The sequence below is a fragment of the Herbiconiux sp. 11R-BC genome, from assembly GCF_049472555.1.
In the GTDB taxonomy this organism is placed as follows: Bacteria; Actinomycetota; Actinomycetes; order Actinomycetales; family Microbacteriaceae; genus Herbiconiux.
The window spans coordinates 1-55992 of record NZ_JBCEBO010000005.1 but is presented as its reverse complement, the minus strand read 5'-3'; the positions used below and the strand labels follow the sequence as shown (position 1 = coordinate 55992).

At 70.6% G+C, this 55992-nt stretch carries 55 protein-coding genes and 1 tRNA gene (1 of these 56 only partly in view); 19 read left to right on the top strand and 37 right to left on the bottom strand.

What is annotated here, in order from left to right:
* Positions 1-402, bottom strand: the start of a protein-coding gene (gene nusA, locus VD659_RS13045) for a transcription termination factor NusA (RefSeq protein WP_137836851.1). It extends 597 nt beyond the left edge of the window; the window shows 402 of its 999 coding nt (coding positions 1-402); the start codon lies at positions 400-402; the stop codon falls past the left edge of the window.
* 59 nt (positions 403-461) lie between these two features.
* A complete protein-coding gene (locus tag VD659_RS13040; protein WP_423261500.1) occupies positions 462-2225 on the bottom strand; it encodes a proline--tRNA ligase in 1764 nt (587 codons plus the stop codon).
* A 146-nt stretch (positions 2226-2371) separates the two neighbouring features.
* Here VD659_RS13040 and VD659_RS13035 point away from each other — a divergent pair, with 146 nt between their 5' ends.
* The gene (locus VD659_RS13035; RefSeq protein WP_423261498.1) at positions 2372-2884 is read left to right on the top strand and encodes a methylated-DNA--[protein]-cysteine S-methyltransferase; all 513 of its coding nucleotides are present in this window, start codon (positions 2372-2374) and stop codon (positions 2882-2884) included.
* A gap of 42 nt (positions 2885-2926) precedes the next feature.
* On the opposite strand, the gene VD659_RS13030 is transcribed toward VD659_RS13035, so the two are convergent.
* From VD659_RS13030 to VD659_RS12930, 21 genes are all read right to left on the bottom strand, one after another.
* Positions 2927-3670 carry a YaaA family protein gene (locus tag VD659_RS13030; protein WP_423261497.1) on the bottom strand — a complete coding sequence of 248 codons (744 nt, stop codon included), beginning with the start codon at positions 3668-3670 and terminating at the stop codon, positions 2927-2929.
* Between the two features lie 126 nt (positions 3671-3796).
* Positions 3797-4063, bottom strand: coding sequence for a F0F1 ATP synthase subunit epsilon (locus VD659_RS13025; protein ID WP_423261496.1), 267 nt, complete (start codon positions 4061-4063; stop codon positions 3797-3799).
* A gap of 2 nt (positions 4064-4065) precedes the next feature.
* On the bottom strand, positions 4066-5529 hold the full coding sequence (gene atpD / locus VD659_RS13020; RefSeq protein ID WP_137836854.1) for a F0F1 ATP synthase subunit beta: 1464 nt from the start codon (positions 5527-5529) through the stop codon (positions 4066-4068).
* Between the two features lie 20 nt (positions 5530-5549).
* Complete coding sequence (locus VD659_RS13015; protein WP_423261495.1) at positions 5550-6449, bottom strand: F0F1 ATP synthase subunit gamma; 900 nt, start codon at positions 6447-6449, stop codon at positions 5550-5552.
* A gap of 3 nt (positions 6450-6452) precedes the next feature.
* A complete protein-coding gene (atpA, locus tag VD659_RS13010; RefSeq protein ID WP_423261494.1) occupies positions 6453-8090 on the bottom strand; it encodes a F0F1 ATP synthase subunit alpha in 1638 nt (545 codons plus the stop codon).
* Between the two features lie 53 nt (positions 8091-8143).
* Positions 8144-8941 (bottom strand): F0F1 ATP synthase subunit delta, encoded by a 798-nt coding sequence (locus VD659_RS13005; protein ID WP_137836857.1) that lies wholly within the window; start codon positions 8939-8941, stop codon positions 8144-8146.
* Between the two features lie 3 nt (positions 8942-8944).
* Positions 8945-9508 (bottom strand): F0F1 ATP synthase subunit B, encoded by a 564-nt coding sequence (locus VD659_RS13000; protein WP_137836858.1) that lies wholly within the window; start codon positions 9506-9508, stop codon positions 8945-8947.
* 30 nt (positions 9509-9538) lie between these two features.
* Positions 9539-9775, bottom strand: a complete 237-nt coding sequence (gene atpE, locus VD659_RS12995; RefSeq protein ID WP_137836859.1) for an ATP synthase F0 subunit C — start codon at positions 9773-9775, stop codon at positions 9539-9541.
* A gap of 45 nt (positions 9776-9820) precedes the next feature.
* Complete coding sequence (gene atpB, locus VD659_RS12990; protein WP_137836860.1) at positions 9821-10630, bottom strand: F0F1 ATP synthase subunit A; 810 nt, start codon at positions 10628-10630, stop codon at positions 9821-9823.
* Between the two features lie 189 nt (positions 10631-10819).
* Positions 10820-11290 (bottom strand): hypothetical protein, encoded by a 471-nt coding sequence (locus tag VD659_RS12985; RefSeq protein WP_423261492.1) that lies wholly within the window; start codon positions 11288-11290, stop codon positions 10820-10822.
* Between the two features lie 3 nt (positions 11291-11293).
* On the bottom strand, positions 11294-12490 hold the full coding sequence (locus tag VD659_RS12980; RefSeq protein ID WP_137836862.1) for an MraY family glycosyltransferase: 1197 nt from the start codon (positions 12488-12490) through the stop codon (positions 11294-11296).
* Between the two features lie 3 nt (positions 12491-12493).
* Positions 12494-13156 carry an L-threonylcarbamoyladenylate synthase gene (locus VD659_RS12975; protein ID WP_423261490.1) on the bottom strand — a complete coding sequence of 221 codons (663 nt, stop codon included), beginning with the start codon at positions 13154-13156 and terminating at the stop codon, positions 12494-12496.
* An 80-nt stretch (positions 13157-13236) separates the two neighbouring features.
* The gene (locus tag VD659_RS12970; protein WP_423261488.1) at positions 13237-13425 is read right to left on the bottom strand and encodes a PLDc N-terminal domain-containing protein; all 189 of its coding nucleotides are present in this window, start codon (positions 13423-13425) and stop codon (positions 13237-13239) included.
* 272 nt (positions 13426-13697) lie between these two features.
* The gene (gene prmC / locus VD659_RS12965; RefSeq protein WP_423261714.1) at positions 13698-14573 is read right to left on the bottom strand and encodes a peptide chain release factor N(5)-glutamine methyltransferase; all 876 of its coding nucleotides are present in this window, start codon (positions 14571-14573) and stop codon (positions 13698-13700) included.
* Between the two features lie 20 nt (positions 14574-14593).
* Positions 14594-15673: a peptide chain release factor 1 gene (prfA, locus tag VD659_RS12960; protein ID WP_137836865.1), complete on the bottom strand. Its 1080-nt coding sequence runs from the start codon at positions 15671-15673 to the stop codon at positions 14594-14596.
* Positions 15673-17949 (bottom strand): transcription termination factor Rho, encoded by a 2277-nt coding sequence (rho, locus tag VD659_RS12955; protein ID WP_423261486.1) that lies wholly within the window; start codon positions 17947-17949, stop codon positions 15673-15675. The genes prfA and rho overlap by 1 nt, the downstream gene beginning before the upstream one ends.
* A 225-nt stretch (positions 17950-18174) precedes the next feature.
* Positions 18175-19107 carry a homoserine kinase gene (thrB, locus tag VD659_RS12950; protein ID WP_423261484.1) on the bottom strand — a complete coding sequence of 311 codons (933 nt, stop codon included), beginning with the start codon at positions 19105-19107 and terminating at the stop codon, positions 18175-18177.
* Complete coding sequence (gene thrC / locus VD659_RS12945; protein ID WP_423261483.1) at positions 19104-20210, bottom strand: threonine synthase; 1107 nt, start codon at positions 20208-20210, stop codon at positions 19104-19106. Before thrC ends, thrB begins: the two co-directional genes overlap by 4 nt.
* Positions 20210-21547: a homoserine dehydrogenase gene (locus VD659_RS12940; RefSeq protein ID WP_423261482.1), complete on the bottom strand. Its 1338-nt coding sequence runs from the start codon at positions 21545-21547 to the stop codon at positions 20210-20212. The genes thrC and VD659_RS12940 overlap by 1 nt, the downstream gene beginning before the upstream one ends.
* Positions 21544-22977, bottom strand: coding sequence for a diaminopimelate decarboxylase (gene lysA, locus VD659_RS12935; RefSeq protein ID WP_423261481.1), 1434 nt, complete (start codon positions 22975-22977; stop codon positions 21544-21546). Before lysA ends, VD659_RS12940 begins: the two co-directional genes overlap by 4 nt.
* Positions 22978-23160: 183 nt before the next feature.
* On the bottom strand, positions 23161-23946 hold the full coding sequence (locus tag VD659_RS12930; RefSeq protein ID WP_423261480.1) for a DUF2993 domain-containing protein: 786 nt from the start codon (positions 23944-23946) through the stop codon (positions 23161-23163).
* Positions 23947-24099: 153 nt separating this feature from the next.
* Here VD659_RS12930 and VD659_RS12925 point away from each other — a divergent pair, with 153 nt between their 5' ends.
* Entirely contained in the window at positions 24100-25020 is a 921-nt protein-coding gene (locus VD659_RS12925) for an endonuclease domain-containing protein (protein ID WP_423261478.1), read from the top strand.
* Positions 25021-25119: 99 nt separating this feature from the next.
* On the opposite strand, the gene argS is transcribed toward VD659_RS12925, so the two are convergent.
* Entirely contained in the window at positions 25120-26796 is a 1677-nt protein-coding gene (gene argS, locus VD659_RS12920; RefSeq protein WP_423261477.1) for an arginine--tRNA ligase, read from the bottom strand.
* A gap of 24 nt (positions 26797-26820) precedes the next feature.
* Positions 26821-27624 carry a transglutaminase-like domain-containing protein gene (locus tag VD659_RS12915; protein WP_423261476.1) on the bottom strand — a complete coding sequence of 268 codons (804 nt, stop codon included), beginning with the start codon at positions 27622-27624 and terminating at the stop codon, positions 26821-26823.
* Between the two features lie 90 nt (positions 27625-27714).
* On the opposite strand from VD659_RS12915, the gene VD659_RS12910 reads away from it, so the two are divergent.
* A tRNA-Arg gene (locus VD659_RS12910) sits at positions 27715-27790 on the top strand.
* Between the two features lie 98 nt (positions 27791-27888).
* The gene (locus VD659_RS12905) at positions 27889-28098 is read left to right on the top strand and encodes a hypothetical protein (protein WP_423261475.1); all 210 of its coding nucleotides are present in this window, start codon (positions 27889-27891) and stop codon (positions 28096-28098) included.
* 79 nt (positions 28099-28177) lie between these two features.
* Here the strand turns inward: VD659_RS12905 and VD659_RS12900 are convergent, their stop codons facing one another.
* Positions 28178-29473, bottom strand: a complete 1296-nt coding sequence (locus VD659_RS12900; RefSeq protein WP_423261474.1) for a C40 family peptidase — start codon at positions 29471-29473, stop codon at positions 28178-28180.
* Positions 29474-29655: 182 nt separating this feature from the next.
* Positions 29656-30390 (bottom strand): gamma-glutamyl-gamma-aminobutyrate hydrolase family protein, encoded by a 735-nt coding sequence (locus VD659_RS12895; RefSeq protein WP_423261473.1) that lies wholly within the window; start codon positions 30388-30390, stop codon positions 29656-29658.
* A gap of 160 nt (positions 30391-30550) precedes the next feature.
* Here VD659_RS12895 and VD659_RS12890 point away from each other — a divergent pair, with 160 nt between their 5' ends.
* From VD659_RS12890 to VD659_RS12870, 5 genes are all read left to right on the top strand, one after another.
* Complete coding sequence (locus VD659_RS12890) at positions 30551-32674, top strand: TPM domain-containing protein (RefSeq protein ID WP_423261471.1); 2124 nt, start codon at positions 30551-30553, stop codon at positions 32672-32674.
* 52 nt (positions 32675-32726) lie between these two features.
* Positions 32727-33470: a PspA/IM30 family protein gene (locus VD659_RS12885; RefSeq protein ID WP_423261470.1), complete on the top strand. Its 744-nt coding sequence runs from the start codon at positions 32727-32729 to the stop codon at positions 33468-33470.
* A 13-nt stretch (positions 33471-33483) separates the two neighbouring features.
* Positions 33484-34311 carry an arginase family protein gene (locus VD659_RS12880; RefSeq protein ID WP_423261469.1) on the top strand — a complete coding sequence of 276 codons (828 nt, stop codon included), beginning with the start codon at positions 33484-33486 and terminating at the stop codon, positions 34309-34311.
* A gap of 94 nt (positions 34312-34405) precedes the next feature.
* On the top strand, positions 34406-35854 hold the full coding sequence (locus VD659_RS12875; RefSeq protein ID WP_423261468.1) for a dihydrolipoyl dehydrogenase family protein: 1449 nt from the start codon (positions 34406-34408) through the stop codon (positions 35852-35854).
* On the top strand, positions 35851-36234 hold the full coding sequence (locus VD659_RS12870; RefSeq protein WP_137836880.1) for a Fe-S oxidoreductase: 384 nt from the start codon (positions 35851-35853) through the stop codon (positions 36232-36234). Before VD659_RS12875 ends, VD659_RS12870 begins: the two co-directional genes overlap by 4 nt.
* A gap of 28 nt (positions 36235-36262) precedes the next feature.
* Here VD659_RS12870 and VD659_RS12865 read toward each other — a convergent pair whose 3' ends face one another.
* Both VD659_RS12865 and VD659_RS12860 read right to left on the bottom strand, forming a co-directional pair.
* The gene (locus VD659_RS12865) at positions 36263-36649 is read right to left on the bottom strand and encodes an SIP domain-containing protein (RefSeq protein ID WP_423261467.1); all 387 of its coding nucleotides are present in this window, start codon (positions 36647-36649) and stop codon (positions 36263-36265) included.
* Positions 36650-36732: 83 nt separating this feature from the next.
* A complete protein-coding gene (locus VD659_RS12860; protein ID WP_423261466.1) occupies positions 36733-38160 on the bottom strand; it encodes an amidase in 1428 nt (475 codons plus the stop codon).
* Positions 38161-38252: 92 nt separating this feature from the next.
* Between VD659_RS12860 and VD659_RS12855 the strand changes: the two genes are divergently transcribed.
* Entirely contained in the window at positions 38253-39293 is a 1041-nt protein-coding gene (locus VD659_RS12855; RefSeq protein ID WP_423261465.1) for an LLM class F420-dependent oxidoreductase, read from the top strand.
* Positions 39294-39297: 4 nt separating this feature from the next.
* Here VD659_RS12855 and VD659_RS12850 read toward each other — a convergent pair whose 3' ends face one another.
* The 4 genes from VD659_RS12850 to VD659_RS12835 are packed head-to-tail and all read right to left on the bottom strand — an operon-like array spanning position 39298 to position 41869.
* Positions 39298-39891, bottom strand: a complete 594-nt coding sequence (locus VD659_RS12850; protein WP_423261464.1) for a GNAT family N-acetyltransferase — start codon at positions 39889-39891, stop codon at positions 39298-39300.
* A 39-nt stretch (positions 39892-39930) separates the two neighbouring features.
* Positions 39931-40623, bottom strand: a complete 693-nt coding sequence (locus VD659_RS12845) for a uracil-DNA glycosylase (RefSeq protein WP_423261463.1) — start codon at positions 40621-40623, stop codon at positions 39931-39933.
* A 2-nt stretch (positions 40624-40625) separates the two neighbouring features.
* Positions 40626-41357 carry a peptidase S51 gene (locus VD659_RS12840; protein ID WP_423261462.1) on the bottom strand — a complete coding sequence of 244 codons (732 nt, stop codon included), beginning with the start codon at positions 41355-41357 and terminating at the stop codon, positions 40626-40628.
* On the bottom strand, positions 41354-41869 hold the full coding sequence (locus VD659_RS12835) for a phosphoribosyltransferase (RefSeq protein WP_137836887.1): 516 nt from the start codon (positions 41867-41869) through the stop codon (positions 41354-41356). The genes VD659_RS12840 and VD659_RS12835 overlap by 4 nt, the downstream gene beginning before the upstream one ends.
* A gap of 57 nt (positions 41870-41926) precedes the next feature.
* Between VD659_RS12835 and VD659_RS12830 the strand changes: the two genes are divergently transcribed.
* Positions 41927-43411 (top strand): MFS transporter, encoded by a 1485-nt coding sequence (locus VD659_RS12830; protein ID WP_423261461.1) that lies wholly within the window; start codon positions 41927-41929, stop codon positions 43409-43411.
* Between the two features lie 18 nt (positions 43412-43429).
* Here VD659_RS12830 and VD659_RS12825 read toward each other — a convergent pair whose 3' ends face one another.
* Positions 43430-44212: an SDR family oxidoreductase gene (locus tag VD659_RS12825; RefSeq protein ID WP_423261460.1), complete on the bottom strand. Its 783-nt coding sequence runs from the start codon at positions 44210-44212 to the stop codon at positions 43430-43432.
* Between the two features lie 175 nt (positions 44213-44387).
* On the opposite strand from VD659_RS12825, the gene VD659_RS12820 reads away from it, so the two are divergent.
* From VD659_RS12820 to VD659_RS12800, 5 genes are all read left to right on the top strand, one after another.
* Positions 44388-45713 carry a bifunctional o-acetylhomoserine/o-acetylserine sulfhydrylase gene (locus tag VD659_RS12820; protein WP_423261459.1) on the top strand — a complete coding sequence of 442 codons (1326 nt, stop codon included), beginning with the start codon at positions 44388-44390 and terminating at the stop codon, positions 45711-45713.
* A gap of 77 nt (positions 45714-45790) precedes the next feature.
* Positions 45791-46996: a homoserine O-acetyltransferase MetX gene (gene metX, locus VD659_RS12815; RefSeq protein WP_423261458.1), complete on the top strand. Its 1206-nt coding sequence runs from the start codon at positions 45791-45793 to the stop codon at positions 46994-46996.
* 213 nt (positions 46997-47209) lie between these two features.
* Entirely contained in the window at positions 47210-48373 is a 1164-nt protein-coding gene (locus VD659_RS12810; protein WP_423261457.1) for a sensor histidine kinase, read from the top strand.
* Entirely contained in the window at positions 48370-49641 is a 1272-nt protein-coding gene (locus tag VD659_RS12805; RefSeq protein ID WP_423261456.1) for a hypothetical protein, read from the top strand. The genes VD659_RS12810 and VD659_RS12805 overlap by 4 nt, the downstream gene beginning before the upstream one ends.
* A 22-nt stretch (positions 49642-49663) precedes the next feature.
* Positions 49664-50371 carry a response regulator gene (locus VD659_RS12800; protein WP_423261455.1) on the top strand — a complete coding sequence of 236 codons (708 nt, stop codon included), beginning with the start codon at positions 49664-49666 and terminating at the stop codon, positions 50369-50371.
* A gap of 11 nt (positions 50372-50382) precedes the next feature.
* Here VD659_RS12800 and VD659_RS12795 read toward each other — a convergent pair whose 3' ends face one another.
* Positions 50383-50694, bottom strand: coding sequence for a thiamine-binding protein (locus VD659_RS12795; protein ID WP_423261454.1), 312 nt, complete (start codon positions 50692-50694; stop codon positions 50383-50385).
* The gene (locus VD659_RS12790) at positions 50642-51952 is read right to left on the bottom strand and encodes a glycosyltransferase 87 family protein (RefSeq protein WP_423261453.1); all 1311 of its coding nucleotides are present in this window, start codon (positions 51950-51952) and stop codon (positions 50642-50644) included. The genes VD659_RS12795 and VD659_RS12790 overlap by 53 nt, the downstream gene beginning before the upstream one ends.
* 195 nt (positions 51953-52147) lie before the next feature.
* Between VD659_RS12790 and VD659_RS12785 the strand changes: the two genes are divergently transcribed.
* On the top strand, positions 52148-52861 hold the full coding sequence (locus VD659_RS12785; RefSeq protein ID WP_423261452.1) for a YceI family protein: 714 nt from the start codon (positions 52148-52150) through the stop codon (positions 52859-52861).
* Positions 52862-52898: 37 nt separating this feature from the next.
* On the opposite strand, the gene VD659_RS12780 is transcribed toward VD659_RS12785, so the two are convergent.
* Entirely contained in the window at positions 52899-53807 is a 909-nt protein-coding gene (locus VD659_RS12780; RefSeq protein ID WP_423261451.1) for an ADP-dependent NAD(P)H-hydrate dehydratase, read from the bottom strand.
* Between the two features lie 129 nt (positions 53808-53936).
* Here VD659_RS12780 and VD659_RS12775 point away from each other — a divergent pair, with 129 nt between their 5' ends.
* Both VD659_RS12775 and VD659_RS12770 read left to right on the top strand, forming a co-directional pair.
* Positions 53937-55040: an NADH:flavin oxidoreductase/NADH oxidase gene (locus VD659_RS12775; protein WP_423261450.1), complete on the top strand. Its 1104-nt coding sequence runs from the start codon at positions 53937-53939 to the stop codon at positions 55038-55040.
* Positions 55041-55111: 71 nt separating this feature from the next.
* On the top strand, positions 55112-55783 hold the full coding sequence (locus VD659_RS12770; RefSeq protein WP_423261720.1) for a hypothetical protein: 672 nt from the start codon (positions 55112-55114) through the stop codon (positions 55781-55783).
* The last annotated feature ends 209 nt before the right edge of the window (positions 55784-55992 follow it).

The following is a 55992-nucleotide window of genomic DNA, read 5'->3' as shown; positions in this document are numbered from 1 at the left end:
CATCTTGGGGTTCGGGCCCTGCTGGATGACGCCGGCCACGATGTCACCCTCCCGGCCCTTGAACTCGCCGAGCACCTTGTCGTCGCCGATGTCGCGCAGCCGCTGGTTGATGACCTGCTTGGCCGCGAAGGCCGCGATGCGCCCGAAATCGCTCGGGTTCTCCTCGGCCTCGCCGATGAGAACGCCGTCCTCGTCGTACTCCGGCACGAAGACGCTGATGTGCCCCGACTTGCGGTCGAGGTGCACGCGCGCCGAGGGCGTGCCGTCCTCGGCGGTCGCGGGGCGGTCGGTGTGCTTGAGGTACGCCGTCAGGATGGCCTGCTCGATGATCTCCACGAGTTCCTCGAAGGGGATCTCTCGTTCGCGTTCCAGGAGACGTAAGACGCTGAGGTCGATGTCCACTTCCGGCCTCCTCTGTTCAGATCTGTGACGCCGGATGCTCCGGCGGTCAAACGAAAAGACTACCCGAAGCTGGCGCCGACGGCATCCAGAGCGAGCTGCGTTCGCTCTCCGCTTGCGCGATCCCACAGCTCGACGACCCCGTCGGCCACTCCGCGGCCCACGATCACGATGCGCGGAACCCCGATCAGCTCGGCATCGCCGAACTTCACGCCGGGCGAGACCTTGGGGCGGTCGTCGAAGAGCACGTCGAGGCCTTTCGCCTCCAGCTCGGCCACCACGGTCTCGGCCGCCTCGTAGATCTCGGCGTCCTTCCCGGTGGCGATCACGTGCACGTCGAAGGGCGCCACCGCGGGCGGCCAGATGAGGCCCTTCGCGTCGTTGTTGAGCTCGGCGATGATCGCCAGGATGCGGGTCACGCCGATGCCGTATGAGCCCATCGTCACGGTCACGAGCTTGCCGTTCTCGTCGAGCACCTTGAGGCCCAGCGCCTCGGCGTACTTGCGGCCGAGCTGGAAGACGTGGCCGATCTCCATGCCGCGGGCGAGCTCCACCGGCCCCGAGCCGTCGGGCGCCGGATCACCGGGCTGCACCTCGGCGACCTCGATCGTGCCGTCGGCGGTGAAGTCGCGCCCGGCCACGAGACCGAACACGTGCTCACCGGGAACGTTGGCTCCCGTGATCCACGAGGTGCCGTCGACCACGCGGGGGTCGACGACGAAGCGGATGCCCGTGCTCGAGTCCTCGCCGAGCACGGCGCCGCCGCGCGACCAGGGGCCGATGTAGCCCTTCACGAGGCCCGGGTGCTTCGCGAAATCGGCCTCGGTGGCCGGCTCGATCTCGGCGGGCGCGAACGCCACCTCGGCGCGCTTCAGGTCGACCTCGCGGTCGCCGGGAAGCCCCACCACCACGAGCTCGCGCGAGCCGTCGAGGTGGGTAAGGGCGAGCACGACGTTCTTCAGGGTGTCGCCGGCCGTCCAGGGACGGCCGTCCTCCCGGGGGTGGTCGGCGTTCGCCGCGTCCACCAGGGTCTGGATCGTCGGGGTGTCGGGGGTGTCGTGCACCTCGGCCGCGGGGAGCCCGTCGAAGGGGATCGCCTCGGGTACGAGGGTGGTGAAGGCCTCGACGTTCGCCGCGTAGCCGCCGGCCGAACGCACGAAGGTGTCTTCGCCCACGGGGGTGGGATGCAGGAACTCCTCGCTCTTCGAGCCGCCCATGGCGCCCGCGTCGGCCTTCACGATCACGTACTCTAGGCCGAGCCGCGAGAAGATCCGCTCGTAGGCGTCGCGCTGGGCTTGGTAGGAGGCGTCGAGCCCGGCATCCGTGTAGTCGAAGGAGTAGGCGTCCTTCATCGTGAACTCGCGGCCGCGCAGCAGGCCCGCACGGGGGCGCGCCTCGTCGCGGTACTTGTCCTGGATCTGGTAGATCGACAGCGGCAGGTCCTTGTAGCTGTTGTAGAGGTCCTTCACGAGGAGCGTGAACACCTCTTCGTGCGTCGGCGCGAGCACGTAGCCCGCGTCTTTGCGGTCGGAGAGCCGGAACATCCCGGGACCGTACTCGGAGTAGCGGCCGGTGACCTCGTAGGGCTCCTTCGGCAGCAGGGCGGGGAAGTGCACCTCGAAGGCGCCCGCGTTCGCCATCTCCTCGCGGATGACGGCCTCGATCTTCGCCTTCACCCGCAGTCCCAGCGGCAGCCAGGCGAAGATGCCCGGCGCCTGACGGCGGATGTAGCCGGCGCGCACGAGCAGGCGGTGGCTGGCCACCTCGGCGTCCGAGGGGTCTTCGCGGAGAGTACGGAGGAAGTAGTTCGACAAGCGAGTAGGCACGACTCGAGTTTAGCCAGCCCGCCCGGCGATGCCGTCTCCCGGTGCGTACGGCGCCCGGTTCTCCACAAGGCGATGCGGACACGCGTTTCTCCACAGATCGCCCGCCGACCGGATGCGCCGCGGCTGCGGCTGCTTAGCGTCGTGCCATGGACACACTCACTCAACTGCGATCGGCGTCGCCGTATCTCCAGCGGGCCACGACGCCCATCGGGCGCATCGAGGTCACCAGCGACGGCGAGGCGGTCACCAGTGTCGCCATCGAGCGCAACGGCGTGCTCCCCCACGACGGGCTCGCCTACGACTCCAACTCGGTGGCCGACGAGGCCGTGGCCCAGCTGCTCGACTACTTCTGCGGCTACCGCAAATCCTTCTCGGTGCCTCTCCGGCACCGGGGCACGCCCTTCCAGGTGTCCGTGTGGCAGCGGCTCGCCGCGATCCGCTGGGGTGAGGTCACCACCTACGGCGCCATCGCGTCCGCCGTGGGCAAGACCGGATCCGGGCGGGCGGTGGGCGGCGCCATCGCCTCCAATCCCACGCCCCTCCTCGTCGGCTGCCACCGCGTACTCTCGGCGCAGGGGCGGGTCACCGGGTGGAGCTGGGGCGAAGGCGCGGTCACCAAGGCGTGGCTGCTCGACCACGAGAGCATCGGCCACTCCTGAGCCACGGTCGTGGGCGCGGTCGCGATCGCGCGAGCCGGCGGCTCAGACCTCGAGCAGGAGCTCCCCCGAGGGGTCGAGCGACAGCGGATGACCGGATGCGCTCCCCCAGGCGACGAGGGCGTCGACATCGACGAAGTCCTCGCCGTGCAGGGCGAGGGCACGCACGAACTCGCCCTTGCCCTTCTTGTTGAAGTGGTTGAGCGCGCGCACGGAGCCGTCGGGGCCCGTGGTGACGACGCGCACGAAGTATCCGTGGTCGGCAGGCAGCGGGCCGAGCGCTGCGTACCCCTCCGAGCGCAGATCGAGCACGAGTTCGTGTCGGTGCGCCTCGAGCTCCTTCGCCACCGCGCGTCTCCAGCCCGCCCTGAGCGTCTCGCCCTCGAGCCGCGAGTCGTGCGACAGCCGATACGCCGGGATCGCGTCTTCTGCGCCGAGCAGGCCGAGAAGAGCCGAGTGAATGCGCACGTGCTGCGCCGCGAAGGCGCGGGCCTCCGGGGGCAGGCTCGGAGCATCCAGGGCTTCGTAGAGCACGCCCGTGTACCGGTCCATTGCCGGCATCGTGGGGGCCTTCGCGAGCATCCGGTTGCGTTCCACCTCGAAGGCGAGCTTCTGTCCCAGCTTCAGCCGGGTCATCATCTCCTCCGGCCGCCTCGCCAGGTGACTCACCCGCCGCACGAGAGCACGCCGGTGCTTCGTGAGCGCAGGATGCGACAGCGCCGCGTAGTCGAGCGGGCCGCCCGCTCCCCCGTCGCGCTTCGTCTCCGAGGGAGGCAGAAGAATGAGCACGGTGTCGCCGTCGCCCCTTTCCGGCCACCGTCGTCCGACGGCCGTCGTGAAAACGAAAAGCCGCCGCATCCGTCTGCGAGCAGAACGGATGCGGCGGCGAGGATTCGAACTAGGCCAGAATTCGACCTAGGAGATCAACTCCGCGTCACGCGCCACGATGGTGACGGTGTCGTTCTCGACCGAGAGGAAGCCGTCGTCGGCGCGGGCGACGAGTCGCTCACCGCTCGTGGTGTTGACGCGCACCTCACCGGCGGCGAGGATCGCGAGCATCGGCTCGTGACCGGCCAGGATGCCGATCTCGCCCTCGACCGTCTTGGCGACGACCATCGAGGCCTCGCCGGCCCAGATCTGCTGGTTCGCCGACACGACGCTCACGTTGAGAGGGGAAGCCATGACTAGCCGTTCTCCTTCTGGATCTGAGCCCACTTCTCTTCGACGTCGGTGATCGGGCCGACGTTGAAGAACGCCTGCTCGGCCACGTGGTCGAACTCGCCCTTGGTGATCGCGTCGAACGACTCGATCGTGTCCTTCAGCGGAACCGTCGAACCCTCGACACCGGTGAACTTCTTCGCCATGTAGGTGTTCTGCGAGAGGAACTGCTCGATGCGGCGCGCCCGCGACACGGTCACCTTGTCCTCTTCGGAGAGCTCGTCGACACCGAGGATCGCGATGATCTCCTGCAGCTCCTTGTTCTTCTGCAGGATCTGCTTCACGTTCGTGGCGACGCGGTAGTGGTCCTCGCCCAAGTAGCGGGGGTCCATGATGCGGCTGGTCGAGGTGAGCGGGTCGATCGCGGGGTACAGACCCTTCGACGCGATCGCACGGGAGAGCTCCGTGGTGGCGTCGAGGTGCGCGAAGGTGGTCGCCGGCGCCGGGTCGGTGTAGTCGTCGGCGGGCACGTAGATCGCCTGCAGCGAGGTGATCGAGTGACCGCGGGTCGAGGTGATGCGCTCCTGGAGCACACCCATCTCGTCGGCGAGGTTCGGCTGGTAACCCACCGCCGAAGGCATGCGACCGAGAAGGGTCGACACCTCGGAACCGGCCTGGGTGAAGCGGAAGATGTTGTCGATGAAGAGCAGCACGTCCTGGTTCTGCACGTCGCGGAAGTACTCCGCCATGGTCAGAGCCGAGAGGGCCACGCGGAGACGGGTTCCCGGCGGCTCGTCCATCTGGCCGAAGACGAGGGCGGTCTTGTCGAAGACGCCCGCCTCCTCCATCTCGCCGATGAGGTCGTTACCCTCACGGGTGCGCTCACCGACACCGGCGAACACCGAAACACCACCGTGGTCCTGCGCCACGCGCTGGATCATCTCCTGGATGAGCACGGTCTTGCCGACGCCCGCTCCACCGAAGAGTCCGATCTTTCCACCCTGCACGTAGGGGGTGAGGAGGTCGATCGACTTGATGCCGGTCTCGAAGAGGTTGGTCTTCGACTCGAGCTGGTCGAACGCCGGCGGGCGGCGGTGGATCGGCCAGCGCTCGGTGATCTCGATCTTCTCTCCGGGCTTGGCGTTCAGCACCTCGCCGATGACGTTGAAGACCTTGCCCTTGGTGACGTCGCCGACGGGCACCGAGATGGCGGCACCGGTGTCGCGCACCTCCTGGCCGCGCACGAGGCCGTCGGTGGGGTTCAGCGCGATGGCGCGAACGAGGTCGTCGCCGAGGTGCTGCGCGACCTCGAGCGTGATCTCGTGCGACTCGCCCGCGATGGAGATCGTGGTCTTCAGCGCGTTGTAGACCTCGGGGATCGAGTCGTGGGGGAACTCGATGTCGACCACCGGGCCCGTGACGCGCGCAATACGGCCGACGCCGCCGGGCGTCTCCTCCGCCTGGACTGGCGCGGTAGCAGTGTCAGTCATGTGCTTTCTCTTCTCTTCGGTTACTTCTTGGCGGGGGCCAGTGCGTCGGCCCCACCCACGATTTCGGAAATCTGCTGCGTGATCTCGCTCTGGCGAGCGTTGTTCGCCAGGCGGGTGTAGTCACGGATCAGGTTGTCGGCGTTGTCGCTGGCCGATTTCATCGCCTTCTGGCGAGCAGCGTGCTCGGCCGCGGCCGACTGCAGCATCGCGTTCCAGATGCGGCTCTCGACGTAGATCGGGAGCAGCGCGTCGAGGACGGTCTCGGCATCCGGCTCGAACTCGTAGAGCGGGTAGACCTCGGTGGAATCCGTGGCCTCCCCTTCGACGACCTCGAGGGGCAGCAGGCGCACGATCTCGGGAACCTGGGACACCATGCTCACGAAGCGGTTGTAGACCAGGTGGATCTCGTCGACCCCGCCCTCGGCGTCGTCGAGGTTGTAGGCGGTGACCACGGCATCCGCGATCTCCTTCGCCGTCTCGAACACCGGCTGGTCGGTGCCGCCGGTCCAGACCTTCTCGCTGTCACGCTTGCGGAAGCTGAAGTAGGCGTTCGCCTTGCGGCCGACGAGGAAGTAGACGACCGACTTGCCCTGGCTGCGCAGCAGCGCGGCCAGGCTCTCGGCCTCCTTCAGCACCGACGACGAGAACGCACCGGCGAGACCACGGTCGGAGGTGAAGATGACCACGGCCGCCGTGTCGAGCTTCTCGCGCTCGACCGTGAGCGGGTGCTCGACGTTCGAATGCGTGGCCACGGCCGAGACCGCACGCGTGATGGCTCGCGAGTACGGCGTCGACTCAGCGACCCGCTGCTGGGCCTTCTGAATGCGCGAAGCCGAGATCAGCTCCATCGCCCTCGTGATCTTCTTGGTCGTCTGGGCCGACTTGATCTTCGACCGGTAGACCCTGAGCTGGGCGCCCATATGCTACCGGCGACCTTTCACGATCTTCTCCTGGCCGACCTCGTCGGGGCTCGCGGCCTCGAACTTCTCGCTGCCGACCGAGGCGAGGGGCTTGCCCTCACCGGTCTGGAACTCGAGCTTGAAGTCCACGACCGCCTTCTCGAGCGCCTCGACGATGCCGTCGCTGAGCACGTTGGTGTCGCGGAGCTCGGTGAGCACCGTGGTGTTGCGGTCGAGGAAGTCGTGGAACTCGCCCTCGAAGCGGAGGATGTCCTCCACCGGCACCTCGTCGAGCTTGCCACCGGTTCCGGCCCAGATCGAGACGACCTGCTTCTCGACCGGGAACGGCGAGTACTGCGGCTGCTTGAGCAGCTCGGTGAGGCGGGCACCGCGAGCGAGCTGGCGACGGGATGCGGCATCCAGGTCGGACGCGAACATCGCGAAGGCCTCGAGCGAGCGGTACTGGGCGAGCTCGAGCTTGAGCGTGCCGGAGACCTTCTTGATCGACTTGACCTGCGCGTCACCACCGACTCGCGAGACCGAGATGCCCACGTCGACCGCCGGACGCTGGTTGGCGTTGAAGAGGTCGGACTGGAGGAAGATCTGACCGTCGGTGATCGAGATCACGTTGGTGGGGATGTACGCCGAGACGTCGTTCGCCTTGGTCTCGATGATCGGCAGACCGGTCATCGAGCCGGCGCCCAGCTCGTCGGAGAGCTTGGCGCAACGCTCGAGCAGACGCGAGTGCAAGTAGAACACGTCGCCGGGGTACGCCTCGCGTCCCGGCGGGCGGCGCAGCAGCAGCGACACGGCGCGGTAGGCCTCGGCCTGCTTCGACAGGTCGTCGAAGATGATGAGGACGTGCTTGCCGCCGTACATCCAGTGCTGGCCGATGGCCGAGCCGGTGTAAGGGGCGAGGTACTTGAAGCCGGCCGGGTCGGAGGCGGGCGACGCCACGATGGTGGTGTACTCCATCGCTCCGGCGTCTTCCAGCGCACCCTTGACGGAGGCGATGGTGGAGCCCTTCTGGCCGATGGCGACGTAGATGCAGCGAACCTGCTTGTTCTCGTCGCCCGACTCCCAGTTGGCCTTCTGGTTGATGATCGTGTCGATCGCGATGGCCGTCTTACCGGTCTGGCGGTCGCCGATGATGAGCTGGCGCTGGCCGCGGCCGATCGGGATCATGGCGTCGATCGCCTTGATGCCGGTCTGCATGGGCTCGTGCACCGACTTGCGCGCCATGACGCCCGGAGCCTGCAGCTCGAGCTCGCGGCGGCCCTCGGAGACGATCTCGCCGAGGCCGTCGATCGGGTTGCCGAGCGGGTCGACCACCCGGCCGAGGTAGGCGTCGCCGACCGGAACCGAGAGCACCTCGCCGGTGCGGGTGACTTCCTGGCCCTCTTCGATGCCGGTGAACTCGCCGAGCACCACGACGCCGATCTCGTCTTCGTCGAGGTTCTGCGCGAGACCCAGCGTGCCGTCCGCGAAGCGGATCAGCTCGTTCGCCATCACACCGGGGAGGCCCTCGACGTGTGCGATGCCGTCGGCGGCGTCGATCACGTAGCCGACCTCGGTGGTCGCAGCCTTGCTCGGGTCGTAGGCCGCGACGAAGTCCTTGAGGGCATCGCGGATCTCATCGGGGCGGATCGTAAGTTCAGCCATCGTTTTCCCTTTTCTGATGGGGATGTTCCCCAGTGCGTTCCTGTGCGCGCCGATCAACCGGCGAGCTGAAGTCTCAAATCATTGATGCGCGTCGCCACGCTGCCGTCGATGACGTCGTCACCGAGCTGGATGCGCACGCCGCCGATCACCGAGGCGTCGACGATCTGGTTGAGCCTGACCGGCCGGCCGTACTGCTTCGTCAGCGTGGTCTCGAGCCGTGCCAGCTGGGCGGCGGCGAGCGGGGCCGCAGCGGTGACCGTGGCCACCGCCGAACCCGACTGGTCGGCCACGATCATCGAGGCGTAGCGGATCAGCTCACCGATGCGGCGGCCGCGCGGCTGGGTGACCAGCTGGCGCGCGATCGCCACCGTGGGAGCGGAGGCGCGCCCGCCGAGCAGACGCTCGACGAGTGCGCGCTTCTGATCGGTGGAGCCGAGCTTCGACCCGAGTGCGAGCTCGAGCTCGGCGTCACTCGTGACCGCCCGGCCGAACTCGAAGAGCTCGGCGTCGATCGCCGCGGAGGCGGGCGCCGAGGAGGCGATGGCACGGATGCCGATCTCCTCGATGCCGGCGAGGAGATCGCCGTGGCTCGACCAGCGACCGGAGACGATGCCCGAGAGCACCTCCACCGTGGTCGCGGCATAGCCGTCGCTGAACAAGCGCTTGACGAGAGCGACCTTCGCCGCTGCCGCCGCTCCGTGGTCGGAGAGTGCGCTCAGCAGGTGCGACGAATCTCCGATGATCCGACCAGCGGCGAAGAGCTCTTCTCCCGTGGCCAGATCCACCTGGGAGCCGAGGGCCGCCAGGCGGTCCCTCGCCTCCACCAGGGCTACTCTGGTCGCGCTACCCATCGGCTACTTCTTTCCCGAGGTGTCGGACGCCGCGGTGTCAGCGGCCTCCAGGTCGGCGAGGAAACGGTCGACGAGCGCCGTGGCCTTCTTGTCGTCGGAGAGCGACTCCCCGATGACGCCCGAGGCGAGGTCGATCGCGAGGCTTCCCACTTCGGAGCGCAACGAGACGAGCGCCGCTTGGCGCTCGGCTTCGATTGCGACCTGGGCGTTCGCCTTGGCGCGGTCCGCATCGGTGTGGGCCTGCGCCGTGATCTCGGTGCCGATGCGCTGGGCGTCGACGCGAGCCTGCTCGCGGATCTTCGCCGCTTCGGAGCGCGCTTCGGCGAGCTGAGCGGTGTACTGCTCGAGAGCGGCCTCCGCTTCGCGCTGCGCTTCGTCGGCCTTCTCCATGTTGCCTTCGATGGCCGCCGATCGCTGGTCGAGCAGCGTCTTCATGCGCGGCAGAACGAGCCGCCAGAAGAAGAAGAGGATCACGACGAAACACACGGCCGACCAGATGATGTCGTAGGGCTGCGGGAGCAGAGGGTTCTGCGCCTCCGCTGCTGCGACGAGGGTGGTCTGAAGCATGGCGCCTCCTTCCTAAGAGTGAAAGAGGATTTAGAAACCGAAGATGAAGCCGGTCGCGATACCGATGAACGCGAGCGCTTCGGTGAACGCGATACCGATGTACATCAGCACCTGGAGGCGGCCGGCCAGCTCGGGCTGACGGGCGACGCCCTCGATCGTCTTGCCGACGACGATGCCGACGCCGATGGCCGGGCCGATGGCGGCGAGGCCGTATCCGACGGTCGCGATGCTACCGGAGATCTCGGCGAGGATGGCGGTGTCTGCCATTGTTGTTCCCTTTCGTGATGGTGGACCAGGCGGGCGCCTGAACCGTTAGTGTTCGTCAGCCAGCGCGAGCTGGATGTAGACCGTTGTGAGGAGAGCGAAGACGTAGGCCTGAAGCACGGCGACCAGGATCTCGAACAGCGTGAAGACGAAGCCGAAGGCGATGGTGCCGACACCGAACAGACCGTAGAAGATGCTGGTCTGCGTCGCGGTGAACAGGAAGAACGACGTCGCAGAGAAGAACAGCACGAGGAGCAGGTGACCCACGATCATGTTCATCAGGAGTCGGAGCGTCAGCGTGATGGGCCGCAGGATGAAGGTGGAGACCAACTCGATCGGGGTCACGATGATGTAGAGCGGCCACGGCACACCCGGCGGGAACAGCGCGTTCTTGAAGAACGCACCCGGGTGCTTGCGGAGGCCGGCGTAGATGAACGCGATCCAGGCCACGATGGCGAGCACGAGCGGCATGCCGATGGTGGCGTTGCCCGAGATGTTCAGGAACGGGATGACTCCCGTGATGTTGAACGAGAACACCAGAATCAGGATCGTGGTGATCAGCGGGAGGAAACGACGACCGTCCTTCTTGCCGAGCAGGTCTTCAGCAATGTTGACCCGCGCGAAGTCGAGGCCCATCTCCACGACGCTCTGGAAGCGGCCGGGGACCACCTTCATGCGCCTCGTGCCCAGCCAGAAGATCAGAACGATCGCGATGACCACCAGGAAGCGGATGAGGATGATGCGGTTGATCTCGAACGGCGTACCGGCGAGGAAGATGGCTGGGGGAAAGAACTCATCGATAGACGGCCCGTGGAAGCCGCCGTCATCGGTGGCAGCCACGAGGGCTAGCAGGTTCACAGCGTTAGCTATCAGCGCTATCTCCTGTTTCGGGGCGTGAAACCTTCTACGGTTCTCGCGACGACGAACGGGTGGGGGTTTTGTTGTCTCGGGCTGTAGCAGCTCAGCGCGGTAAACACACTGTCGGACAACGGAACGATCAGGAGAACACTATCAAGAGTGAGGGCATCCTGACTAATCGGGGAGCGCTCACTCGTCGTGCGGAAGGCGCACATCGGAGGCGTACGGCATCCGATTGCGGGCGATGACCACGACGTCGACCGCGAGGCTCCCCACCACGCCCACCACGATGCTGAGGAACAGCGCCATGTCGTTCAGCCACGGCTGACCGCGAAGCAGGATGACGAGCACGATGAAGAGGATGAATTTCACCATCCACGAGCCCAGCACCACCACGAAGAACAGCGTCGTGTAGATCGGCGAGGCGGTGTAGCGGTTGGCGATCAGGATGCTCGCCGCGGTCACGCCCACGAACACGAGCACCATGGCGGCGCCGACGAAGGCGCTCACGGCGCCGGGCCAGCCGACCGCGAGATAGCCGATCACTCCCCCGATCACGGCGATGGCGATGGCGAGCAGGGCGTCGAAGCGGAGGATCTTGGAGAAGACCGGGTTCGAGGACGGGGTCGGGTAGTTCCCGCGCAGCAGGGGGTCGGTCACGTTCTAGGGCTCCTTGATTTCGTCGGCGGCCGCATCCAGCGGGTCGTCGGCGGCGAGGTCTTCGGCTTCGAGGGTACCCGCATCCGCTGACTGGGCCTCGATCTCGCGCCTCTTGGCGCGGCTGAGGGGGGCGAGGGTCACGGCGGCGCAGACGATGATGCCCACCCCGAGGAACGGGAACGCCAGCCAGTACGGCTGCAGCACGAACAGCAGCAGGCAGCCGACCGAGATGACGGCGGTCCAGGCGTAGAAGATCAGCACGGCCTGCAGGTGGGTGTGCCCCATGTCGAGCAGACGGTGGTGCAGGTGCTTGCGGTCGGCGCTGAACGGACTCTTGCCGGCGCGGAGCCGGCGGAAGATCGCGAGACCGAAGTCGAGCAGCGGGATGACCAGGATGGCGAACGGCAAGAGGATGGGCAGGAACGCCGGGAACAGCTGCGAGCGGCCGAGCTGGGCCGGGTCGATCTGCCCGGTCACGGCGATGGCGCTGGTGGCCATCAAGAGGCCCACCAGCATCGACCCAGCGTCGCCCATGAACAGCTTGGCGGGGTGGAAGTTCAGCGGCAGGAAGCCCGCGCAGGCGCCGATCAGCACGGCCGTGACGAGCGAGGCGAGGTTGAAGTAGTCGGTGGGCGAGGTGTCCTGCGCGAGCAGGTAGCTGTAGAGGAAGAACACGCCGTTGGCGATGAGTGCCACCCCGGCCACCAGGCCGTCGAGCCCGTCGATGAAGTTGATGGCGTTCATCACGAGCACCACCGTGAGGATGGTGATCACGAGCGACATGCCGCTCGACCCGATGGTGAGGCCGCCGATCGGCAAGGACACGATCTGCACGCCCTGCCAGGCGAGGAGGAAGGCGGCGATGATCTGGCCGGCGAGCTTGGTGAGCCAGTCGAGATCCCAGATGTCGTCGGCCACGCCGATCAGCACGATGATGAGGGCGGCGCCCAGGATGGCCCAGACCTTGCCGGGTTCCGCGAACACCAGCCGGAACCAGCTGATCTGCGAGGCGATCGCGATCGCGATCACCACGCCCAGGAACATCGCGATGCCGCCGAGCCGAGGAGTCGGCCGGGTGTGCACGTCGCGCTCGCGGATCTTCGGGTACAGGCGGTAGCGGTTGCTGAGCTTGTAGATCACGAACGCCAGCACGAAGGTGACGACGGCGGAGACGGCGGCGACGAGGAGGTAGAACCGCATGACTCAGGCGCCGGAATCCGGGCGCAGGAGATCGCCGGCGATCTCGCGGATGCGCTCGGCGGGCACCGCGCCGTGACGCACGATCACGAGCGTGCCGTCGGGGGCGGTGGCGTCGACGATGGTGGAGGCGGTCGCCTCGGGCCGCGCTCCCCCGTCGAGGTACACGCTGATGCTGTCACCGAGCATCCCGAGCGCCTCGGCCGCCGTGGTGGCGGCCGGCTGCCCGGTGAGGTTGGCGCTCGAGACCGCGAGCGGGCCGGTCTCGGCCAGGAGTTCGAGCGCGATCGGGTCGTCGGGCATCCGGAGCGCCACGGTGCCGCCGGTCTCGCCGAGGTCCCAGGCGAGCGAGGGCGTCGCCTGCAGGATGACGGTCAGGCCGCCGGGCCAGAACTCCGCAACCAGGGCGCGCACGATCTCGGGGATGTCGGTCGCGAGGGCGTCGAGGGTCGGCAGCCCGGGGATGAGCACGGGCGGCGGCGACTGCCGGGTGCGGCCCTTCGCGTCGAGCAGGCGCTGCACGGCCTTCGGATCGAAGGCGTCGGCCGCCACCCCGTAGACGGTGTCGGTGGGGAGCACGACGAGCTCGCCGCGTGCGAGTGCTGCCCGCGCGAGCCGCATTCCGGTGAGAAGCTCCGTCGGCGCAGAGCAGTCGTAAGTGGCAGCCATCTCGCCCACCATGATAGCCGGGATGGCGCGCGGGCTCGGGACGCCGCGAACGTCGGTGTGCGCCGCCACGCCGGCCGGGGTCAGCGGTTGACTCGGCCCCGCCCGAAGATCAGCCAGAGGATCGAACCGAGGATCGAGAGGAAGAACGCCACCAGGATCCAGACGAACTTGCCGACGCCGCCGTGGTTGGGGTTCCGGACGATCGAGACGACGGTGATGATGAAGATGACGAGGCCGACTATGCCGAAGGTGAATGAGATGGGTTCCATGGGGTGCCTCCTGGGGCTGGGGTGGGGTGCTGTTCGATCGTAGTGGGGTCGGCGAGGGGCGGGGATATTCGCTCCCCGCCTAGGGGTTGAGCGGAGCTCAAAGGCGGCGGGGAGCGAATATCCCCGCCCCTCGCCTGCGGCTTCGGATTGCGCACGACGTGGGAACGGGTGTGAAAGTCTCGGGCCGTACTCGATGACCCAAGGTGAGCGTGTGGCCGGGCAAGGACCGGCGACGCCCGTGGACGCCGAGCGAAGCCCGGCGCCCACGGCAGCTAGCACAGCGCCGTGGTTGCCCGATCGCGCAGGGTGAGATCCCGGTGGGTGGCGACAGCGTGCCAGCCGTCGGCGGTCAGGAGCTCCCGGATCTCCGGCCCCTGGAGGTCGCCGTGCTCGATGATGAGGGAGCCGCCGGGGCGGAGGAGGCGGCGCGCGGTGGTGGAGACGTGGCGCACGACGTCGAGGCCGTCCTCGCCGCCGTAGAGGGCGTGCTCCGGGTCGTGCAGGCGCACCTCGGGGTCGCGCGGGATGGCGCCGAGCGGGATGTAGGGCGGGTTCGACACCACGACGTCGACGGTGCCGTCGAGCTCGGGCAGGGCGTCGGCCAGGTCGACGAACACCAGGCGGACGTTGTCGGCCCCCACGGTGCGGAAGTTCTGCTTCGCCCAGATGAAGGCGGCCGTGGAGTTCTCGACCGCGGTCACCTCGGCGTACGGCACCTCGGTGGCGAGGGACAGGGCGATGGCCCCGCTGCCGGTGCCGAGGTCGACGGCGCGCGGGGCGGCATCCGGTGCCGGCACCACGGCCCGCAGGGCGTCGATCGCGAGCTGCGCCACGAACTCCGTCTCGGGCCGCGGTACGAAGACCCCGGGGCCCACGGCGAGCTCGAGCGAGCGGAACCATGCCACCCCGGTGATGTGCTGCAGCGGCTCGCGCGCGGCACGCCGCTCGACGGCCTCGACGATGGCGAGGGTCTCCTCCGGGCCGATCGGCGCATCCGTGACCGCGAGCGACTGCACGCGGCCGCGCGAGGCGCCGAGCACGTGCCCGATGAGCAGCTCGGCGTCGGCCTGCGGGTCGAGGATGCCGCTGGCGGCGAGGATGCCGACCGAGCGCTCGTAGAGCGAGCGCACGGTCACGGGCCGGTCCATGGTCTCGGTGCTCATTGGCTCTAGGAGTCGGTTCCCACGGCGGCGAGGCGGCTCTCCTCGTCGGCTGTGATGGCCGACTGGATGATCGGTTCGAGCGCGCCGTCCATCACCCGGTCGAGGTCGTAGGCCTTGTACCCGGTGCGATGGTCGGCGATGCGGTTCTCGGGGAAGTTGTAGGTGCGGATGCGCTCGGAGCGGTCGACCGTGCGGATCTGACTCTTGCGCGCGGCGCTGGCCTCGGCGTCGAGCTCCTCCTGCTGCTTCGCCAGGATGCGGGCGCGCAGCACGCGCATGCCCGCCTCGCGGTTCTGCAGCTGGCTCTTCTCGTTCTGCATCGACACCACGATCCCGGTGGGCAGGTGGGTGATGCGCACCGCGGAGTCGGTGGTGTTCACCGACTGGCCGCCGGGGCCCGAGGAGCGGAACACGTCGATCTTGAGGTCGTTGGGGTTGATCTCGACCTCTTCGGGCTCGTCGACCTCGGGGAACACCAGCACGCCCGCCGCGGAGGTGTGGATGCGCCCCTGCGACTCGGTGGCCGGCACGCGCTGCACGCGGTGCACACCACCCTCGTACTTGAGGTGCGCCCAGACGCCCTGCGCCGGATCGGTGGAGTTGCCCTTGACCGCGACCTGCACGTCTTTGTAGCCGCCCAGGTCGCTGTCGGTGCGCTCGAGGAGCTCGGTCTTCCAGCCCTTCGACTCGGCGTAATGGAGGTACATGCGCAGCAGGTCGGCCACGAAGAGCATGCTCTCCGCACCACCCTCGCCGGCCTTGATCTCCATGATCACGTCGCGGGCGTCATCCGGGTCGCGCGGGATGAGGAGCCGCCGCAGCTTCTCCTCGGCCTCGGCCAGGCTCGCCTCGAGGGCGGGCACCTCCTCGGCGAACGACTCGTCGTCGGCGGCCAGTTCGCGGGCGGCCGCGAGGTCGTCGACGTTCTGCTGCCAGGCGTCGTGGGCGGCGACGATGCGGCTCAACTCGGCGTAGCGCCGGTTGACCCGCTTCGAGCGCGCGGGGTCGCTGTGCAGCGCCGGATCGGAGAGCTGCCGCTGCAGGTCATCGTGCTCGGCCTGCAGGGCGGCGACGGACTCGAACATCACTCGCCCTTGTGGGCCGCGTGTCCGTTCGCGTGACCGTTGTGACCGTTGCCGTTCACCGGAGTCGGCATCGACTTCTGCACCTGCATGAGGAACTCCACGTTCGAGGAGGTCTCCTTGAGGCGGCCGAGAACGATCTCGAGCGCCTGCTGCTGGTCGACGCCGGCGAGGGCGCGACGCAGCTTCCAGGTGATCTTGGTCTCGTCCGCGCCCATCAGCAGTTCTTCGCGGCGGGTGCTCGACGCGTTGACGTCGACCGCCGGGAAGATGCGCTTGTCCGCGAGCTGACGCGAGAGGCGCAGCTCGGAGTTGCCGGTGCCCTTGAACTCCTCGAAGATCACCTCGTCCATCTTCGAGCCGGTCTCCACCAGGGCGGTGGCGAGGATCGTGAGCGATCCGCCGTTCTCGATGTTGCGGGCGGCTCCGAAGAAGCGCTTCGGCGGGTAGAGCGCCGAGGCGTCGACACCACCGGAGAGGATGCGGCCCGAGGCCGGCGACGCCAGGTTGTAGGCGCGGCCGAGGCGGGTGATCGAGTCGAGCAGCACGACCACGTCGTGACCGAGCTCCACGAGGCGCTTGGCGCGCTCGATGGCGAGCTCGGCGACCGTGGTGTGGTCTTCGGCCGGGCGGTCGAAGGTCGAGGCGATGACCTCGCCCTTGACGGTGCGCTGCATGTCGGTGACCTCTTCGGGCCGCTCGTCGACCAGAACGACCATGAGGTGCACCTCGGGGTTGTTCGTCGAGATCGCGTTGGCGATCTGCTGCAGCACGATGGTCTTGCCGGCCTTGGGCGGCGCGACGATGAGGCCGCGCTGGCCCTTGCCGATCGGGGCGACCAGGTCGATGATGCGCTGCGTCAGCTTGCCGGGCTCGGTCTCCAGGCGCAGGCGCTCCTGGGGGTAGAGCGGCGTGAGCTTGCCGAACTCGACGCGGTTCTGCGCCTCTTCGACGGGCAGGCCGTTGATCGACTCGATGCGCACGATGGCGTTGTACTTCTGACGGCCGGCCTGGTCGCCCTCGCGGGGCTGGCGGATCGAGCCGACGACAGCGTCGCCCTTGCGCAGGTTGTACTTCTTGACCTGGCCGAGCGAGACGTAGACGTCGCTGTTGCCGGGCAGGTAGCCGCTCGTGCGCACGAAGGCGTAGTTGTCGAGGATGTCGAGGATGCCGGCGACGGGGATGAGCACGTCGTCCTCGCTGATCTCGGGCTCGATCTCGTCGCCGCCGGTCTGGCCGCGGCGCTTGCGGTCGCGGTAGCGGCTGCGGGCACCCCGCTCGTTGCGGTCGTCGTCGGCCTGCTCGACCTGGCCGCGCTGGTTCTGACGGTTGCCCTGCTGCGCATCCGCACGCTGGCTGTCGCGCTCGCTCTGGGCGGGGCGGTCGGCGTTCTGGTTGCCGTTGTTCTGGGGGCTCTGGCCGCCGTTGTTCTGGTTGCCGTTGCCGTTGTTCTGGTTGCCGTTGTTCTGGCCGTTGCCCTGGTTGCCGTTGCCGCGCTGGTTCTGGGCACGCTCGGGCTGCTCGGCGGCGTTGTCGCCGGCGGCGGCGTTCGCGTTCGCGTTGCCGTTGCGGCTCCGGCGGTTGCGGTTGCGGCCCTGGCGGCCCTCGGCGCGCTCGCCGGGCTCGCTCTGCTGGCCCTCGCCCTGTTCGGTGGCGGCGCCCTCGACGGTCTCGTCGGCGGCAACGGGAGCGTCGACCGGCAGCAGTTCGTCGGCGGTGAGGCCGGCGTTCACGTGCCCACCGGCAGCGACGCGGTCGGTGGCGACGCGGTCGGTGGCGTTGCGGTCGTTGACGTTGCGGTCGGTGGAGTCGCGCTCGGCCGCACGGCCGGCGACCGGACGCTCGATGGCGAAGCCGCCGTCGGCCGAGGTGACCCGGCGCGAGCGGCGCTTGGGCGACACGGGGCCCTCGGGCAGCTCGATGACGATCTGCTCCTTGGGGGCGCTGTGCGCGGCCGGAGCGGCGAGCAGGAGCTCGTCGGGGATGATCGGGCCGCTCGCGGCGACCGGGACCTCGGCGGCGACCGGTGCTGCCGCGGCTTCGGGAGCACTCGGCGCCGAGGCTTCCGGGGTCGCTTCCGGTGCCGGCTCGAGGTCGAGGAGCGTGTCGGTGCTCACGGCTGCGGGGAGCTCGGCTCCGGCCTGAGCGAGGCGGATGGCCTCGACCAGTTCGCCCTTGCGGAGCTTGGAAGCGCCGGCCATGCCGAGCTGGGCGGCGATGGCCTGGAGCTCGGAGACCTTCAAGGTCGAGAGCTCGGCGCTGATGTTGACGTTTGTCACGGAGATGGTGTCCTTCCCCTGTCGGCTACGAAAAGCCAGGCAGAGAACTGTCCGCGCAAGGGTACGCAAGCGGGATGCGGTCGATCACACTGTGAGGGTTCACACTGGACTTCTCGCAAGGGCCGATACGTCTCTGCACGCGGCAGGAATGAGTTGGAGGAAATGCGGCCGGGACGGGATTCGAAGCAGAGGCTCTAGAACCTAGAGGCCTTGGGAACCTGAGGTCTACTTGACTTCGTCCGGGTGCAGCACCACTGTAGCACCTTTGAAGTCGACGGCCAGAACCAGGGCCTGCCAGGGTGTCGCGGCGGCGGCGGCCACGAGATCGGCGGCCGCCTGACGCTGCCCGGGGTCGCTGCAGAGCACCAGGATGCTGGGGCCGGCCCCCGAGACGACGGCCGGGAAGCCCTCGGCGCGCAGCGCCTGGATGAGCCGGTCGGTCTCGGGCATGGCGCTCGCGCGGTAGCTCTGGTGCAGCTTGTCCTCGGTGGCCGCGAGCAGCAGCTCGGGGCTCTGGATCAGCGCCGCGATCAGCAGGGTCGAGCGCGAGACGTTGAAGATCGCATCCGCGTGGGGCACCGATTCCGGCTGGAGGCTCCGCGCCAGCGCCGTCGACATGGTCTCCTGCGGAACGAGCACGAGCGGCGAGACGCCCCGGTGCACGATGAGCTTCTTGAACTGCGGTCCCTCGGGCGTGACCCAGGCGATGGTGAGCCCGCCGAAGAGCGCGGGCGCCACGTTGTCGGGGTGGCCCTCGAGCTCGGTGGCGAGGGCGAGGAGGCCGAGCGGGTCGATCTCCACCGCATCCGCCAGCAGGCCCTTGGCCGCCATGATGCCCGAGACGATGGCCGCGCCCGAAGAACCGAGACCACGGCCGTGCGGGATGACGTTGTGGGCCTCGAGGTGCAGGCCCGGCAGCTCCTGCCCGTAGTGGGCGAAGGTGTGCGCGATGGCGCGCACCACGAGGTTCGTCTCATCGGTCGGCACCTCGCCGGCGCCGACGCCGTGCACCTCCACGAAGGCGCCGGGCTCGTCGCGCACCGTGACGGTGAGTTCGTCGTAGAGCGCCAGGGCGAGACCGAGGGTGTCGAAGCCGGGGCCGAGGTTCGCCGTGGTCGCGGGCACCCGAACGGTGACCGAGCGGCCGGCGAGCGTCACGAAGCAGCCTTCGCGAGCCCGAGCACCCCGGCGATCTCGGCGGCGTCGACCGGCACCACCGTGGGGGTGATGTCGGCGCCGTCGGCCGTGCGGAGGGCCCACTGCGGGTCTTTCAGGCCGTGACCGGTGACGGTGAGCACCACGGTGGCACCGTTCGGGATGGCGCCGGCGGCGGAGCGCTCCAGCAGGCCGGCGACCGAGATGGCCGAGGCGGGCTCCACGAAGATGCCGACCTCGGCGGCGAGGATGCGGTACGCCTCCAGGATGTGCTCGTCGTCGATCGCGCCGAAGTACCCGTCGGTCGCCTCCCGCGCGGCGAGAGCGAGCTCCCACGAGGCGGGGTTGCCGATGCGGATGGCGCTCGCGATGGTCTCGGGGTGGGTCACGACGTGACCCAGCACGATCGGCGCCGAGCCGGCGGCCTGGAAGCCGAACATCCGGGGCAGCTTCGTGGTGGCGCCGCGCTCGAGCTCTTCGGTGTAGCCGCGCGAGTACGCGGTGTAGTTGCCCGCGTTGCCGACGGGGAGGATGTGGAAGTCGGGGGCGTCCTGCAGCACCTCGACCACCTCGTAGGCGGCGGTCTTCTGGCCGTTGATGCGATCCGGGTTCACCGAGTTGACCAGGTGCACCGGGTAGTTCGCCGAGAGCTCGCGGGCGAGGTCGAGACAGTCGTCGAAGTTGCCCTGCACCTGGATCAGCTGCGCGTTGTGCGCGATGGCCTGGCTGAGCTTGCCCATCGCGATCTTGCCCTCGGGCACGAGCACGGCGGCGGTGATGCCGGCGTGCGTGGCGTAGGCGGCGGCCGAGGCCGAGGTGTTGCCGGTGGAGGCGCAGATGACGGCCTTCGCGCCGTGCTCGACGGCCTTGGAGATGGCCATCGTCATGCCGCGGTCCTTGAAGGAGCCCGTGGGGTTCATGCCCTCGTACTTGACGAACACCTTCGCGCCCGTGCGCGCGGAGAGCGCCGGCGCCGGGATGAGCGGGGTGCCGCCCTCACCGAGGGTGATCACCGGCGTCGCGTCGGTGATGTCGAGACGGTCGGCGTATTCGCGCAGCACCCCTTTCCACTGGCGGGAGGGGATGCGTTCGGTGCTGTCGGCCACTAGGGCGTGTCTCCTTCAACTCGTAGGACTGATTCGACCGCAACGACGGCGTCGTTCTGCGAAACAGCCGCCACCGTCGCCGACAGGGCGGCGTCGCTGGCTTCGTGCGTGACAATGACAAGGGTAGCGGTGAGCGGTTCCCCGGCCGACCGCGCGGGGTCGGCGGAGGAGACGGTCTGCTGGAGCGCCTCCACCGAGACGCCGTGCTCACTGAACAGACCGGCGATCTGCGCGAGCACACCCGGCTTGTCGGTGACCGTGAGGGTGATCTGGTACCGCGTGCTCACCGCGCCGATGTCGAGCACCGGCAGGTTCGCGTGGGTGGACTCCCCCACCCCGGGGCCGCCGGCGACGTGCCGCCGGGCCGCCGACACGAGGTCGCCGAGCACGGCCGAGGCCGTCTCGAGGCCGCCGGCGCCGGCGCCGTAGAACATCAGGTCGCCCGCGGCCTCGGCCTGCACGAACACCGCGTTCTTCGCGTCGTGAACGGCGGCGAGCGGATGCCGCCGGCTGATCAGCGCCGGATGCACGCGCACCGAGATTCCCTCGATACCGCTCTGCGCATCCGTCAGCCGCTCGCAGATCGCGAGCAGCTTCACCACGTAGCCGGCCTTCTGCGCCGACTCCACCTGGGCGGCGGTGACGGAGGTGATGCCCTCGCGGTGCACCGCCTCGACCGGCACGGCGGTGTGGAAGGCGAGGCTCGCGAGGATGGCGGCCTTCTGCGCCGCGTCGTAGCCCTCGACGTCGGCGGTGGGGTCGGCCTCGGCGTACCCGAGCGCGGTCGCGATGGCCAGGGCGTTCTCGAAGGTGTCGCCCTCGACGTCCATGCGGTCGAGGATGAAATTCGTCGTGCCGTTCACGATGCCCATAACACGGCGCACCCGGTCGCCGGCGAGGCTGTCGCGGAGCGGGCGGATGATGGGGATCGCGCCGCCGGCCGCGGCCTCGTAGTAGAGCTGCGCCCCCACCTGCTCCGCGGCGTCGAACAGCTCGGGCCCGTGGGTGGCCAGAAGCGCCTTGTTGCCCGTCACGACGTCCGCGCCCGAGTTGATGGCGAGCAGGATCAGCTCCCGGGCCGGCTCGATGCCGCCCATCAGCTCGATCACGATGTCGGCCGAGCGGATGAGCGTGTGGGCGTCGGTGGTGAAGAGGTGCCGCGGGATGTCGGTGTCGCGCGGAGCATCCACGTCGCGCACGGCGATGCCGATGAGCTCGAGCCCGGCGCCCACGCGCGAGGCGAGCTCGTCGCCCTGCTCGAGCAGCAGGCGCGCCACCTGGGAGCCGACGGAGCCGGCGCCGAGGAGGGCGATGCGGAGGTTGCGGTATTCGATCATCGAGAGGCTCCCGGGTAGGCGGCGTCGCGGGCGAGGAGGTCGTTCTCGGTCTCGCGGCGCACGAGCAGGTGCGCCTCGCCGTCGCGCACGGCGACGACGGCGGGGCGGCCGAGGTAGTTGTAGTTGCTCGAGAGCGACCAACAGTAGGCGCCGGTGGCGGGCACCGCGACGAGGTCGCCGGGCTCGACGTCACCGGGCAGGTAGTCGGCGTACACCACGATGTCGCCGCTCTCGCAGTGCTTGCCGGCGAGCCGCACCAGCACGGGCTCGGCCGCGGAGGCGCGGCTCGCGAGCCGCACCGAGTAGTCGGCCCCGTAGAGGGCCGGGCGGGCGTTGTCGCTCATGCCGCCGTCGACGCTCACGTAGGTGCGCACGAGCTCGGTGGCGCCGGAGCCGCCGTCGCCGGGCTCCTCGGGCACCGTGACGAGCACCGGCTTGACGGTGCCGACCTCGTAGAGGGTGGTGCCGGCGGTGCCGATGACGGATCGGCCGGGTTCGAAGGCGAGCGCCGGGATCGGGATGCCGAGGCGGGCGCACTCCCCCGCCACCGAGTCGACGATCGCGGCGGCGAGCTCGGCGATGGGCGTGGGGTCGTCGGCCACGGTGTAGGCGATGCCGAAGCCGCCGCCGAGGTTCAGCTCGGGCACGGGGCCGCCCGCGAGGAGGCCCGCGTGCGCCTCGAGCAGGCGCGCGGCCGACTCGGCGAAGCCCTCGGAGCCGAAGATCTGCGAGCCGATGTGGCAGTGCAGGCCGAGGAAATCGAGGCCCGGTTCGGCGCGGATGGCCGCCGCGAACTCCGCCGCCTGATCGAGGCGCACGCCGAACTTCTGGTCCTCATGGGCGGTCGCGAGGAAGTCATGGGTGTGCGCGTGCACGCCGCTGTTCACCCGCAGGCGCACCGGCTGCACCCGGCCGTGACGCGCGGCGGCCTCGGCGATGCGGCCGATCTCCACGGCGCTGTCGATCACGAGCACGCCGACGCCCGCGGCGACGGCCCGGTCGATCTCGGCGGGTGACTTGTTGTTGCCGTGCAGCCCGATGCGGGCCGGGTCGACTCCGGCGGCCAGCGCCACCGCGAGCTCGCCGCCCGAGCAGGTGTCGATGGCGAGCCCCTCCTCCGCCACCCAGCGCGCCACCTCGATGCTGAGGAAGGCCTTCCCGGCGTAGTAGACCTTGGCGCTCGTGCCGACGCGGGCGGCCTCGGTCTCGAAGGCTGTGCGGATCTCGCGGGCGCGACCCCGCGCATCCGCCTCGTCGACCACGTAGAGCGGGGTGCCGAAGCGGGCGGCGAGCTCGGGGGCAGGGACGCCGCCGATCGAGAGCACGCCCGAGGTCTCGCGCACGGCCTGGCGCGACCAGATGGGCGCGGGCAGCTCGTTGGCGTCGGCCGGGAAGGCGAGCCATGCGGGAGCGAGCGGGCTGGAGGTCATGGGCTGTCCTGGATGCGTCGGAAGGGCTGGGAGTCGTCGTGATGCTGCACGGCCGGTGGCCGGTGGGCACGAGAGGGCGAGCGGACCCGGCTTGGTCCCTGAAGCCTGCCCGAGGGGCGAACACCCGGACGTACCGACGATCTTAGCGGCTGCGCACATGCCGCTGCCCGCTTGTTACGTGCGCTAGGGGCAGGTGCCGAGGGTGCGGAGACTGTCTTCGCTGAGCACGAACTGCTGTGCGGCGAGCGAGGCGGAGACCTGTCCGCTCGTGACGTCGATCGACTGCACGGTCGCACCCTGGGGCAGGTACTGCGCGACGCAGACGGTGATCGGATTCTTCGTGAGGCCGCCGAGCACGCCGCTGAGGTCGACGAGGTTCGAGCCCTGGGTGAGGGCGGCCGACTGCGGCTGGATGACGACATCCGTTCCCGAGGCCTGGACGGTGCCGGTGATGCGGTAGCCGATGGTGAGGCCGAGCACCGTCACCTGGCCGTCGTACGACACCGCCCCGTCGCCGAGCACGAGGCTCGCGTCTCCCGGCAGCGTGACGATGGAGTCGACGGCGGACTGATCGAGCGTGACGGTGGCCTGGATGTCGCCGACCGGCTTCGAGAGATCGGTCGGCACATCCGTCGCCGTGACGTGCGCCGCGAGCGGAACCCCGTCGACGGTGAGAGCGGGCGCGTCGAGCTGCACCTCGTGGAAGGAGCCCGCGAGCAGCTGGCTGAGGAACGAGAAGCCACCGATGGAGACGGAGACGTCGCCCTGCAGGTTCGTGGGCAGCTGCGAGCGGATCTCGGATTCGGCGCGGCCCTGCGCGTAGGCCCGCGCGCCGATGTCGGCCACGACCAGCAGCACCGCGAGCAGCACGAGGCTGCCGAGCACCAACCACGGCCAGCGCCTCCCGCGCTTCGGCCGGGACTGCGCCGGGGCGGGTGCGACGGGCACGGTGGGGTACTCAGCGGTCATGCGACCATCCTGACATCGCGCCGCCGAGGTGACGAGAACTCTCCTCCGCGGCGCTGGCGTCAGCGGATGCAGAAATGACGCGTACTGACGTCGTATTCGGGGTTGCTCCACGTCATTTCTGCATCCGCTAACCACATGCGGCAGTATCTGAGCATGCATCATGTTACAGAGCTGCTCGAACGCGAGGGCGGCATCGCGTCCACCGTGCAGCTGCAGATGCAGGGCGCGCAGATGGCCGACATCACGCGCGCACTGCGCTCGGGAACGATCGACCGCGTGCGGGTGGGCTGGGTCGCCCTTCCCGGCGCTCCGGCGAAGGTCGTGCGCGCGGTGCGGGTGGGCGGTCGCCTGAGCTGCCTCTCCGTGCTGCGCGAGGAGACGATCTGGTGCTCTCACGACCGGCGGCTGCACGTGCGGGTGGCGGCAGGCGCTCGCGGACTCTCTTCACCGCACGACCGCGCCGTGCCACTCGGGAACCCTGAACGCTGGGGTGTCGTCGTGCATCGCACGCTCCCCGGCTCCGGCCTCGACGAGCCGGAGGGGCCGGTCGACGGTTTCGAGTGGTCGCTGTTGCAGGCCGTCGTCTGCCAGAGCAAGGCCGATGCGATCGTGACCCTCGACTCGGCCCTGAACAAGAATCGCGTTTCGAGAACAGAGCTCGAGTTCTTGATGAGTGGATTGCCGAACAGCTACCGCCGGTACCTCGATCTCGTCGACCCGGGCGCGCAGTCCGGGCTGGAGACCAAGGCGCGGCTCGGACTGCACCGCTACAACATCCCGTACCGCAGCCAGGTGAAGATCGGCGCCGCCGGATACGTCGACCTCCTGGTCGGCGACCGGCTCGTGATCGAGCTCGACGGTCGGGAGTTCCACTCGAGCGACGAGGCCTACGAGGAGGATCGGCGCCGTGACCTCATCCTGCACGAGCTCGGGTACGCGGTGATCCGGCTCACCTATGACCAGGTGATGAGCCAATGGGGGCGCGTGGTGGCGCTCATCCGCGAGCTCGTGGCCCGGCAGGAGCACCGGTGGTCGGCGCGGCACAGGCGGGCAGGGCTCGCGATCAGCCCGTGAACAGCGGCCGTGCGGTTAGCGGATGCAGATATGACCAGGACCGACGCCGTATTCGGGGTCGGTCCTGGTCATATCTGCATCCGCGGGCGGAATGGCCGGCTACATGCGGTCGGGGGCGGAGACTCCGATGAGGTCGAGGCCGTTGCGGACGACCTGGCCGGTGGCGTCGTTGAGCCAGAGGCGGGTGCCGTGGATGGGCGCGATGGCCTCGTCGCCGAAGGGCAGCACACGGGTGGCGTCGTACCAGCGGTGGTAGTAGCCGGCGAGCTCCTCGAGGTAGCGGGCCACGCGGTGCGGCTCGCGCAGTTCGGCGGCGTGGGCCACGATGCGCGGGAACTCCTGCAGGGCGCCCAGCAGCGCGGTCTCGGTGGGGTGCACGAGCAGCGCCGGCTCGAAATCGGCACGCGTCACACCGGCCTCGGCGGCGTTGCGCGCCACCGAGCGGGTGCGGGCGTGGGCGTACTGCACGTAGAACACCGGGTTGTCGTTGGTGCGCGAGCGCAGCTTCTCGCCGTCGAGGGCGAGCGGCGAATCGGCCGGGTAGCGGGCGAGCCAGTAGCGCAGGGCGTCGGCCCCGAGCCAGTCGAGCAGGTCGTCGAGCTCGATGATGTTGCCGGCGCGCTTGGAGAGCTTCGCGCCGTTGAGGTTCACGAGCTGGCCGATGAGCACGCTGAGACCCGTCTCGGGGTCGTCGCCCGCGGCGGCCGCGAGGGCCTTGAGGCGGCCGACGTAGCCGTGGTGGTCGGCGCCGAGCAGGTAGATCTTCTCGGGGAAGCCGCGGTCCTTCTTCGAGAGGTAGTAGGCCGCATCCGCCGCGAAATAGGTGACGATGCCGTTGCCGCGGGTGAGCACCCGGTCCTTGTCGTCGCCGAAGTCGGTGGTGCGCACCCACACGGCGTCGTCGGCCTCGTAGACATGACCCTGGGCGCGCAGGCGCTCCTCTGCGTCGTCGATGGCGGTCTTGCCGGTCACCGCATCCGGAGCGTGCAGGCTGCGCTCGGAGAAGAACACGTCGAAGTGCACGTGGAAGTTCGCGAGCGACTGCTGGATCTCGGCGAGCTGGAACTCGTAGGCGAGGTCGCGCGCGATCGCCACGGCCTCCTCGTCGGGCTTGTCGAGCAGGTCGGGGACGACCTCGAGAACGCGCTGCGCCAGGGTCTGGATATAGGGCCCCGGGTAGCCCTTCTCCGGCGTCGGCAGGCCCTTGGCGGCGTGCAGCACCGAGAGGCCGAAGACGTCCATCTGGGCGCCGGCGTCGTTGATGTAGTACTCGGTGGTGACGGCGGCTCCGGATGCCTTCAGCACGCGGGCGATCGAGTCGCCGAGCGCCGCCCAGCGCGTGTGGCCGATGTGCAGCGGGCCCGTGGGGTTCGCCGAGACGAACTCCATGTTGATGGTGTGACCGGCGAGCACGGCGTTGTGGCCGTAGGCGTCGCCCGCGTCGACGATGGTGCGCGCGATCTCGCCCGCCGCCGCCGTGTCGAGGGTGATGTTGATGAAGCCGGGGCCGGCCACGTCGACCGCGGCGACGCCGTCGATGGCCTGGATGCCCGGAACCAGCTCGAGGGCGAAGGCGCGCGGGTTGGTGCCGAGCCGCTTGGCGAGCTTCATCGCGATGTTCGAGGCCCAGTCGCCGTGGTCGCGGTTGCGCGGGCGCTCGAGCGCCACATCCGCCTCGGTGAGCTGCAGGCGCTCGCCCCCGTCGGCGCTCTCGCGGGAGGCGAGCACGTCGGACACGATGGCGAACAGAGCGGCGGAAAGGGCTTCGGGAGTCACGGCGAACAATCCTACCCGCCGGGCTCAGCGGAGCTGGACGAGCTTCGTGATGTCGTCGAATGGGAGGGAGTCGACGACGGCCGAGACCTCGAGGTTCTCGAGGATCAGGTTGCCGCCGTGGTTGGTGAGGAAGGCGGTGTCGGCGGCGTCCCGGCCGGTGGCGATGCGCAGCAGGCTCTGGCGCGGGGCGAGCGTGGTGGCGTCGACCACGTGCCAGGCGCCCTCGACGAAGGCCTCGGCGACGGCGTGGAAGTCCATCGGCGAGAGTCCGGGCGCGTAGACGCTCGCGAGCCGGGCCGGCACGTCGAGCGCGCGAAGCAGCGCGATGACGAGGTGCGCGTAGTCGCGGCAGACGCCCTTGCGCAGCAGCAGGGTCTGCACCGCGCCGTCGGTGGGGGCGCTCGAGCCGGGCACGTAGCTGAGCTCGGAGCCCACCCAGGAGCTCACCGCTTCGAGCAGCTCGCGGTCGAAGAGCCCACGGAACTCCCCCAGCGCCGTGGGCATGAGGGTGTCCGACTCGCAGTAGCGGCTCGGTCGCAGATAGCGGATGAGGTCGACCGGCTCCACGGGCGCCGGGGCGACCTCGCCGTCCACGACGGCCTCGTAGCGGGCGGTGAACCGGCCCGGCGGCACGTCGAACTGGTGCAGGCGGGTGCCGTGCGCATCCGTGATCTCGAGCGGCTCGATCAGCCGGCCGTCGACGCGGTACTCGACGAGTTCGTGGGCGAAACGCGCCGCAGGTCCCACCGGGGCGGCGGCGATGGAGAAGATGACGGTCGTACCGAGATCGACGGTCGCGTCGATGTTCGCGAAGACGGAACGCTGCATGCTCACGATCCTGTCATGAATGGCAGGTGCTGCACGCCAGGGGTGACCGGAAGGGGCGTCACATCCTGCTACCCTGGACAGGCACCCCGGGCCCCCATAGCTCAGGGGATAGAGCGTCTGCCTCCGGAGCAGAAGGCCGTAGGTTCAAATCCTACTGGGGGCACCAATCCCATACTCGCGTGATCACTCGCTTCTTCCTCTACAATGCCGAGCACACGGACCACCCATCCGTGACACCGTTCGAAGAGGAATGAAGGCCCGCAGATGGATGCCGTCGAGACCTACCGTGCCCACAACATGTGGCACAACCGCATGCAAGGCGAGGAGACCGACCTCTCCTCGCACGTGATCCGCAGCCAGGCGATCGCCGAGGGCCGCATCTGGGCGAAGACGCGCCAGGTGGACCACATCGTGCGGAACGCCGACGGCTCGGTGGAGTCGGTCACCGAGTTCGGCGAGCACGCCGAGGTCTGATCGGCCGCGGGCCGGTCGGCTCGGGGGGTCAGACCACCCGGGGGCTCAGATCAGCCGGGGTCTCAGATCACCCGGCGGCTCAGACCAGCCGCACGAAGTAGAAGCTGCCCCACAGCCCGGTGGCGTGCGTCACGTAACGCCCCCAGTCGGGAGAGTGGATGACGCCACCGTGGCCGTCGTAGATGCCGATGTGCGTTCCCGGCCAGACCACGAGGTCGCCGGCCTGCGCATCCTGCGGCGAGACCCGCACGCCCATGGCCGCCTGGCGGCTCACCAGCCGGGGTAGCGAGATACCGAACTGGCCGAACACGTACTGCGTGAGGCCGTCGCAGCCGAAGCTGTCGCTCGGGTCGGCACCCCAGCCGTAGGGCACGACGCCCACGAACTGCTCGGCGTAGGCCACGACGGCCTCACCGCTGTAGGACTGCGCCGGCGGGTCGTAGGAGGGCGCGGACGGCGCCGACGGAGCAGGGGCCGAGCCGCCGCCACCCGAATCAGACGACCCTCCCCCGCTCGCGGCCGCCTGCTCCTCGGCCGCCTGCTGCGCCGCGAGGGCGTCGGCAGCGGCCTGCTGAGCGGCGAGCTCTGCGGCCTTCGCGGCAGCGACGCCGTCGTTGTACTGCTGCTCGGTGGTGATCGTGTCCTGCTGCAGGGCCGTCAGCTGCACGCTGAGCTCGGCCTGGTGGTTCTCCTGCTCCAGCAGGGCCGACTGCACCGATTTCTGAGCGTCGAGCGCCTGGGCGAGGGCCGCATCCGCCGCCTGGGCGAGCACGGTGAGGCCCTGCTTGGCGACGCCCGCCTGGTCGCTCAGCGAGGAGGCGGTGTTCGCGTCCTGCTTGGCCTTGTCGAACACGCCCTCGCTGGTCTCGCTGAGCTTCGACATGGTGCCGAGCTGGTAGAGAAGATCGCTCGAGTCGCTTCCGGCCACGAGCAGCCGGGAGCTGAGGTCGTTGCCGGCGCTCCGCGCGAATTGGGCGGCGAGGGCCGCGGCGCGCTTGTTCGAGGCCTCCGACTGGGCTGCAGCGGCCGTGGCCTGCGCCTGCAGCTGATCGGCCTTGCGGGTGCCCTCGGCGAGGGCGTTCTGCGCGGCCTGGTCGTCGGCCCAGGCCTTGTCGGCGGCGGACTGGGCGGCCGCGACCTGGCTCTGGATGCCGGCGATGAGGTTCTGGATCTCGGTGATCTGCGCCTGCTTCGCGCTCTCGCTCGCCCGGGCGGCCTCGACCTGGTTCCAGGAGGGGTAGTCGGTGGCGGCGGCGGGCGACACGATGAGCATCGTGGCCGCGAGAACGGCCGCGGAGGCGATAGCCAGGGCGGCGGCGGCACGCCGCGGAGCGCTCTTCAAGCCGGCTGACCCGGTTGTCGCGGTGACCCGCATGGCACTCCCCTGAACGATCGAGCGACGCAGGACCGAATCACTCCAGTCACATTCGTCACAGTGGCAACGCTGATCACATTAGCAACTCACCGGCGTTTCGCACAGCCGAGTTCGCGTGGGCGGAGTTATAGTGCCCGATTTGCATCCCGCATTGTAGCCGGATGCGAGAGCCGCGGATGCGGTCAGGCCGCGAGGGCCAGGGGGCGGGCGAAGCCCGCGAGCAGTGCGGCGAGCTGGCCGCGCGGGGCGCCCGGGTCCTCCGGGTGCCACTGCACGCCCACGATCGGGGCGTCCGCGTGCTCGATGGCCTCGACGAGGCCGTCGGATGCCGTGGCCGCGGCCCCGAGTCCGGCCCCGAGGCGGTCGACGGCCTGGTGGTGGGCGCTCTGCGTCGAGAGCACCGGGCCGAGTCCGGAGGCCAGCCGGCTGCCCGCCGCGAGGCGCACGGCGTGGGTCGCCATCACGCGCTCGATCGGCACGCCGTCGTTGCGGTGCACGCCGGTCTCGCCGAGATCCTGGATCAGCGAGCCGCCGAGGGCCACGTTGATGATCTGGTGCCCGCGGCACACGCCGAGCAGGGGCGTCCGCCGCTCCAGGGCCCGGCGCACCAGCGCGAGCTGCGCCGCATCCGCCCGCTCGGCGTGCCGGCCCTCGCCGCGGTAGCCGCGCGCGGCGCCGTAGAACTCCGGCGCGATGTCCTCTCCCCCGAGGATCACGAGCGCCGCCGAGCCGTCGGTGCGCCGGAGGGTTCCCCGCTCCCCCAGGCGCTCGGCGGCCACGACGTCGACCTGCCAGCCGGCGTCGGCAGCCCCGCGCACCGCCCGCTCGGCGAGCAACGAGGAGTAGGCGTGGTACTCCGGCGCATGTGGGCGGTCGTCGGTCACGACGACGACGCTCAAGCGGCCACGGGAGTCCATGTCCTCCATCCTGCTGACGGCGGCGAACGGATGCACGCCCCGCCGTAACAGGACGACACACGACCGCACCGAGCCGCCACCCGGGAGGCTCCCGGGAATCGTGGGGAGAACATCCGGATTCGTAGACGGCCCCCCGGCCGCCCTCCTAGAATCTGCACCAATGAGACACCCGCACAAGACTCCCCGAGCGGTGAGCCTCCGCACTCTTCTCCTCGCCGCCGTCGCGGCGATCGGCCTGGCGCTGCTCGCCCCCGCGAGCGCGGCCGTCGCGGGTGATCCGGTGACGCTCAACGGGCGGTACATCGTCGACGAGGTGGGCGTTCTCGACCAGTCCGGCACCGCCCGGGTGCAGGACGCGATCGACACGCTCGCCACGGAGCAGGGCGTGAACCTCTTCGTGGTCTACACCGACAGCTTCACGAACCCCTCCGACCGTCAGGCCTGGGCCGAGCAGGTCGCGACCGTCAACCAGTTCGGCACGAACGACGTGCTGCTCGCGGTGGCCACGACCGACCGGCTCTACCAGTTCTCGGTGGCCTCCGACTTCGCGCTGAGCGACACCCAGCTCACCGCGATCGAGACGCAGGACATCGTGCCGGCGCTGCGGCAGGGCGACTGGGCCGGCGCCGCGGCGGGCGCCGCCGAGGGGCTGGGCCGGGAGCTCGCCGGATCGGGCTCCTCGGGGTCGACCGGCTCGACCGGGTCCACGGCCTCCGACGGCGGCTTCGGCGGACTCGTCTGGGTGCTCGCCATCGTCATCATCGTCGTCGTCGCGGCGATCGTGCTGATCCTCGTGCTGCGCCGCCGGCGCTCCATCGACAAGACCGTCACAGCGAACGCCGCGGCCCAGGTGGCCGCCCAGGGGCCGACCCAGAAGGAGCTCGACCGCCAGGTGGGTGCCGTGCTGGTCGATCTCGACGACGCCGTCACCACGAGCGAGGAGGAGCTCGGCTTCGCCGTGGCGCAGTTCGGCGCCGAGGCCGCCGCCCCCTTCACCGCGGTGCTCGGCGAGGTGAAGACCACTCTCTCGCAGGCCTTCACGCTCAAACAGAAGCTCGACGACGCCGTGCCCGACACCGAGGAGGAGCGCCGCGCGTGGTCGCAGCAGATCATCGCGCTGTGCGACCAGGCGGCCGACCAGCTCGACGAGCAGGCCGAGGCCTTCGCCGCGCTGCGCGACCTCGAACGCGACCCGGTTCCGGCGCTCAGCGCCGCCACGAACGATCTGCAGGCCCTCACCGGGAGCGGCACGCAGGCGCGAGAGCGCCTCGCCGGCCTGACGGCCCGCTACGACGCACCCGCCCTCAGCACCGTGGTGGGCGGCGTCGAGCAGGCCGACCGGCTCCGCGACTTCGCGCAGCAGCAGCTCGAAGCGGCCGCCACCGCCGCGAAAGAGGGGCGGGCCGGCGAGGCCGCGGTGCAGATCCGCGCGGCGCAGCAGGCCGTCGTGCAGGCGCAGACCCTGATGGCCTCGCTGGTGAAGCTCGAGTCCGACCTCGCCGCCGCCGGCAGCGCGCTCGCGGCGGCCATCGCGGATGCCCAGCAGGACCTCGCGGAGGTCGCCCGCGTGCAGGCATCCGGAACCGCCGCCGACCCCGAGCTCGCCCGCCTCGCCGCGGCCGTCTCGGTGGAGCTGCAGCGCGCGCAGACCACCGGGCCGCGTGACCCGCTCAACGCGCGTATCGCGCTCGAGGCCGCCGACGCCCCGCTCGACGCGGCCCTGCTCTCGGCACGCGGCGAGCAGGAGCGCGCCACGCGCCTCGGCGCTCAACGCGACCGCTCGATCGCCGCGGCGCAGAGCGAGATCGCGGCGGCGCAGGCCTACCTGCAGACCCGGCGAGGGGCGGTGGGCCCGGATGCGCGCACCCGGCTCTCCGAGGCCCAGCGCCACCTCGACCTGGCCGTCTCGGTCGCGATCTCCGACCCCGAGAGCTCGATCCGCGAGGCCGGCATGGCGGCCCAGCTCGCCTCACGGGCGAGCGCGTCGGCGCAGCAGGACGTGAGCTGGGCGCAGACCGGCGGCAACCAGGGCATGCCCACCGGCGGCGGGGGCGGCGGCGACTTCACCGGGGCTCTGCTCGGCGGCATCATCGGCGGCCTGCTCGGCGGCGGGGGCGGCGGCCGCTCCGGCGGCTACGGCGGCGGCTTCGGAGGGTTCGGCGGCTTCGGCGGCGGGGGCGGATCCTCGCGCGGCGGCTGGGGTGGCGGCAGCCGCGGCGGGGGCGGCGGCTTCGGCGGCTCCTCGGGCGCCGGCGGCCGACGGGGCGGCGGGGGCCGATTCTGAACCAGGGCATGACGCGACACAGATCACCGATCCAGCACAGAAGGAGAACACGATGACCAGCAAGCAGTCCATCTTCGGGCGCATCGCCCAGCTCGCCAAGGCCAACATCAACAACCTCATCGACCAGGCCGAGGACCCCCAGCTGATGCTCGACCAGCTGGTGCGCGACTACACCGAGAACATCGCCGACGCGGAGAGCGCCATCGCCCAGACCATCGGCAACCTGCGCCTGCTCGAGGACGACCACCGCGAAGACGTGGCAGCCGCGGCGGACTGGGGCCGCAAGGCCCTCGCCGCGAGCACCAAGGCCGACGAGTACCGCGCCGCCGGCAACACGACCGACGCCGACAAGTTCGACGCCCTCGCGAAGGTGGCTCTCACCCGCCAGCTGCAGTCGGAGAACGAGGCCAAGGACGCCGAGCCCTCGATCGCCTCCCAGACCGAGTCGGTCGAGAAGCTCAAGTCGGGCCTGGCCTCGATGAAGGAGAAGCTCAACCAGCTGAAGTCCAAGCGCGACAACCTGGTGGCCCGCGCGAAGACCGCCCAGGCCCAGGGTCAGGTTCAGGATGCGCTGAAGAACCTGAACGTGCTCGACCCCACCAGCGACCTCGGCCGCTTCGAGGACAAGATCCGCCGCGAGGAGGCCCGCGTGCGCGGCCAGGAGGAGCTCAACGCCTCGAGCCTCGACGCGCAGTTCGAGAGCCTCGACGACATCGGGGAGCTGACCGAGGTGGAGGCGCGCCTCGCGGCGCTCAAGTCCGGCGGGGCCGCCAAAGCGGTCACGAGCGGCGAGTAGGCGCGCCGAACCGGTGGCTGCGACCTTCGTCGTCGTCCCCCAGTGGCAGGGCTCCGGCTCGAGCCGGGCGATGCGCCTCATCGACGGCGCCGAGGCCGTGCGCGGCGACCTGCCGTCCTCGGCCACGCGCGTGGTCGAGGTGCCGGCGGGCGCCGGGGAGTCCCTGGGAACCGGGGTCGACCGCTTCTCGTCGATCGAGTTGATCGCGGCGGCGAGCGATGCCGTGCTCCGGGAGGTCGAGGGCGTGCCGATCGTGATCGGCGGCGACTGCGGCATCGAGCTCTCGGCCGTGCGCCACGCCGTGCGGAGCACGGTGGAGCCCGTGACCCTGGTGTGGTTCGACGCCCATCCCGACCTCAACACTCCGGAGTCCTCCCCCTCGGGGGCGTTCCACGGCATGGTTCTGCGCACCCTGCTCGGCGGCGGACCCCGCGAGCTGGCCGCAGAGGCGCTGCTCGAGCCCGCCCAGGTGGTGCTCGCGGGAACCCGCGCGCTCGACGACGCCGAGGCGGCCTTCGTCGACGAGGCGGGAATCCGGATGCTCGCCCCGGCGCAGCTCGCGACTCCGGATGCGCTCCTCGCCGCCCTGCGCGAGGCCGGCGCCGGCGCGGTGTACCTGCACGTCGACCTCGACGTCCTCGACCCGGGTGAGATCGACGGCGTGGCGTTCCCCGAGCCGTTCGGCGTGGGTGCGGCCGAGCTGACCGCGGCCATCCGCGCCGTGCGCGAGGAGTTCACACTCGTGGGCGCCGGCATCACCGAGTTCGCGCCGTCGACGCCCGAGGCGGCGGTCGAGGACCTGCCGACGATTCTGCGGATCGTGTCGGCGCTGGTGCGCTGAGCATCCGGCCGGCCCTCGGGGGCGGCGCCGCGCATCCGGCCCGCCGCAGCGCGATCTGTGCGCAGAATGGGATGACACGAAGCGAGGAGCAGCAATGACCAGCGAATACGACGTGATCGTGATCGGTGCGGGAGCGGTGGGCGAGAACGTGGCCGACCGCGCGGTGCAGGGCGGCATGACGACCGCTCTCGTCGAGGCGGAGCTCGTGGGCGGCGAGTGCTCGTACTGGGCCTGCATGCCGTCGAAGGCGCTGCTGCGCGCCGGCGTGGTGCTGCGCTCGGCAGAGAACGTGAAGGGCGCCTCGGCCGCCGTCACCGGAACGGTCGACGCGGCCGCGGTGTTCGAGCGGCGCAACTCCTTCACGAGCGACTGGAACGACCAGGGGCAGGCCGACTGGGTCTCCGGCGCGGGCATCGAGCTTATGCGCGGACACGCCGTGTTCACGGGCGTGAAGGAGCTCGCGGTCACGGCGGCCGACGGAACGGTCACCACGCTCAGAGCCCGTCACGCGATCGTCGTGTCGACCGGGTCGACCGCGTTGCTGCCCGACATCCCGGGCCTCGCGGAAGCCGCTCCGTGGACCAGCCGCGAGGCCACGAGCGCGCAGAGCGCCCCGGCCCGCCTGACCGTGGTGGGCGGCGGGGTCGTGGCCTGCGAGATGGCCACCGCGTACGCCTCGCTCGGCAGCACGGTGACGCTGCTCTCGCGCGGCGGGCTCCTCGCCAACCAGGAGCCGTTCGCGGGCGAGCTCGTGACGGCCTCGCTGCGCGAGCTCGGCGTCGACGTGCGCACCGGCGTCTCCCCCACCGCGGTGGAGCGCGGCGCCGACGGCGTGGTGCGCACGACGCTGGCCGACGGAGCCGTGATCGAGGGTGACGAGATCCTCGTCGCCACCGGCCGGCTGCCCCGCACGGGAGACCTCGGCCTCGAGGCCATCGGTCTCGAGGCGAACCAATGGCTGACGACCGACGACACCCTGCTCGTGCTCGGCGCCGACGGAGAGCCGCTCGAGGGCGAGTGGCTCTACGCCACCGGAGACGTGAACCATCGCGCGCTGCTCACGCACCAGGGCAAGTACCAGGCCCGGGCTGCCGGCGACGTCGTCGCGGCGCGCGCCACCGGCACGCCGCTCGCGACCGGCCCCTGGGGCCGGCACGCGGCGACGGCCGACCATGCCGCCGTTCCGCAGGTGACCTTCACCGACCCGGAGGTGGCGTCGGTGGGCCTCACGGCCGCGGCCGCGGAGAAGGCCGGGTTCCGCATCCGGGTGGTCGACTACGAGATCGGCAACGTGGCGGGCGCCTCGGTCTCCCGGGACGGCTACCAGGGGACTGCGCGCATGGTGGTCGACGAGGACCGCCAGGTGATTCTCGGCGCGACCTTCGTGGGCCCCGAGGTGTCGGAGCTGCTGCACTCGGCGACGGTCGCGGTGGTCGGCGAGGTTCCGCTGTCCCGCCTCTGGCACGCGGTGCCCTCCTACCCCACCATCAGCGAGGTGTGGCTGCGCCTGCTCGAGACGTACGGCCGGGACGCCAGCGCGTGACACCGCTGGAACGTCTGCGGAGCGTGCTCTACGCGCCGCCCGTGGCCCGGGCCGGCTACCTCTACGCGACCGGGGTCGGGCTCGCGCTGGGGGCGCTGCTCGGCACCGGGCGCATCCGGCGGGTGGATGGCTTGTTCGTGTGCGTCGGCATGCCCGCCTGGGCCTTCCGCCGCGGAGGCACCTGCGTGGGCGGGGTCTACCTGACCGACCGCAACGACGCGCCGCACGTGCTCCGGCACGAGGCCGTGCACCGGAGGCAGTGGCAGCAGTACGGGATGATGTTCCCGCTGCTCTATGCGCTCGCCGGGCAGAACCCGCTCACGAACCACTTCGAGATCGAGGCCGGCCTCGAGGACGGCAACTACCTGCCGCGCGGGTAGCCTGCGGGCCAGGGCCCGGGCGGACGGCTCAGACGGCGGCGGAGTCGTTCGGCACGCCGGGCGCGAGCCACACGCAGACGGCGGCGCCGTCGAGCTCGAGATCGCCGGTGGACATCTCGCCCATCCAGGCGCGCACGGCGCGGGCCACGGCCTGGCCGGGGGCGCAGGCGAGACCGGTACCCATCTCTCCCGAGCGGATGTCGCGGGCGAGCCAGGCGACGGTGACGCGTTCAGGGGTGGCGATCGGGTCGATCGCCGCTGCATCCGGAACCTCGATGAAGATCTGCCCCTGCGCCCGGTCGGGAAGCGTGGCCACGAGGGCCCGCAGCTCATCGAGATTCGCCTCGGTACCGGCGAGCAGCACTCGGCCGGCTGCACGGGAGACGAGGGTGGCGTCGGAAGCGATCACATACATTTGAGGCAAGTATAGGCATGCCTTACTTAGGATTGCCACACCTCTGAGAGAACACTCGGGCAGGGCGGCACGATCCGCCCGGGTCACCACTGCGGCGGATGCACCGACCCCCAGCCGAGCCGCCGCTCGAGCTGCCGGGCGATCGCGAGCAGCGTCGCCTCTCCCCCGGGGCGCCCGACGAGCTGCGCCCCCATCGGCAACCCCTCCGCCGTGCGGTGCACCGGCACCGTGATGGCGGGCAGCCCGCTCACGTTCGCGAACGAGGTGTAGGGCGTGTACTGCACCTGCTGCGCGAAGTTGCGCTCTCCGTCGTGGGCGTCGAACCAGCCGAGCGGCCGCGGGGTCATGGCCAGGGCGGGCATGAGCACCGCGTCGTAGCCCTCGAACTGCCGGATGATCGACCGCTCGTAGGCCGACAGGGTCGCCAGGGCCCGCGCGAGCTCCACGGCGGGAATGGAGCGGCCACGATGAACGAGCCAGCGCGTGAGGGGCTCGAGCAGGTGCTCGTCGCCCTCCTCGACCGGGATGCCCCCCGCGCCCACCTGCCAGATCACCCGGAACGCCCAGGCGTAGTCGGGCGCGGGCTCGAGCGCGAACTCCTCCATGCCGTGGCCGAGCGAGACCAGCGTGTCGCGCGCCACGGCGAGGGCCTCGGCGGCCTCCGCCCCCAGCACGATCTCATAGGCCGTCTCCCACGGCGAGCCCGTGGTGAGCCCGATCTGGAACCGCCCCTCGCCGCGCAGCGCCGCACCGAGGAACAGCCCGTCGTCGTCGCTGGGCGCCCGCACGGTGTGGTGGTGCAGGATGCGCTCCCCGCGACGGGCGATCATGCCGTCGAGCAGCAGGGCGGCGTCACCCACGGTGCGCGCGATCGGTCCGGCGACGGGAAGACCGGCCAGCGCATCCAGGCCGGAACCCGCGGGCACGAGACCGCGCGAGGGCTTCAGGCCCACGAGCCCGCAGGCCGCGGCCGGGATGCGGATGGAACCGCCGCCGTCGGAGCCCGGCGCGAAGGGCAGCAGGCCCGCCGCCACGGCGACGGCGGCGCCTCCGCTCGAGCCGCCGGACCCACGGGTGGTGTCGTAGGGGTTGCGCGCAGGCGGCGCGACGAGGGTCTCGGTGTAGCTCGGCAGGCCGAACTCCGGTGTCGCCGTCTTGCCGAGGCTGACGCCGCCGGCCGCGTCGAGCTGGAGGGCGATCTCGTCGCTCTGCTCCGGCTCGAACTCGGCGAACAGCCGCGAGCCGAAGGTCGTGCGCACTCCCGCCCGCCGTGTGAGGTCCTTGTCGGCGAACGGCAGACCCCAGAGCGGCGCGGTGCGGGGCACGGATGCCTCCACCTCGGCCGCGCGGGCCCGGGCGGCCTCCGCGCTCACCGTGTAGAACGCGCCGAGCGACGGGTTCAGTCGCGTGATGCGCTCGAGGTAGTGCTCGGTGAGCTCGAGCACCCCGAGCTCACCCCGCTGCAGCAGACGGTACTGTTCCAGAGCGGTGAGGTCATGGATCTCGGCCATGGTCCGACCCTATCCCGCCGCCGCTTCGCCGGGCCGTTCGCTAGGCTCGATCACGGCCGCTCCCCCGCGGCCACGACGGCGAAGGAGCCCTCATGCGCCTGGGTGTGGCGATCGACTATTCCGACGACTTCCTGACGGCCGCCGCCGAGGTGCGCGACTACGAGCGCGCCGGCGCGGGCCTCGTCGCGGTCTCGGAGGCGTACTCCTTCGACGCGGTGAGCCGGCTCGGGTACCTGGCCGCCATCACCTCCACCGTGGCGCTCACCTCCGCCATCCTGCCGATCTACTCGCGCACCCCGACGCTGCTCGCCATGACCGCCGCCGGGCTCGACGACCTCTCCGGTGGCCGCTTCGAGCTCGGCCTCGGCTCCTCGGGGGCGCAGGTGATCGAGGGCTTCCACGGCGTGCCGTTCTCGGCTCCGCTCGGGCGGCTGCGCGAGACGGTGGAGATCTGCCGCGCGGTCTGGCGCCGCGAACCGCTCGTGCACGAGGGCCGCTTCTCGCCGGTGCCGCTTCCGGCTGGACAGGGCACCGGCCTCGGCAAGCCGCTCAAGCTCATCAACAAGCCCGTGCGCGCCGGCATCCCGATCTCGCTCGCCGCACTCACCCCGAAGGCGGTGGCCCAGGCCGCGGAGATCGCCGACGGCTGGTTCCCCGTGTTCTACCACCCCGGCAACGCGGCGGCCGCCTGGGGCGACGCCCTCGCCGAGGGCCGGGCCGCGCGTTCCGCCGAACTCGGCCCGCTCGACGTGATCGTGGGGCTGCCCCTCTACGTCGGCGACGACGCCGAGCGGATGCTCGAACCGCACCGCCGCCGCACCGCCCTCTACCTCGGCGGGATGGGCGCCCGCGGGGCGAACTTCTACAACGACCTGGCCGTGCGCTACGGCTACGCCGACGAAGCCGCCCGGGTGCAGGAGCTCTACCTCGCGGGCGAGACGGAGGCGGCTGTCGCCGCGCTCCCGGAGGATCTCGTGCGCTCGACCGCCCTGATCGGCACCGCCGAAGAGGTGCGCCGCGGGCTCGACGCGCTCCGCGCATCCGGTGTCACGACCGTGCTGACCCAGCCCGTGGCACCGACCGCGGCCGGCCGGCTCGCCTCGTTCGAGGCGGCTGTCGGCCTCGCCGCCTGAGCGGCTACTTCAGCGACTTCTGCAGCAGCACCGTTCCGAGCCAGTGCCCGAACTTGAACCCCACCCGGCCGAGCCGGCCCACCTCTTTGAAGCCGAAGCTCTCGTGCAGCTTGATCGAGGCCTCGGCGCCCTGGTCGGCGATGACGGCGAGGATCTCCTTGATGCCGGCCGCCTTCGAGCGGGCGATGAGCTCGCCGAGCAGCGCCCGGCCGAGCCCCTTGCCGGTCGCGGCCGGGCCGAGGTAGATCGAGTTCTCCACCGTGCGGCGGTAGGCGGCCTTCTGCTTCCAGGCCGAGACGTAGGCGAAGCCGAGCAGCGTTCCCGAGGGAGACATCGCCACGAGGAAGGGGTAGTTCAGCTTCTGCGTCCAGGCGAACTTGTGGCGCCATTCCTTGAGCGTCATGGCGTCTTCGTCGAAGGTCACCACGGTGTTGGCCACGTAGTGGTTGTAGATCTCGCGGATGTACGGCAGATCGGTCTCGACCGCATCCCGGATCTCGTACTCGAAGGGCACCTCGAGCGGCGGATGCTCCACCCGGCCGGGGGCGCGCAACTCGCGCGGGAGCTGACGGCGGGGCTGGTACTCCTCTTCCAACATGCGCTCAGCCTACCCAGGAGCGCACGGCGCCCGTGCGGGTCAGGCCACCCTCCAGTCGACCGGTTCGGCGCCCTGCGCGGCGAGCAGCGCGTTCGCCCGGCTGAAGGGCTTCGAGCCGAAGAATCCGCGACTGGCCGAGAGCGGGCTCGGATGCGCGCTCGTCACGAAGGGCACCGGGCCGAGCATCGGGGCGAGGTTCGCCGCATCCCGGCCCCAGAGGATGGCGACGAGCGGCGCCTCCCGCTCCACCAGCACCCGGATCGCGCGCTCGGTCACCTGCTCCCAGCCCTTGCCGCGGTGCGAGCCCGGCTCGCCGGGGCGCACGGTGAGCACGCGGTTCAGGAGCATCACCCCGTTCTCGCCCCAGGCCGAGAGGTCGCCGTGCGGTGCGGGCGGGATGCCGAGGTCGTCGTTCAGCTCGCGGTAGATGTTCGACAGGCTCCGCGGCAGCGGGCGCACGTGCCGTTCGACGGCGAAGGAGAGGCCGATCGGGTGCCCCGGGGTGGGATAGGGATCCTGCCCCACGATGAGCACCCGCACCCCGGCGAGCGGCGCCCGGAAGGCGCGCAGCACGTTCTCGCCCGCCGGGAGGTAGCCGCGGCCGGCCGCGTTCTCCTCGCGCAGGAAATCGCCCAGCTCGGCGACGGTGCCGGCTACCGGGGCGAGCGCGGACGCCCAGCCGGGGTCCATCCGGCCCGATGCCGCGAGCTCGTCGAGGGACTGACCGGGCATGCTCAGCTCGCGCCGGCTCCGGCGGTGGACACCCGCACGCTCCCCGCGTCGGGCGTCACCTTCCAGACACTGCCGCGGCCCACGACCTGCAGCGGGCCGACGCCGACCACGAGAGCGGTGTGCTCGTCGATGGCCACGCCACCGTCGACCGCCCCGGCCTCGGTGGCCGCGATCAACCGCGAGATCGTGCCCCACTGGGCCGCGTGCACGTCGACCGCGAGGTCGATCAGGCCGATGCCGGCCGCGATCGTGAGCTGCTCGAGGTCTTCGTCGGCCTCTTCGGCGCCGATCTCGACCTCGTCGATCTTCCAGCCGCCCACGATCGCACGCTCGGCGGCGATCGACGCGCCCGCCGAGAAGCCGAGGTAGGGCACCCCGGAGGCCACGAGCCGGCGGATCTCGCCGAAGGCCGGTTCGAGCGAGGTGCGGTAGGCGGGAGTCAGCCCGCCCCAGACCACGATGCCGTCGACATCGGCGAACTTCTCCGGGCCGATCGGCGCGTTCTCCGGTGCGAGCACGGGCACCGGCACGAACTTGGCCAGCTGCTCGAAGGCGGCGACGAGTTCGGCGTAGCGCTCCGGGGCGTCGCCGTCGCGCACGAGCACGATGGCGAGGCGGGAGCCCTCGAGCACCCCGGCCGCTTCGGCGCGGGCGACGAGCTCGTCGAAGAAGAGGCGGTAGACCGCGCCGTCGTCTTCGATCGGCCAGCCGCCGCCGACCAGATGGATGCTCACGCGGCGTCGGTTTCGCTGACCGGCGGGTGCGCCGACCACGGGAAGACGATCCAGCGGTCGGTGGTCTTCCAGTGGAAGTCGGGGGCGATCACCGAACGGGGCTTGATGTAGAGGGTGGCCGAGCGCACGGTGATGTCGACCTTCTCGAGCAGCTCCACGACGAGGGCCAGCGTGCGTCCGGAGTCGGCCACGTCGTCGACGAGCAGCACGTTCTTGCCGATCAGCGGCTCGTTGTCGAGCAGCGGCGGCAGGATGATGGGCTCGGGCAGCGTCTCCTCGATGTCGGAGTAGAACTCCACGTTGAGGCTGCCGCAGCTCTTCACGCCGAGGGCGTAGGCGAGCGCGCCTCCCGGGATGAGGCCGCCGCGGGCGATCGCGATCACGAAATCGGGCTTGAAGCCCGACTCCACGATGTCGCGGGCGAGCGAGCGGGAGGCGTCGCCGAACTCGAGCCAGCCGAGCACCTCGCGTTCCGGAGTAGCAACGGGCTCTAGGTCTACGCTCGAATTCATGGAGGCAAGGCTACCGGAATCCGTGCCCGCCTCCGAGACGCGGGATAGCATCCGTTCATGACTTCGACGACGCCCCGGGTGCCGGGCTTCCGATCCGGCGCGATCGGCGTCACGGCCTCCCTGATCGGGTTCCTGTTCCTCGTGGAGATCACGAGCGGAATCCTCCAGGGCTACTACGTGCCCCTCATCCCCGACCTGGTGAAACACCTCGGCATCCACGACGCCGACTTCAACTGGTTCGAGGCCGCGCAGCTGCTGCTCTCGGCGATCGTGGTGCCCGTCCTCGCGAAGCTCGGCGACATGATGGGCCACAAGCGCATCCTCCTGATCGCCACCGTGGTGACGGCCGGGGCGAGCTGGTGGCTCGTGGCCGCCGGCGACTTCACGAGCTTCCTCATCGCCTGGGCCCTGCAGGGCTTCTACGTGGTGTGGCTGCCGCTCGAAGTTGCGCTCATCTTCGACCGCGGCCGGCGCACCGGGCGCGCGGCCTCGCAGACCCGGCGGGCCGCGGGCCTGCTCGTGGTCGCGCTCGAAGCAGGCGCCATCATCGGTGCGCTCGCGAGCGGCGTGGTGTTCGGCGCCCTCGGCGAGAACGTGCCGCTCACCATGGCGGTGCCCGCCGTGGCCGTGACACTGGTCTTCTTCGCCATCCTCTTCGGGGTGCCGGAGTCGACGCCGCAGGCGGGGCGCAAGCTCGACATCGTCGGCTTCACCCTGCTCACCTTCGCCCTCCTGCTGATCACGAGCGGGCTCACCTTCCTGCGCATCAACGGGCCCGGAACCTGGTGGGTGTGGGCGCTCGTGGCGCTCGGGGTACTCGCCTTCCTGCCGTTCGGGCGCTGGGAGCTGCGCCAGCCGGATCCGGCGATCGATCTGCGTGTGCTCCGTCAGCCGACGATGTGGCCCGTGCAGGTGACCGCCGGACTCATCGGCATCAGCCTGCTCGGCGCGCAGGCGCCGCTCAGCACCTTCGCGGGCACCGACCCGGTGAACGGCTACGGGCTGGGGCTCGGGGCCACGAGCCGGAGCATCCTGATCGGCGTCTACCTCATCTCGATGATCGTGGGGGCGCTGCTGTTCCCGCTGTTCTCGCGGCTGGCGAGTCCGCGTGTCGCGCTCATCGGCGCCACGATCCTGGTGGCCGTGGGCTACGCGATGTTCCTGCCGTTCCACCAGGAGACCTGGCAGGTTTTCGTCAACATGTTCATCGCCGGACTCGGCTCCGGCGCCCTCGTGGGCGCGCTGCCGGCCGCGGCCGCCGCCGCTGCGCCGATCGGGCAGACCGGCATCGCCGCCGGGCTCACCAACACCACCAAGACCATCGGCGGCTCGTTCGCCTCGGCGGTGTTCGGCGTGGTGCTGTTCCAGGGGGCATCCCAGGCCGTGACGGCCACGGCCTCGAGCCTCTCCGGCTACATGACGGTGTGGGCCATCTGCGCCGGTGGCGCCGTGGTGGCCGCTGTGCTGCTGTTCTTCGTGCCGAAGCTCGCCTTCGCGGATGCGGCGGTGCCGCTCGAGGAGCCGGCCGCCGCCACTCGGTAGCCGGCTCCGCGCCGCGGACTACTCGGTCTCGGGGGAACGCACCACGAGCGGGCCGCGCGCCACCTTGTACACCGAGGACTGCGCCACGGGCTTGATCACCACGAGGTCCAGGCTCACGTGCGGCGGCATGCCGAGCATCGCCACGATCGTGGCGGCCACGTCGTCGGCGGAGAGCGGATCGGGCACGTTCTCGTAGACCGAGTCGGCACGGCCCGCGTCGCCGCGGAAGCGGTTGAGCGAGAACTCCTCGGTCTTCACCATGCCCGGCGCGATCTCGAGCACGCGGATCGGCTCACCGCTCAGCTCCAGACGCAGCACCTCGATCATCGAGTGCACCGCGAACTTGGCCGCGTTGTAGCCGCCGCCGCCCTCGTAGGAGTAGTGCCCGGCGGTCGAGGAGACGGTGAGGATGTCGGCGGAACCGCCGGGCTCGACCGAGGCGCGGAGCAGCGGCAGCAGCGCGCTCGTCACCCGCTTCACGGCGAGCACGTTGATGTCGTACATCCACTGCCAGTCGTCGATCGAGCCGTGCTCGACCGTGTCGAGGCCCATGGCGCCGCCCGCATTGTTCACGAGGGCGCTGACCCCGCCGCTGCGGGCGAGGAAGTCATGGAGCGCGTCGACGTCGGCCTGCTTCGTGAGGTCGGCGGCGAACACCTCCGCCCCGGTCTCGGCTGCGAGCTCCGCGAGGCGGTCGGCCCGGCGGGCGACGCCCACCACGCTCCAGCCCTGCTCCCGGAGGGCGCGCACCGTCGCCGCCCCGATTCCCGAACTCGCCCCTGTCACAACCGCGCGCTTCATCCGCTGCCCTTCACGACCGGGACCATCCCGGTCCCTTCCGTCCTCCAACGGTAACGGGCCGCGAGGGGTGCTCGAGACCGCCCTGTTACGCCCCGTGTCCGCCTCGATTGACCGCGGAGACGGCGCTCTCTACTCTTCCAAACAGTCCAATCCCCCGAGTTTCAGGAAGAAGTCCATGAGCGAGAACGCCGCGAACTGGAAGTTCGAGACCAAGCAGATCCACTCCGGCGCACAGCCCGACCCCACCACCAACGCGCGGGCCACGCCGATCTACCAGACCACCTCCTACGTGTTCAACAACGCCGACCACGCGAAGAACCTCTTCGCGCTGGCCGAGTTCGGCAACATCTACACCCGCATCCACAACCCCACGCAGGACGTCGTCGAGCAGCGCGTCGCCGCGCTCGAAGGCGGAACAGCAGCGCTGCTGGTCGCCTCGGGGCAGGCCGCCGAGACCTTCGCCGTCCTCAACATCGCCGAGGCCGGCGACCACATCGTGTCGTCGTCGTCGATCTACGGCGGAACCTACAACCTCTTCAAGTACACCCTCGCGAAGCTCGGCATCGAGACCACCTTCGTGGAGAACCAGGACGACGCCGAGGAGTGGCGCCGCGCGGTGCGCCCGAACACGAAGCTCTTCTTCGCCGAGACCATCGGAAACCCGAAGATCAACATCCTCGACATCGGTCTCGTCTCCGAGGTCGCGCACGAGGCCGGCGTGCCGCTCATCGTCGACAACACGATCGCGACCCCGTACCTCATCCGTCCCTTCGAGCACGGCGCCGACATCGTGGTGCACTCGGCCACGAAGTTCCTCGGCGGCCACGGCACGGTCATCGGCGGCATCATCGTCGACGGCGGGAAGTTCGAGTGGTCGAAGAACGTCGAGAAGTTCCCCGGACTCACCGAGCCCGACCCCTCGTACCACGGGGTGAGCTACACGGGCGCCCTGGGCGACCCGATCGCCTACATCATCAAGGCGCGCGTGCAGCTGCTTCGCGACCTCGGTGCGGCGATCGCCCCGGCCAGCGCCTGGCAGCTCATCCAGGGCATCGAGACGCTGTCGCTGCGCATCGAGCGCCACGTGCAGAACGCGCAGGAGATCGCCGAGTGGCTCGACAACCACGAGGACGTCGCCACGGTGTACTACGCCGGCCTGCCGTCGAGCCCCTGGTACGGAGCCGCCAACAAGTACGCGCCCAAGGGCGTCGGCGCCGTGCTGAGCTTCGAGCTCAAGGGCGGCGTGGATGCCGGTCGCACCTTCGTGGAGAGCCTGTCGCTGTTCAGCCACCTGGCGAACATCGGCGACGTGCGCTCGCTCGTCATCCACCCGGCCTCGACCACGCACTCGCAGCTCACCCCCGAGCAGCAGCTGACCGCGGGCGTCACCCCCGGTCTCGTGCGTCTCTCCGTGGGCCTCGAGAACATCGACGACCTGAAGGCCGACCTCGAGCAGGGTCTCGCGGCGGCGCGCGACACCGTGAAGGCGAACGCGGTCTAATCTGCCGGGTCGTCGAGAAGGGCCTGTTGCGTAACATTCACGCAGCAGGCCCTTCGTTCGTCCACAATGGAGGAACGATGGATTGGCAGACGAATGAGGACACGGTTCCGAGCGGGTTCATCACCGAGGCGCAGATCCGCTCTGTGCTCGGCAAGCCGCCGGCCTCCGGGGCCTGGCGCGAGGGCGACCCGGTGGGGCGGCGGCGCTTCGCGGACATCGGCGACTTCGCCTTCGAGAGCGGCCAGGTGCTGCCCAAGGTGCGCTTCGCCTACGAGACCTACGGAACCCTCTCCCCCGCCCGCGACAACGCGATCCTGGTGCTGCACGCCCTCACCGGCGACAGCAACCTGAACCACCCGGCCGAGCCCGGGCATCCGACCGACGGCTGGTGGCCCGGCCTCGTCGGCCCGGGCCTGCCGATCGACACCGACCGCTGGTTCGTGGTGGCCCCGAACATGCTCGGCGGCTGCCAGGGCACGACGGGGCCGTCCTCCACCGCCCCCGACGGGCTCGAGTGGGGCCCGCGCTTCCCCTTCACCACCATCGCCGACCAGGTGCGGGCCGAGCACGAGCTCACCGAGCGTCTCGGCATCGAGCGCTGGTTCGCCGTGATCGGCGGCTCGATGGGCGGCATGCAGGCCCTGGAATGGGCGGTCGCCTACCCGGATGCGGTCGAGCGGCTCGCCGTGATCGCCGCGCCGGCCCTGAGCTCGGCCGACCAGATCGCGCTGAACTCGGTGCAGGTGCAGGCCATCCGGGCCGATCCGCTGTTCCACGGCGGCGACTACTACGACGCCCCCGACGGCGAGGGCCCGCACCAGGGACTCGCGCTCGCCCGGCGCATGGCACTGCTGAACTACCGCAGCCCCTCCGAGCTCAACGACCGCTTCCAGCGCAGCTGGCAGAGCGGCATCAGCCCGCTCGGCGGCGGCGGGCGCTTCGCCGTGGAGTCCTACCTCGACTTCCACGGCAACAAGTTCACCCGGCGCTTCGACGCGAACACCTACATCACGCTCGTGGAGGCCATGAACTCCCACGACATCGGCCGCGGCCGGGCCGGCGTGGTGTCCGCGCTCGAGTCGGTGACCGCGCGCAGCCTCGTCGTCGGCATCGACAGCGACCGCCTGTTCCCGGTGGCCGACCAGGAGTTCATCGCGGCGCACCTGCCCGACACGCTCGACGGCACGGATCCGGTGGTCATCGAGTCGAAGTTCGGCCACGACGGGTTCCTGATCGAATTCGACATCGTGGGCCGCGAGATCGCGCGGCTGCTGGCGGAGTGACGCGCCGGACCACGAGCCGCGGAGACCGACCGCTTAAAGAAGTGCGGCCGGGGAACCGCCTTGCCAACGGTTCCCCGGCCAATTCCCCCCAGGTCTGATCCCAGGCTAGCGACAGCTGTCGACCTCCACCCGCCCCAGTTCAGGGGACACGATGCGCCTGTATCATTCTCCTGTGCATCCGCTCCGGAGTCCCGCCCCCGCCGGACGTCGTTGATGCCCCGTTCCGCGCGGGAGCGCCGCAAGCTCCTCGGCCGCTCCGCCCGCAACCTCGGCACCACCTTCACCACCGCCTCGATCGTCTGCATCGCCGTACCGAACCTCGGGCATCCGGAGCGCTACCTGCCGAGCCTCGTGCTGATGGCGCTCACCATCGTCGCCTTCTACTTCGTGGGCGAATCGCGATCCTGGCCCTGGGCGGCGGCCACCTACCTCCTGGCCCTCTCGGCGATCGGCGCGTTCCTGCTGCCGGGCACCGAACCGCCGAACGTCGAGACCGCGAACGGCATCGTGCTCTTCGCGTCGACGGCGTTCCCCTCGCTCATCGCCGCCGTGGTCGCCTCCACCCGCACGGGCTGGCTGGTCGTCGCCGCCTACCTCCCGGTGCTCGTGCTCACCGTGCTCGTGACCTGGGGCGTCGGACACTCGGTGCTCGTCGTGCTGTCGCTGCTGGTGGGCTGGCTCTCGCTCTTCGTGGCGGCCGCCTGGCTCGCGGCCAGCCTCGACCGGGCGTTCAGCGGCATGGAGCGCCTCGGCCGCGCCCACGCGCTCGAACGGCAGGCGAGCGAGCTCGAGGCGCAGCGCCGGCACGGGGCCCGCCTGCTGCACGACACGGTGCTCGCCACCCTCACCCTGCTCGCGCACTCCGGCATCGGGGTGAACCCCGACGCCCTGCGCAACCAGGCCGGGGAAGACGCGCGCCTGCTGCGCCAGCTGCGGCTCGGGGGAACGCCGATGCCCCGCTCCTCGGGCGGCTACACGCTCGAGCCGGTGGAGACGAGCGACCTCGGTCACACCCTCGAGTCGGTGAAGCAGCGCTTCGGCCGCATGGGCCTGCACGTGGCCTGGCACGGCGCGGGCCAGATCCTGTTGCCGAGCCACGTTCTCGACGCCTTCCTGCTCTCGCTCTCCGAGTGCCTCGAGAACGTGCGACGCCACGCAGGCGTCGGCTCCGCCGACGTCACGATCACCGAGGACGACACCACCGTGCGGGCCATGGTCACCGACTCCGGCGTGGGTTTCGATCTCGAGGCCGTCGACGTGGGCCGGCTGGGCCTGGCCGAATCGGTGATCGCGCGCATCCGCGACGTGGGCGGCAAGGTGCGCCTGTTCTCGGCGCCGGGCTCCGGCACCACGGTCGTGCTCGAGGTGCCCAAGTGAGCGCCCCCGGCCCGGGCCGCGGCCGCGCTCGCGCCACGGCCCCCGACGACGGGATGCTCACCCAGCTCGTGCGCGCGCGGCGGATCGGCCCGCGCGCCGCCGACGCCGTGCGCATGGACATCGAGCGTGACTCCCGTCTCGGCGTGGGCTACCTCGGCATCGGCGCGGTCATCGTGGGCGTCATCATGCTCGGCCGCGGGATCATCGCGCTGGCCTGGCTCTGGCCCGCCACGGGCATCCGGCCCTTCTCGGTTCTGGGCTGGGGGCTCGTGCTCGCCGCGTTCGCCGCCGCCGTGCTGCTCTCGCGGCGCAACCGTGGAATGCTGCCCCGCTGGGCCTTCGCCGCCCTCCTGGTGGTCGACGCCGGCGCGCTCGCACTCGACTACGCGGCGATCGCCTCAGCGGGCGCACCCGCCGAGCAGCTGACCGTCGGCATCGGTGTGGGCGCAACGCTGCTGGCCTGCGTGACCTTCCGGCCGATGGCGAACATCGTGATCGCCACGATCGGCCTCACCGCGCTCTCGCTCGCGGCGCTCGTCGTATACACCCTGCTCCAGCCCGGCCCGCCCGCCTTCGGGGTGTCGCAACTGGCCCTCACCGTGGTGCCGGTCTATGCGGGCATCGCCGTGGTGCGCGCCTTCGGCCAGCTCGTGCAGCGCGAGCTCGACCGCACGGTCGCCGAGAGCACCATCAGCGCCCCACGCTACGGCCTCGGCATCCTCGCCTCCTCCGAGCTCGCCCGTCTCGACCTCGCTGCCGAGGAGCTGCTGCAGGATGTCGCCAGCGGACGCTCGGCGCTCCCCCTCGACCGCGAGCTCGCGACGACCGCGTCGACCCTCGCCACCGACCTGCGCCGGATGCTCGTGGCCGGCCGCCGCGAGACCTGGCTGCACCATGCCATCAGCGAGTCGGAGTACCTCGCGCCGGCCGTCACCCTGAACGACCCCGACGGGCTCGCCGGCTACCTCGACCCGCCCAAGCGCGACGGCCTGCTCTCGGCCATCTGGCTCGTCATCGACGAGTCTGGCCGCTCGAACCCCACCATCGAGCTGACCATCGGACGCCCGGGTGCCACGAGCCGCCCTGCGCCAGACGATAGTATGGTGCTCCCGATAGCCATCTCGGTCGGCGGAATCACCCGCCGCCGCATCGATCCGGCTGTCTGGTCGGCCCTCGCCCGAGTCGGACCGTACTCGGTCGACGCCCGTACGGGTCGGCTGCGAGTCAGAGTCGACGCCCATGTTGTGGTTCCGGACGCCTCGCGGTGAGCCGGACGGAAGGAGACCCCCGGTGACCATCAGCCGCGAACCGATCCGCCTGGCGATCGTCGACGACCATCGCATGCTGCTCGGCGCACTGACCGAATGGATCCGCGGGGCTGCCGACGACATCTCCATGGTGGCCGCGGTCACCACCTGGCCCGATCTGCTCACGCACCCGGAGTTCCCGGTCGACGTGGTGCTGCTCGACCTCGATCTCAAAGACAACCTGCCGGTTTCGGTGAAGTTGCGGGCGCTCAAGTCGGCGGGCGTCAAGACCGTGCTGATGAGCACCTACTCCGAGCCGGTCGTGGTCCGCGAGGCCATCGCCGCCGGCGCCCTCGGCTACCTGGTGAAGAGCGAGGAGGCCGACATGATCGTGGAGGCCATCCGTGCCGCCTCCGCCGGCGACAGCTTCATCTCGACCGAGCTCGACCTCGCGCTCGCCGCCGACGATCTCGACTCCGCGCCGCGCCTCAGCGCGCAGGAACGCCGCGTGATGGCGCTCTACGGGGGCGGCGAGCCGGTGAAGCAGGTGGCGAAGGCCCTCGACATCTCGGAGGAGACGGCGAAGTCCTACCTCAAGCGCATCCGCGAGAAGTACCGCCTGGTGGGCATCGACGTGGGCACCAAGGTGGCGCTGCGCAAGCGCGCCATCCAGGACGGCCTGCTCCCCCGCGACGAGTACCGCGCGAACCAGTCGGCCGAGGAGTTCGAAGACGACGTGCTGCCCGGCTGAGCCGGCGGCAGCTACTCGTCGCGCTCCTGGAGCGCCTTCTCGAGGCGCTCGACCTTTCCGGTCAACTCGCCGCTGTGCCCGGGTCGGATGTCGGCCTTCAGCACGAGCGAGACGCGCGGGCCGAACGCCGCCACCGCATCCGTCGCGCGCTTGATGACGTCGAACACCTCGTCCCACTCGCCCTCGAGGGTGGTGAACATCGCGTCGGTGTGGTTGGGGAGCCCGGAGGCGCGCACCACCGCGACGGCGGCGGCCACGGCGTCGTGAACGCTAGCGTCCGGCGACGGTCCGCCGGAAGGAGCCACGGAAAATGCCACCAGCATCGCTCTGCACCTCTTTCGTCGTGTTCCTACTCTTCCACAGCATCACCACGGCCATCACGAGCAGCGTGACCGTGAGCAGATTGCGCACGGTGAGCACCGTCAGCAGCACCGGGTCGAGACCGATCACCCAGTCGTAGGCGATCGGGTAGATGATCTGCGTGAGACCGCCCATCACGAACGCCACGATGGCGGGCACGAAGAACCGCCGGCCCTGGGTGGCGATGCCGAGGATGATCGGGGCGGAGAGCCACACCATGAACTGGGGCGACCCCACCTTGTTGAACACGATCAGCGCGGTCACCAGGGCGAGCGCGAGCGGGGGCAGCACGACGGTCGCGGATGCGCCGGAGCGCACCACGAGGAAGGCGAGAACCAGGATGGCCGCGACGGCCACCACGAGCAGCGGCGTCATGAGCTTGGCCGCGACGCCCGAGCCGGGTCCGGCGACCTCGAAGGTGATGATCTGGCTGTCGAAGAACACCTGCGAGCGGTCTCCCGCGAAGGCGAGCCACATCCAGAGCGTCGAGGCGGGCGACTCCACCTGCATGCCGCGGCCGTTCTGCTCGCTGATGAAGCTGAAGACATTGAGCCCGGAGCCGAACGCGAAGGCGACGAGGGCCACTCCGACGAGCGTCACGACGGCGCCCACGGCCACGCGGAAGCGCCGGCGCACCGCGATGACCGCGGCGGCGACGATGGCCGCGGGCCAGACCTTCACCCAGGTGGCGAGGGCGAGCAGAACGCCGGCCAGGGCCGGGCGGGTGCTCACGACGAGCAGGCCCGCGATCACGAGGTCGACGGTGAAGATGTCGATGCGGCCGAGCGAGACGGGACCGAGCAGCAGCAGGAAGCCGAGCCACCACCAGGCCGCGGTGATGCGGCGGGAGGTCTCGGTGGCGTAGTCCACGACGGCGGGGTCGACGGCTTCGTCGGCGGCGCTGCCCTGCGCGGCCGCCACCGGGCGCACGCGGGTGATGAGGTAGGCGAAGATGGCGGCGTCGGCGAGGGTGACCATGATCATCCAGCCCACCCCGTAGAGGCCGGGGCCCAGCACCATCGAAGCCAGCATCGGCAGGAAGGCGAGGATGGGATACACCCACGGGCCGTCGATGCCCAGGCGGAAGCCGTCGAGCGACTGCTGCACCCAGGGGAGGTACACCCCGGTCACGTCTCCGAAGGGTTCGTTGGGATTGTAGAGGCCGTCGTAGCCGAGCCACAGGTGTGTCGCGAGGAACGCGCACCAGAGGACGGCTGGCATGGCCGCGAATCGTCGTACGCGTATCAGCACGTCCGTCATCCTATTCTGCGCTGTCTGAGTGTGCCGTGACCGGCGACTCAGGTGTCGCTCCGCCCACTCCCAGCCACCGACCACTTTCGCTTGCTTGACTGTAGCGCGAGCGCGCCGCTCACCCCCAGCCTCTCCCTCCCCGACCCGCCATCCCGGAAGCCGCCTGTGTACAAGACCCTCAAGATCGCCGTCGTGCTGCTCGCCGGCGCGGTCGCGGTGGGCACCGTGGCGGTCGTGGCGATGCCGATCCTGGGGCGCAATCTGGCGCTCGACCCCACCGCCTCGTTGCGGCAGGTGGTTCCCACCGTCTACGACGCCCCGGCGGACGCCTCGGCCGGTCAGGCCGGCGGCTCCGCCACCTCGTGGCAGATCGCGAGCGGCTCGACCGTGGGCTACCGCCTGCCGACCCTCGGCGATTCGGCGCTGAGCGGGCACACCTCCCAGCTCAGCGGGCTCATCGTGCGTGCCGGCTCGGAGCTCACCGACGCCGAGTTCATGGTCGACCTCGCAACACTCGTGAGTGACGACAGCCGGCAGGACGACCTGTTGCGCACCCTCGTGCTCGCGGGCGGCAACACCACGGCGACCTTCGTGCTGACCTCCCCCGTGCAGCTGTCGCCGGCACCGGCCGGTTCGGCCGATCCGGAGGACATCCCCGCTCAGACGGTGCCGATCACCGGCGCATTGAGCCTGCGCGGGGTCACGAACGAGGTGGATGCCGAGGTGCAGGTGCATTTCGACCGGTCGAGCGGGCACATGACGGGCAGCATCCCGGTCGACCTGGCCTCCTACGGCATCGCAGTGCCGAGCATCGGGGTGGTCGGCTTCTCGGGCACGGCGTACATCGTGGTCGACATCGTCGCCACGCCCAGCGACTGAGCCCGCCGCGCATCCGTCGCCGCGACGGCGGCTCGCTTCAGTGCGCCACGCCTCCGGCCAGGCGCGCCACGATGCGGGGCACCGCTTCGGCGATGTCTAGCGCCGCGATGGGGCCTCCGTCGGCGGCGCGGTCCGCCGCCCAGGCGTGCACGTAGGCGCCGGTCGCGGCGAGGGACACCAGGAGCGCGGGATCGTCGCGGATGCCGTCGGCGTGCGTGGCGAGCAGCGCCCCCACCACGCCCCCGAGCACGTCGCCCGAGCCCGCCGTGGCGGCCCAGCTCGAGGGCGCCTCGACGCGCGCGGCGATCCGTCCTCCGCCGTCGGCCCGGCCCAGCCGGAGCGGGGCGCAGACGTGCGTGACCCGGCCCTTGAGCAGAACGACGTGACCCGTCGCATCCGCCGCCACCGCGGCCCAGCGCCGGGGGTCGGCGTTCACCGCAGCCCGGTCGACCTCGACCCCGGCGGCGGAGAGCAGGGTCACGAGCTCGCCGGCATGCGGAGTCAGAACGGCGGGCGCAGTGACGGCGCCCACGAGGTCGAGGGCGCCGGCGTCGACGACGAGCGGTTCACCGCCGGCCAGGGCGGCTTCGAGCAGGGCCTTCGCCTCGTCGGTGCGGCGTGCGGGATCCATGCCGGAACCGAGGAGCCAGGCCTGCACCCGGCCCGGAGCGGTGACGACCTCGGGGCGGGCGCGCAGCACGAGCTCGGCGGGATGCCGTGGGCCGAGGTACCGCACCATGCCCAGCCCCGTGCGCACGGCCGCCTCGACACCGAGCACCGCGGCGCCCGGGTATTCGATGGAGCCCGTCACCACGCCGAGCACGCCCCGGGCGTACTTGTCGTCGGCCGCCCGCGGCACCGCGATGCACTGGGCGGCGGCGAGCTCGTTCCAGTCGCGCCAGTCGACGCGCTCCTCGTCGGCTCCGGAGTCGGGGTGGGGGCTCATGGCTCCACGATAGGCCGGTTGCCCGCACGACGGAGGCCCGGGGCCCTGTCCTCGGCGGAGCGGGGTGCGCGCCGGGGCATAATCGAAGAGGCGGCATCGATCGCCGCAGCCCCTCTCGAAAGGCCCTCCGTGCCCGCATCTGCGCTCTTCACGCCCCTGTCGCTGCGAGCGGTGACCTTCCGCAACCGCCTGTGGGTGGCGCCGATGTGCCAGTACTCCGCCGAGGAACGCGACGGGATGCCCGGCGACTGGCACTTCGCCCACCTCGCCTCGTTCGCCGTCGGCGGCGCCGGACTGGTACTGACCGAGGCCACGGCCGTCTCGCCGGAGGGCCGCATCGCGCCACAGGACCTCGGCATCTGGAACGACGCGCAGCGCGACGCCTTCTCCCGCATCACGGCGTTCCTCACCGCGCAGGGGGCCGTGCCGGGCATCCAGCTGGCCCACGCCGGCCGCAAAGCCTCGACCTTCCGGCCGTGGAACCCCGAGCGGGGCAGTGTTCCGGCGGCCGAGGGCGGCTGGCCGACGGTGGCGCCCTCCCCGGTGGCCTTCGGGGACTACGCCGTGCCCGAGGCCTTGAGCCTGGACGGCATCGCCGGCGTCGTGCGCGACTTCGCGGCCGCGGCCCGCCGCGCGGTCGACGCCGGCTTCGCCGTGGTCGAGATCCACGCCGCCCACGGCTATCTGCTGCACCAGTTCCTCTCCCCGCTCTCGAACCTGCGCGACGACGCCTACGGCGGCTCGCTCGAGAACCGTGCGCGCCTGCTGCTGGAGGTGGTGGCCGCCGTGCGCACCGAGCTCGGCGAGGACCTGCCGCTGTTCGTGCGCTTCTCGGCGAGCGACTGGACCGAGGGCGGATGGGACGAGCAGCAGACCGCCGTCGTGGCCGGGTGGGCCCAGGATGCCGGAGCCGACTTCTTCGACATCTCGAGCGGCGGCAACGTGGCCGGCGCCCCCATCCCGGTCGGTCCGCTGTACCAGGTGCCGTTCGCGGCCTCGGTGAAGCACTCCGCGGGCGTCGCCGTCTCGGCGGTCGGTCTCATCACGACACCCGCCGAGGCCGCGGACGTCGTGGACTCGGGGCAGGCCGACGCGGTGATGCTCGCCCGCGAGCTGCTGCGCGACCCGCACTTCCCGCTCCGGGCGGCCTACGAGCTCGGGGTCGACATCGACTACTGGCCGTCGCAGTACGAGCGGGCGCGCCCGTCGTCGGGCTCGGGCCGGGCCTGGTAGGCGCCGGAACTCATAGCCGATGCGAGTGCCTGCGCAAGGCTCCGCACAGGCGGGTCGTCCATCCTCGGCCCATGAACGAATCCGACCCCACCCGCCCTCAGAACGAGACCCCGACCACCCCGCAGCCGGCAGCGCAGCCGGCCGCCGCGGATCCGGCCGCGCAGACCGCCGCCACCGTGCCGATCGCACCGCCCACGCCGGTCCCCGCGCCGCAGCCCGGGCCGTCCTCGGCGACCGGCTACTACGCCCAGCCCGATCCGAACGCTCCGCCCGTGTGGGTGCCCGCTCCGGCCGGCGCCGGAGCCGTCCCCGCCGGGCCGGACGTGTCCGCGCCGCCGGTGTGGGTGGCCACCCCCGCCGGAGCCGTTCCCGGCCCCACCGTCCCGGGCGCCGTGCCGCCCGCTCCCCCGCGTCCGCCGCGCGCACGCCGGGGCCTCGGCGGCTGGGCCATCACCGGCATCGCCGCGGGAGCCGTCGTCATCGCCCTCGTGCTCTTCGGCGGCGGGCTCGCGACCGGCCTCGGCATCGCTGCGTTCGGCGGCGACGCAGGTGGCCCGAGCTCGAGCGAGACGCGCGGCTTCCCCGGAGACGGCCAGACCGGCCGCGGCCAGAGGATCCCCGGCCAGAGCATCCCCGGCCAGAGCATCCCCGGCCAGGACGGCACGGGACCTGGCGGCGGAACCATCCCCCAGCAGGGCACGGCCCCCGACCAGAGTCAGCAGGACGGCGGCACCGCCGGCTGACGAGCATCCCCGTCCGCCGACGCGCGAGGTCGCGCGATGTGCTCCCCCGACTGAGGGCGGGAGCACATCGCCTACGAGCTCCTCGATGATGTCCTCGAGGAACAGCACGCCCTTCGTCTGCCCCGACTCGGTGAAGGTGCGGGCGAGGTGCCCGCCCGAGCGGCGCATCGACGCCAGCGCGTCTTCGAGGTCGGTCTTCTCGAAGATAG

Bases quoted from the DNA above. Each gene is read 5' to 3' on its own strand.
- VD659_RS13035 (WP_423261498.1), top strand. From the start codon at position 2,372: ATGGACACACTCACTCAACTGCGATCGGCGTCGCCGTATCTCCAGCGG.
- VD659_RS13025 (WP_423261496.1), bottom strand. From the start codon at position 4,063: ATGGCTTCCCCTCTCAACGTGAGCGTCGTGTCGGCGAACCAGCAGATC.
- atpD (WP_137836854.1), bottom strand. From the start codon at position 5,529: ATGACTGACACTGCTACCGCGCCAGTCCAGGCGGAGGAGACGCCCGGC.
- VD659_RS13015 (WP_423261495.1), bottom strand. From the start codon at position 6,449: ATGGGCGCCCAGCTCAGGGTCTACCGGTCGAAGATCAAGTCGGCCCAG.
- atpA (WP_423261494.1), bottom strand. From the start codon at position 8,090: ATGGCTGAACTTACGATCCGCCCCGATGAGATCCGCGATGCCCTCAAG.
- VD659_RS13005 (WP_137836857.1), bottom strand. From the start codon at position 8,941: ATGGGTAGCGCGACCAGAGTAGCCCTGGTGGAGGCGAGGGACCGCCTG.
- VD659_RS13000 (WP_137836858.1), bottom strand. From the start codon at position 9,508: ATGCTTCAGACCACCCTCGTCGCAGCAGCGGAGGCGCAGAACCCTCTG.
- atpE (WP_137836859.1), bottom strand. From the start codon at position 9,775: ATGGCAGACACCGCCATCCTCGCCGAGATCTCCGGTAGCATCGCGACC.
- VD659_RS12980 (WP_137836862.1), bottom strand. From the start codon at position 12,490: ATGCGGTTCTACCTCCTCGTCGCCGCCGTCTCCGCCGTCGTCACCTTC.
- VD659_RS12975 (WP_423261490.1), bottom strand. From the start codon at position 13,156: ATGGCTGCCACTTACGACTGCTCTGCGCCGACGGAGCTTCTCACCGGA.
- VD659_RS12970 (WP_423261488.1), bottom strand. From the start codon at position 13,425: ATGGAACCCATCTCATTCACCTTCGGCATAGTCGGCCTCGTCATCTTC.
- prmC (WP_423261714.1), bottom strand. From the start codon at position 14,573: ATGGACCGGCCCGTGACCGTGCGCTCGCTCTACGAGCGCTCGGTCGGC.
- prfA (WP_137836865.1), bottom strand. From the start codon at position 15,673: ATGTTCGAGTCCGTCGCCGCCCTGCAGGCCGAGCACGATGACCTGCAG.
- VD659_RS12940 (WP_423261482.1), bottom strand. From the start codon at position 21,547: ATGATCGAATACCGCAACCTCCGCATCGCCCTCCTCGGCGCCGGCTCC.
- lysA (WP_423261481.1), bottom strand. From the start codon at position 22,977: ATGACCTCCAGCCCGCTCGCTCCCGCATGGCTCGCCTTCCCGGCCGAC.
- VD659_RS12930 (WP_423261480.1), bottom strand. From the start codon at position 23,946: ATGACCGCTGAGTACCCCACCGTGCCCGTCGCACCCGCCCCGGCGCAG.
- VD659_RS12925 (WP_423261478.1), top strand. From the start codon at position 24,100: ATGCATCATGTTACAGAGCTGCTCGAACGCGAGGGCGGCATCGCGTCC.
- VD659_RS12915 (WP_423261476.1), bottom strand. From the start codon at position 27,624: ATGCAGCGTTCCGTCTTCGCGAACATCGACGCGACCGTCGATCTCGGT.
- VD659_RS12905 (WP_423261475.1), top strand. From the start codon at position 27,889: ATGGATGCCGTCGAGACCTACCGTGCCCACAACATGTGGCACAACCGC.
- VD659_RS12900 (WP_423261474.1), bottom strand. From the start codon at position 29,473: ATGCGGGTCACCGCGACAACCGGGTCAGCCGGCTTGAAGAGCGCTCCG.
- VD659_RS12895 (WP_423261473.1), bottom strand. From the start codon at position 30,390: ATGGACTCCCGTGGCCGCTTGAGCGTCGTCGTCGTGACCGACGACCGC.
- VD659_RS12890 (WP_423261471.1), top strand. From the start codon at position 30,551: ATGAGACACCCGCACAAGACTCCCCGAGCGGTGAGCCTCCGCACTCTT.
- VD659_RS12885 (WP_423261470.1), top strand. From the start codon at position 32,727: ATGACCAGCAAGCAGTCCATCTTCGGGCGCATCGCCCAGCTCGCCAAG.
- VD659_RS12875 (WP_423261468.1), top strand. From the start codon at position 34,406: ATGACCAGCGAATACGACGTGATCGTGATCGGTGCGGGAGCGGTGGGC.
- VD659_RS12865 (WP_423261467.1), bottom strand. From the start codon at position 36,649: ATGTATGTGATCGCTTCCGACGCCACCCTCGTCTCCCGTGCAGCCGGC.
- VD659_RS12860 (WP_423261466.1), bottom strand. From the start codon at position 38,160: ATGGCCGAGATCCATGACCTCACCGCTCTGGAACAGTACCGTCTGCTG.
- VD659_RS12855 (WP_423261465.1), top strand. From the start codon at position 38,253: ATGCGCCTGGGTGTGGCGATCGACTATTCCGACGACTTCCTGACGGCC.
- VD659_RS12850 (WP_423261464.1), bottom strand. From the start codon at position 39,891: ATGTTGGAAGAGGAGTACCAGCCCCGCCGTCAGCTCCCGCGCGAGTTG.
- VD659_RS12845 (WP_423261463.1), bottom strand. From the start codon at position 40,623: ATGCCCGGTCAGTCCCTCGACGAGCTCGCGGCATCGGGCCGGATGGAC.
- VD659_RS12835 (WP_137836887.1), bottom strand. From the start codon at position 41,869: ATGAATTCGAGCGTAGACCTAGAGCCCGTTGCTACTCCGGAACGCGAG.
- VD659_RS12830 (WP_423261461.1), top strand. From the start codon at position 41,927: ATGACTTCGACGACGCCCCGGGTGCCGGGCTTCCGATCCGGCGCGATC.
- VD659_RS12825 (WP_423261460.1), bottom strand. From the start codon at position 44,212: ATGAAGCGCGCGGTTGTGACAGGGGCGAGTTCGGGAATCGGGGCGGCG.
- VD659_RS12820 (WP_423261459.1), top strand. From the start codon at position 44,388: ATGAGCGAGAACGCCGCGAACTGGAAGTTCGAGACCAAGCAGATCCAC.
- metX (WP_423261458.1), top strand. From the start codon at position 45,791: ATGGATTGGCAGACGAATGAGGACACGGTTCCGAGCGGGTTCATCACC.
- VD659_RS12810 (WP_423261457.1), top strand. From the start codon at position 47,210: ATGCCCCGTTCCGCGCGGGAGCGCCGCAAGCTCCTCGGCCGCTCCGCC.
- VD659_RS12795 (WP_423261454.1), bottom strand. From the start codon at position 50,694: ATGCTGGTGGCATTTTCCGTGGCTCCTTCCGGCGGACCGTCGCCGGAC.
- VD659_RS12790 (WP_423261453.1), bottom strand. From the start codon at position 51,952: ATGCCAGCCGTCCTCTGGTGCGCGTTCCTCGCGACACACCTGTGGCTC.
- VD659_RS12780 (WP_423261451.1), bottom strand. From the start codon at position 53,807: ATGAGCCCCCACCCCGACTCCGGAGCCGACGAGGAGCGCGTCGACTGG.
- VD659_RS12770 (WP_423261720.1), top strand. From the start codon at position 55,112: ATGAACGAATCCGACCCCACCCGCCCTCAGAACGAGACCCCGACCACC.